Annotated in this window: 49 protein-coding genes and 4 pseudogenes (2 of these 53 cut by a window edge); 23 read left to right on the top strand and 30 right to left on the bottom strand. The window is 70.5% G+C overall.

Features of this window, described 5'->3' with window-relative positions:
* The 4 genes in view from opcA to tkt are tightly spaced (at most 19 nt apart) and all read right to left on the bottom strand, a layout consistent with a single transcriptional unit that may run on beyond the window.
* Positions 1–312, bottom strand: the 5' portion of a protein-coding gene (gene opcA / locus ADL12_RS03935) for a glucose-6-phosphate dehydrogenase assembly protein OpcA (protein ID WP_062698473.1). The gene continues 624 nt to the left of window position 1, outside the view; the window shows 312 of its 936 coding nt (coding positions 1–312); its start codon is at positions 310–312; its stop codon lies off the left edge, out of view.
* A complete protein-coding gene (gene zwf / locus ADL12_RS03930; RefSeq protein WP_062698471.1) occupies positions 309–1856 on the bottom strand; it encodes a glucose-6-phosphate dehydrogenase in 1548 nt (515 codons plus the stop codon). The genes opcA and zwf overlap by 4 nt, the downstream gene beginning before the upstream one ends.
* Positions 1853–3001, bottom strand: a complete 1149-nt coding sequence (tal, locus tag ADL12_RS03925; protein ID WP_062698469.1) for a transaldolase — start codon at positions 2999–3001, stop codon at positions 1853–1855. The genes zwf and tal overlap by 4 nt, the downstream gene beginning before the upstream one ends.
* A gap of 19 nt (positions 3002–3020) precedes the next feature.
* Positions 3021–5114, bottom strand: coding sequence for a transketolase (gene tkt / locus ADL12_RS03920; RefSeq protein WP_062698467.1), 2094 nt, complete (start codon positions 5112–5114; stop codon positions 3021–3023).
* A 177-nt stretch (positions 5115–5291) separates the two neighbouring features.
* Here tkt and ADL12_RS03915 point away from each other — a divergent pair, with 177 nt between their 5' ends.
* Positions 5292–6188 carry a helix-turn-helix domain-containing protein gene (locus ADL12_RS03915; RefSeq protein ID WP_062698465.1) on the top strand — a complete coding sequence of 299 codons (897 nt, stop codon included), beginning with the start codon at positions 5292–5294 and terminating at the stop codon, positions 6186–6188.
* Positions 6189–6355: 167 nt separating this feature from the next.
* Here the strand turns inward: ADL12_RS03915 and ADL12_RS03910 are convergent, their stop codons facing one another.
* The 3 genes and pseudogenes from ADL12_RS03910 to ADL12_RS03900 form a co-directional block, all read right to left on the bottom strand.
* Positions 6356–7708 carry an MBL fold metallo-hydrolase gene (locus ADL12_RS03910; RefSeq protein ID WP_062698463.1) on the bottom strand — a complete coding sequence of 451 codons (1353 nt, stop codon included), beginning with the start codon at positions 7706–7708 and terminating at the stop codon, positions 6356–6358.
* 179 nt (positions 7709–7887) lie between these two features.
* The gene (locus ADL12_RS03905; protein ID WP_062698461.1) at positions 7888–9273 is read right to left on the bottom strand and encodes a glycoside hydrolase family 16 protein; all 1386 of its coding nucleotides are present in this window, start codon (positions 9271–9273) and stop codon (positions 7888–7890) included.
* A 169-nt stretch (positions 9274–9442) separates the two neighbouring features.
* A pseudogene (locus ADL12_RS03900) lies at positions 9443–10496 on the bottom strand (L,D-transpeptidase).
* Between ADL12_RS03900 and ADL12_RS56020 the strand changes: the two are divergent.
* Positions 10399–10677 carry a hypothetical protein gene (locus tag ADL12_RS56020; RefSeq protein WP_244187756.1) on the top strand — a complete coding sequence of 93 codons (279 nt, stop codon included), beginning with the start codon at positions 10399–10401 and terminating at the stop codon, positions 10675–10677. The pseudogene ADL12_RS03900 and the gene ADL12_RS56020 sit on opposite strands and share 98 nt — an antisense overlap.
* Before the next feature lie 71 nt (positions 10678–10748).
* Positions 10749–11036: a DUF1905 domain-containing protein gene (locus ADL12_RS03895; RefSeq protein WP_062698459.1), complete on the top strand. Its 288-nt coding sequence runs from the start codon at positions 10749–10751 to the stop codon at positions 11034–11036.
* A 397-nt stretch (positions 11037–11433) separates the two neighbouring features.
* On the opposite strand, the gene ADL12_RS03890 is transcribed toward ADL12_RS03895, so the two are convergent.
* The 4 genes from ADL12_RS03890 to ADL12_RS03875 all read right to left on the bottom strand — a co-directional run bounded on the left by ADL12_RS03890 (position 11434) and on the right by ADL12_RS03875 (position 15438).
* Positions 11434–12189, bottom strand: a complete 756-nt coding sequence (locus ADL12_RS03890) for an IclR family transcriptional regulator (protein ID WP_062698457.1) — start codon at positions 12187–12189, stop codon at positions 11434–11436.
* Positions 12186–13565, bottom strand: coding sequence for an alpha/beta hydrolase family protein (locus ADL12_RS03885; protein WP_062698455.1), 1380 nt, complete (start codon positions 13563–13565; stop codon positions 12186–12188). The genes ADL12_RS03890 and ADL12_RS03885 overlap by 4 nt, the downstream gene beginning before the upstream one ends.
* A complete protein-coding gene (locus ADL12_RS03880; RefSeq protein ID WP_062698454.1) occupies positions 13562–14932 on the bottom strand; it encodes an MFS transporter in 1371 nt (456 codons plus the stop codon). The genes ADL12_RS03885 and ADL12_RS03880 overlap by 4 nt, the downstream gene beginning before the upstream one ends.
* An 80-nt stretch (positions 14933–15012) precedes the next feature.
* A complete protein-coding gene (locus ADL12_RS03875; protein ID WP_062698452.1) occupies positions 15013–15438 on the bottom strand; it encodes a MarR family winged helix-turn-helix transcriptional regulator in 426 nt (141 codons plus the stop codon).
* A gap of 221 nt (positions 15439–15659) precedes the next feature.
* Here ADL12_RS03875 and ADL12_RS03870 point away from each other — a divergent pair, with 221 nt between their 5' ends.
* From ADL12_RS03870 to ADL12_RS03855, 4 genes are read left to right on the top strand one after another with little or no spacing between them, the layout of a single operon-like run.
* Complete coding sequence (locus tag ADL12_RS03870) at positions 15660–16577, top strand: SDR family NAD(P)-dependent oxidoreductase (RefSeq protein ID WP_062698450.1); 918 nt, start codon at positions 15660–15662, stop codon at positions 16575–16577.
* Between the two features lie 2 nt (positions 16578–16579).
* Entirely contained in the window at positions 16580–17464 is an 885-nt protein-coding gene (locus ADL12_RS03865) for an amidohydrolase family protein (RefSeq protein ID WP_062698448.1), read from the top strand.
* Positions 17465–17475: 11 nt separating this feature from the next.
* Complete coding sequence (locus ADL12_RS03860; protein ID WP_062698446.1) at positions 17476–18975, top strand: acyl-CoA synthetase; 1500 nt, start codon at positions 17476–17478, stop codon at positions 18973–18975.
* Between the two features lie 8 nt (positions 18976–18983).
* The gene (locus tag ADL12_RS03855; protein WP_062698444.1) at positions 18984–19439 is read left to right on the top strand and encodes a MaoC family dehydratase; all 456 of its coding nucleotides are present in this window, start codon (positions 18984–18986) and stop codon (positions 19437–19439) included.
* On the opposite strand, the gene ADL12_RS03850 is transcribed toward ADL12_RS03855, so the two are convergent.
* On the bottom strand, positions 19430–20260 hold the full coding sequence (locus ADL12_RS03850) for a PaaX family transcriptional regulator (RefSeq protein ID WP_208614464.1): 831 nt from the start codon (positions 20258–20260) through the stop codon (positions 19430–19432). The two genes, ADL12_RS03855 and ADL12_RS03850, sit on opposite strands and share 10 nt — an antisense overlap.
* 24 nt (positions 20261–20284) lie before the next feature.
* A pseudogene (locus ADL12_RS03845) lies at positions 20285–20833 on the bottom strand (hypothetical protein); the annotation flags it as partial.
* A 1-nt stretch (position 20834) separates the two neighbouring features.
* Between ADL12_RS03845 and ADL12_RS49580 the strand changes: the two are divergent.
* Positions 20835–20939, top strand: a pseudogene (locus ADL12_RS49580) (MaoC/PaaZ C-terminal domain-containing protein); the annotation flags it as partial.
* Between the two features lie 3 nt (positions 20940–20942).
* Here ADL12_RS49580 and ADL12_RS03840 read toward each other — a convergent pair.
* The 8 genes from ADL12_RS03840 to ADL12_RS03805 form a co-directional block, all read right to left on the bottom strand.
* On the bottom strand, positions 20943–22634 hold the full coding sequence (locus ADL12_RS03840) for a PHP domain-containing protein (protein WP_062698442.1): 1692 nt from the start codon (positions 22632–22634) through the stop codon (positions 20943–20945).
* A 32-nt stretch (positions 22635–22666) separates the two neighbouring features.
* Positions 22667–24496, bottom strand: coding sequence for a LamG-like jellyroll fold domain-containing protein (locus tag ADL12_RS03835; protein WP_062698440.1), 1830 nt, complete (start codon positions 24494–24496; stop codon positions 22667–22669).
* Between the two features lie 58 nt (positions 24497–24554).
* A complete protein-coding gene (locus tag ADL12_RS03830) occupies positions 24555–27485 on the bottom strand; it encodes a glycoside hydrolase family 2 TIM barrel-domain containing protein (RefSeq protein ID WP_062698438.1) in 2931 nt (976 codons plus the stop codon).
* Positions 27482–28414, bottom strand: coding sequence for an alkaline phosphatase family protein (locus ADL12_RS03825; protein WP_279617123.1), 933 nt, complete (start codon positions 28412–28414; stop codon positions 27482–27484). The genes ADL12_RS03830 and ADL12_RS03825 overlap by 4 nt, the downstream gene beginning before the upstream one ends.
* 127 nt (positions 28415–28541) lie before the next feature.
* Complete coding sequence (locus ADL12_RS03820; protein WP_062698436.1) at positions 28542–29411, bottom strand: carbohydrate ABC transporter permease; 870 nt, start codon at positions 29409–29411, stop codon at positions 28542–28544.
* On the bottom strand, positions 29408–30292 hold the full coding sequence (locus tag ADL12_RS03815; RefSeq protein WP_062698529.1) for a carbohydrate ABC transporter permease: 885 nt from the start codon (positions 30290–30292) through the stop codon (positions 29408–29410). The genes ADL12_RS03820 and ADL12_RS03815 overlap by 4 nt, the downstream gene beginning before the upstream one ends.
* Positions 30293–30416: 124 nt before the next feature.
* Complete coding sequence (locus ADL12_RS03810) at positions 30417–31694, bottom strand: ABC transporter substrate-binding protein (RefSeq protein WP_062698434.1); 1278 nt, start codon at positions 31692–31694, stop codon at positions 30417–30419.
* 54 nt (positions 31695–31748) lie between these two features.
* Entirely contained in the window at positions 31749–32801 is a 1053-nt protein-coding gene (locus ADL12_RS03805; RefSeq protein ID WP_062698432.1) for a carbohydrate kinase family protein, read from the bottom strand.
* Between the two features lie 162 nt (positions 32802–32963).
* On the opposite strand from ADL12_RS03805, the gene ADL12_RS03800 reads away from it, so the two are divergent.
* Genes ADL12_RS03800 through ADL12_RS03785 form a run of 4 tightly spaced genes read left to right on the top strand, consistent with a single transcriptional unit; the run spans position 32964 to position 39425 of the window.
* Positions 32964–33728 carry a DeoR/GlpR family DNA-binding transcription regulator gene (locus ADL12_RS03800; RefSeq protein ID WP_062698431.1) on the top strand — a complete coding sequence of 255 codons (765 nt, stop codon included), beginning with the start codon at positions 32964–32966 and terminating at the stop codon, positions 33726–33728.
* Positions 33725–35065 carry a 6-phospho-beta-glucosidase gene (locus ADL12_RS03795; protein WP_062698430.1) on the top strand — a complete coding sequence of 447 codons (1341 nt, stop codon included), beginning with the start codon at positions 33725–33727 and terminating at the stop codon, positions 35063–35065. The genes ADL12_RS03800 and ADL12_RS03795 overlap by 4 nt, the downstream gene beginning before the upstream one ends.
* 49 nt (positions 35066–35114) lie before the next feature.
* A complete protein-coding gene (locus ADL12_RS03790; protein WP_062698429.1) occupies positions 35115–38168 on the top strand; it encodes an alpha-mannosidase in 3054 nt (1017 codons plus the stop codon).
* A 6-nt stretch (positions 38169–38174) separates the two neighbouring features.
* Positions 38175–39425, top strand: coding sequence for an alpha-L-fucosidase (locus tag ADL12_RS03785; RefSeq protein WP_208614463.1), 1251 nt, complete (start codon positions 38175–38177; stop codon positions 39423–39425).
* Between the two features lie 214 nt (positions 39426–39639).
* Here the strand turns inward: ADL12_RS03785 and ADL12_RS03780 are convergent.
* Together ADL12_RS03780 and ADL12_RS03775 are read right to left on the bottom strand one after the other, a co-directional pair.
* A pseudogene (locus tag ADL12_RS03780) lies at positions 39640–41330 on the bottom strand (carbohydrate binding domain-containing protein).
* A gap of 193 nt (positions 41331–41523) precedes the next feature.
* Complete coding sequence (locus ADL12_RS03775; protein ID WP_062698427.1) at positions 41524–42648, bottom strand: ATP-grasp domain-containing protein; 1125 nt, start codon at positions 42646–42648, stop codon at positions 41524–41526.
* Between the two features lie 312 nt (positions 42649–42960).
* On the opposite strand from ADL12_RS03775, the gene ADL12_RS03770 reads away from it, so the two are divergent.
* Both ADL12_RS03770 and ADL12_RS03765 read left to right on the top strand, forming a co-directional pair.
* Positions 42961–43821 (top strand): metallophosphoesterase family protein, encoded by an 861-nt coding sequence (locus tag ADL12_RS03770; RefSeq protein ID WP_079051816.1) that lies wholly within the window; start codon positions 42961–42963, stop codon positions 43819–43821.
* Positions 43818–44498 carry a 4'-phosphopantetheinyl transferase family protein gene (locus ADL12_RS03765; RefSeq protein ID WP_062698426.1) on the top strand — a complete coding sequence of 227 codons (681 nt, stop codon included), beginning with the start codon at positions 43818–43820 and terminating at the stop codon, positions 44496–44498. Before ADL12_RS03770 ends, ADL12_RS03765 begins: the two co-directional genes overlap by 4 nt.
* 60 nt (positions 44499–44558) lie before the next feature.
* On the opposite strand, the gene ADL12_RS03760 is transcribed toward ADL12_RS03765, so the two are convergent.
* The gene (locus tag ADL12_RS03760; protein ID WP_062698425.1) at positions 44559–44789 is read right to left on the bottom strand and encodes a hypothetical protein; all 231 of its coding nucleotides are present in this window, start codon (positions 44787–44789) and stop codon (positions 44559–44561) included.
* Positions 44790–45021: 232 nt separating this feature from the next.
* On the opposite strand from ADL12_RS03760, the gene ADL12_RS03755 reads away from it, so the two are divergent.
* On the top strand, positions 45022–46065 hold the full coding sequence (locus ADL12_RS03755) for an alpha/beta fold hydrolase (protein WP_062698423.1): 1044 nt from the start codon (positions 45022–45024) through the stop codon (positions 46063–46065).
* A gap of 34 nt (positions 46066–46099) precedes the next feature.
* On the opposite strand, the gene ADL12_RS03750 is transcribed toward ADL12_RS03755, so the two are convergent.
* Positions 46100–46624 carry a hypothetical protein gene (locus ADL12_RS03750; protein ID WP_062698421.1) on the bottom strand — a complete coding sequence of 175 codons (525 nt, stop codon included), beginning with the start codon at positions 46622–46624 and terminating at the stop codon, positions 46100–46102.
* A 53-nt stretch (positions 46625–46677) separates the two neighbouring features.
* A complete protein-coding gene (locus ADL12_RS03745) occupies positions 46678–47328 on the bottom strand; it encodes a helix-turn-helix domain-containing protein (protein ID WP_062698419.1) in 651 nt (216 codons plus the stop codon).
* Between the two features lie 223 nt (positions 47329–47551).
* Between ADL12_RS03745 and ADL12_RS03740 the strand changes: the two genes are divergently transcribed.
* The 7 genes from ADL12_RS03740 to ADL12_RS03710 all read left to right on the top strand — a co-directional run bounded on the left by ADL12_RS03740 (position 47552) and on the right by ADL12_RS03710 (position 53918).
* Positions 47552–48214 carry an MmyB family transcriptional regulator gene (locus ADL12_RS03740; protein WP_062698417.1) on the top strand — a complete coding sequence of 221 codons (663 nt, stop codon included), beginning with the start codon at positions 47552–47554 and terminating at the stop codon, positions 48212–48214.
* 118 nt (positions 48215–48332) lie between these two features.
* Positions 48333–49484 carry an NAD(P)/FAD-dependent oxidoreductase gene (locus ADL12_RS03735; RefSeq protein ID WP_062698415.1) on the top strand — a complete coding sequence of 384 codons (1152 nt, stop codon included), beginning with the start codon at positions 48333–48335 and terminating at the stop codon, positions 49482–49484.
* Complete coding sequence (locus ADL12_RS03730) at positions 49481–49783, top strand: (2Fe-2S)-binding protein (RefSeq protein ID WP_062698413.1); 303 nt, start codon at positions 49481–49483, stop codon at positions 49781–49783. The genes ADL12_RS03735 and ADL12_RS03730 overlap by 4 nt, the downstream gene beginning before the upstream one ends.
* Positions 49776–51155 carry an FAD/NAD(P)-dependent oxidoreductase gene (locus tag ADL12_RS03725; protein WP_062698411.1) on the top strand — a complete coding sequence of 460 codons (1380 nt, stop codon included), beginning with the start codon at positions 49776–49778 and terminating at the stop codon, positions 51153–51155. Before ADL12_RS03730 ends, ADL12_RS03725 begins: the two co-directional genes overlap by 8 nt.
* Positions 51152–52042 carry a dihydrodipicolinate synthase family protein gene (locus ADL12_RS03720; RefSeq protein ID WP_062698409.1) on the top strand — a complete coding sequence of 297 codons (891 nt, stop codon included), beginning with the start codon at positions 51152–51154 and terminating at the stop codon, positions 52040–52042. The genes ADL12_RS03725 and ADL12_RS03720 overlap by 4 nt, the downstream gene beginning before the upstream one ends.
* Before the next feature lie 33 nt (positions 52043–52075).
* A complete protein-coding gene (locus tag ADL12_RS03715; protein WP_062698407.1) occupies positions 52076–53077 on the top strand; it encodes a proline racemase family protein in 1002 nt (333 codons plus the stop codon).
* Between the two features lie 70 nt (positions 53078–53147).
* Positions 53148–53918, top strand: a complete 771-nt coding sequence (locus ADL12_RS03710; RefSeq protein WP_244187754.1) for a GntR family transcriptional regulator — start codon at positions 53148–53150, stop codon at positions 53916–53918.
* Here ADL12_RS03710 and ADL12_RS03705 read toward each other — a convergent pair.
* From ADL12_RS03705 to ADL12_RS03690, 4 genes are read right to left on the bottom strand one after another with little or no spacing between them, the layout of a single operon-like run.
* A complete protein-coding gene (locus ADL12_RS03705) occupies positions 53899–54699 on the bottom strand; it encodes an ABC transporter ATP-binding protein (protein WP_062698527.1) in 801 nt (266 codons plus the stop codon). The two genes, ADL12_RS03710 and ADL12_RS03705, sit on opposite strands and share 20 nt — an antisense overlap.
* A 27-nt stretch (positions 54700–54726) precedes the next feature.
* On the bottom strand, positions 54727–55503 hold the full coding sequence (locus ADL12_RS03700) for an ABC transporter permease (RefSeq protein ID WP_062698525.1): 777 nt from the start codon (positions 55501–55503) through the stop codon (positions 54727–54729).
* Positions 55503–56276 (bottom strand): ABC transporter permease, encoded by a 774-nt coding sequence (locus ADL12_RS03695; RefSeq protein WP_062698405.1) that lies wholly within the window; start codon positions 56274–56276, stop codon positions 55503–55505. Before ADL12_RS03695 ends, ADL12_RS03700 begins: the two co-directional genes overlap by 1 nt.
* A 28-nt stretch (positions 56277–56304) precedes the next feature.
* Complete coding sequence (locus ADL12_RS03690; RefSeq protein WP_062698403.1) at positions 56305–57273, bottom strand: ABC transporter substrate-binding protein; 969 nt, start codon at positions 57271–57273, stop codon at positions 56305–56307.
* 168 nt (positions 57274–57441) lie between these two features.
* Here ADL12_RS03690 and ADL12_RS03685 point away from each other — a divergent pair, with 168 nt between their 5' ends.
* A protein-coding gene (locus ADL12_RS03685; RefSeq protein ID WP_062698401.1) for an IclR family transcriptional regulator domain-containing protein crosses the window boundary here: on the top strand, positions 57442–57527 show its beginning. 766 nt of this gene lie beyond the right edge of the window; the window shows 86 of its 852 coding nt (coding positions 1–86); the start codon lies at positions 57442–57444; the stop codon falls past the right edge of the window.

Genomic DNA, 57527 nt, shown 5'->3' with positions numbered 1-57527 from the left:
CTCGCCGTACATGCGCAGGATCACCGTCTCGCCGGTGCCGGCGTCGGCGCCCACCCGGACCTCGGCATCGAGGTGCGAGCGGGTGCGGTCGCGCGGGGTGCGGGCGTGCCGCTTGATGACGACCAGGGTGCGCGCGGGGTGCTCGTGCGAGGCCTCCTCGGCCGCCTTGATCGAGTCGTAGGCGTTCTCCTCGTCCGTGACGATCACCATCGTCAGGACCATGCCCACGGCCGGCGTGCCGATCGCGCGGCGGCCCTGCACCAGCGCCTTGTTGATCTTGCTTGCCGTGGTGTCGGTCAGGTCGATCTTCATGGCCTGCGCCAGCTCCGTCCGTCTCGTGCGAGCATCTCGTCGGCTTCCTCGGGTCCCCAGCTGCCGGACGCGTACTGCGCCGGCTTGCCGTGGGTGTCCCAGTACTCCTCGATCGGGTCGAGGATCTTCCAGGACTCTTCCACTTCCTGGTGACGGGGGAACAAATTGGCGTCCCCGAGGAGGACATCCAGGATGAGCCGCTCGTACGCCTCCGGGCTGGACTCCGTGAACGACTCGCCGTAGGCGAAGTCCATCGTCACGTCCCGGATCTCCATCGAGGTCCCCGGCACCTTGGACCCGAACCGCACCGTCACGCCCTCGTCCGGCTGGACGCGGATGACGATGGCGTTCTGGCCGAGCTCCTCGGTGGCGGTGGAGTCGAAGGGGGAGTGCGGCGCCCGCTGGAAGACGACCGCGATCTCGGTGACCCGCCGCCCGAGCCGCTTGCCGGTGCGCAGGTAGAACGGCACGCCCGCCCAGCGCCGGTTGTCGACGTTCAGCTTGATCGCGGCGTACGTGTCGGTCTTCGACCGCGCGTCGATGCCGTCCTCCTGGAGGTACCCGGCGACCTGCTCGCCGCCCTGCCAGCTTGCCGCGTACTGCCCGCGCACGGTGTGCTTGCCCAGGTCCTCCGGCAGCTTCACGCCCTTCAGCACCTTCAGCTTCTCGGTGAGCAGCGAGGCGGCGTCGAAGGAGGCGGGCTCCTCCATGGCGGTCAGCGCCATCAGCTGGAGCAGGTGGTTCTGGATGACGTCACGGGCCGAGCCGATGCCGTCGTAGTAGCCCGCCCGGCCGCCGATGCCGATGTCCTCGGCCATCGTGATCTGCACATGGTCGACATACGACCGGTTCCAGATCGGCTCGAACATCTGGTTGGCGAAGCGCAGCGCCAGGATGTTCTGGACGGTCTCCTTGCCCAGGTAGTGGTCGATCCGGAAGACCTGCTCCGGGTCGAACACGTCGTGCACGATCGCGTTGAGCTCCTGGGCGCTCGCGAGGTCGCGGCCGAACGGCTTCTCGATGACCGCCCGCCGCCAGGAACCCTCGGGGGCGTCCGCCAGGCCGTGCCGCTTCAGCTGCTGCACGACCTCCGGGAAGAACTTCGGCGGTACGGAGAGGTAGAAGGCGTAGTTGCCGCTCGTACCGCGCGCCGCGTCCAGCTCGTCGACCGTCTGGCGCAGCTGCTTGAACGCCTCGTCGTCGTCGAAGGCCCCCGGAATGAACCGCATGCCCTCGGCGAGCTGCTGCCAGACTTCCTCGCGGAACTCCGTACGGGCGTGCTCGCGCACCGAGTCGTGCACGACCTGCGCGAAGTCCTGGTCCTCCCAGTCCCGGCGGGCGAACCCGACGAGCGAGAAGCCCGGCGGCAGCATGCCGCGGTTGGCGAGGTCGTACACGGCCGGCATCAGCTTCTTGCGGGACAGGTCGCCGGTGACACCGAAGATGACGAGCCCGGACGGGCCCGCGATCCGGGGCAGACGGCGGTCGCGCGCGTCGCGCAGGGGGTTGTCCCAGTCGGGGGTGCCAGAGGTGTCGGAGGTCATTCTGCGTCAGCTCCCTTGCTGCCGAGCGACTTCTTGACGGCGTCCAACAGGTCCTGCCACGCCACCTCGAACTTGGCGACGCCCTCGTCCTCCAAAAGGGTGACGATTTCGTCGTACGAGATCCCGAGCGCCTCTACGGCGGCCAGGTCGGCGCGGGCCTGTGCGTAACCGCCGGTCACGGTGTCGCCGGTGATCTCGCCGCGGTCGGCGGTGGCGTTCAGGGTGGCCTCGGGCATCGTGTTGACGGTCCCGGGCGCGACCAGTTCGTCGACGTACAGGGTGGACTTGTACGCCGGGTCCTTCACGCCGGTCGAGGCCCACAGCGGGCGCTGCTTGTTGGCCTTGGCGCCGGCGAGGGCGGTCCAGCGGTCACCCGCGAAGACGTCCTCGTAGGCCTCGTAGGCGAGGCGGGCGTTGGCGAGCGCGGCCCTGCCCTTGAGCGCGAGGGCGCCGTCCGAGCCGATCGCCGTCAGCCGCTTGTCGATCTCGCTGTCGACGCGGGAGACGAAGAAGGAGGCCACGGAGTGGATGGCGGAGAGGTCGTGGCCGTTCGCGGCGGCCTTCTCCAGGCCGGCCAGGTAGGCGTCCATCACCTCGCGGTAGCGCTCCAGGGAGAAGATCAGCGTGACGTTCACGCTGATGCCCTGGGCGATGACCTCGGTGATGGCGGGGAGACCGGCCTTGGTCGCCGGGATCTTGATCATCACGTTGGGGCGGTCGACCAGCCAGGCGAGCTGCCTGGCCTCGGCGATCGTGGCCGCCGTGTTGTGGGCGAGGCGCGGGTCGACCTCGATGGAGACCCGGCCGTCCCGGCCGTCGGTGGCGTCGTACACGGGCCGCAGGACGTCGGCGGCGGCGCGGACGTCGGCGGTGGTCATCATGCGCACGGCCTCGTCGACCGTGACGCCCCGCACCGCGAGGTCGGCGAGCTGCTCCTCGTAGCCCTCGCCGGAGCCGATGGCGGCCTGGAAGATGGACGGGTTGGTGGTGACGCCGACGACGTTCTTGTGCGCGATCAGCTCGGCGAGGTTGCCCGACTCGATCCGCTTGCGCGACAGGTCGTCCAGCCAGATCGAGACGCCCTCGTCGGAGAGGCGCTCGAGGGTGCCCGCGGTCGCGGTTGCTTCGGTGGTCACAGTGATCATCTTCTTTCTGGCGGCAGGATCAACCACGGGCGGCAGCAAGGCCCGTAGTTGAATTCAATGCAGCCCGGGCTGCGGCGGCGACGTTCTCGGGGGTGAAGCCGTACTCGGCGAACAGGGTCTTGGCGTCGGCGGAGGCACCGAAGTGCTCCAGCGAGACGATGCGTCCGGCGTCGCCCACGAACCGGTACCAGGTGAGCCCGATACCGGCCTCGACCGCCACCCGCGCCTTCACGGCCGGTGGCAGGACACTCTCGCGGTACTCGCGCGGCTGCTCCTCGAACCACTCCACGGACGGCATCGACACCACACGGGTACCGATCCCGTCGGCCTCCAAGCGCTCCCGCGCGGCGACGGCGAGCTGGACCTCGGAGCCGGTGGCGACGAGGATCACCTCGGGCGTCTGCGTGGAGGACTCCTGGAGGACGTAACCGCCCTTCGCCGCATCCGGGTTGACCGGCAGCGTCGGCACACCCTGGCGGGTGAGCGCGAGCCCGTGCGGGGCCGGGTTGGTCGAGTGCCGCTTGAGGATCTCGGCCCAGGCGACCGCGGTCTCGTTGGCGTCGGCGGGGCGGACGATGTTCAGGCCCGGGATGGCGCGCAGCGAGGCCAGGTGCTCGACCGGCTGGTGGGTCGGGCCGTCCTCGCCGAGGCCGACGGAGTCGTGCGTCCAGACGTACGTCACCGGCAGCTGCATCAGCGCGGACATGCGAACCGCGTTGCGCATGTAGTCGGAGAACACCAGGAACGTACCGCCGTAGACACGGGTGTTGCCGTGCAGGGCGATGCCGTTCATCTCCGCGGCCATCGAGAACTCGCGGATGCCGAAGTGGATGGTGCGGCCGTAAGGGTCGGCCTCCGGCAGCGGGTTGCCCTTCGGCAGGAACGAACTCGTCTTGTCGATGGTGGTGTTGTTGGAGCCGGCCAGGTCGGCCGAGCCGCCCCACAGCTCGGGGACGACCGCGCCCAGCGCCTGGAGCACCTTGCCGGAGGCGGCGCGAGTGGCGACCGACTTGCCCTCCTCGAAGACGGGCAGGGCGTCCTGCCAGCCCTCGGGGAGCTGACCGGCGACGATCCGGTCGAACAGCTGGGCGCGCTCGGCGTTGGCGCCGCGCCACTTGTCGATCCGCTTGTCCCAGGCGGCGTGCGCCTCGGCGCCCCGGTCGAGGGCACGGCGGGTGTGGGTGAGGACCTCGCCCGCGACCTCGAAGGACTGCTCGGGGTCGAAGCCGAGGATGCGCTTGGTGGCGGCGACCTCGTCGGCGCCGAGAGCGGAGCCGTGGGAGGCCTCGGTGTTCTGCGCGTTGGGGGCCGGCCAGGCGATGATCGTGCGCATCGCGATGATCGAGGGGCGCTCGGTCTCGGCCTGCGCCGCCTTGAGCGCCGCGTACAGCGCGTGGACGTCGATGTCGCCGCCCAGCGCGGGCTCGATCCGCTGCACATGCCAGCCGTACGCCTCGTACCGCCCCAGCACGTCCTCGGAGAACGCGGTCGCGGTGTCGCCCTCGATGGAGATGTGGTTGTCGTCGTAGAGGAAGACGAGGTTGCCGAGCTTCTGGTGGCCGGCGAGCGAGGAGGCCTCGGCGGAGACACCCTCCTGGAGATCGCCGTCGGAGACGATCGCCCAGACGGTGTGGTCGAACGGGGACTCGCCCTGCGGAGCCTCGGGGTCGAACAGGCCGCGCTCGTAGCGGGCGGCCATCGCCATGCCGACGGCGTTGGCGACACCCTGGCCGAGCGGGCCGGTCGTCGTCTCGACCCCTGCCGTGTGCCCGTACTCGGGGTGGCCCGGCGTCTTCGAACCGTGGGTCCGGAAGGCCTTCAGGTCGTCGAGCTCCAGCTCGTACCCGGCGAGGAACAGCTGGGTGTAGAGGGTCAGCGAGGTGTGGCCGGGGGAGAGAACGAAGCGGTCACGCCCGGTCCACTCGGGGTCGGCCGGGTCGTGCCGCATCACCTTCTGAAAGATCGTGTAGGCGGCCGGGGCGAGGCTCATCGCGGTGCCCGGGTGGCCGTTGCCGACCCGCTGTACGGCATCGGCCGCCAGGAGGCGGGCCGTGTCGACGGCACGCCGGTCGAGTTCGGTCCATTCGAAGCTGTCCGGTGTCTGCGTGCTCATCTTCAAGAAGTCCTCGATCGCAGCGAAGTGGCTGGTCCAACGCGTTCAAAAGTAAAAGTCTGACTTTTACGAGGGAAGGTCGGCGTGTGTCAGGCTGTGGTGAAAGTGGGACACCGCCGCCGGCCTGGCGCACGGCTGAGCATGGGCGGCGCGCAACTGAGGCGGCACGAGACGGACATGGTGGACACAAGGGTCGAAGGCGGCGACGGCGGGATCAGAACGTTCCCCTTCCCCGTCGAGCTGAGCGTCGGCGGCGTCGGCATGCAGATCGGCCCCATGGGCAGCACCGACCACACCTGGCACGTCGACGAGGCGCCCCTGGAGCGCGTGCACCGCATCGACTTCCACGTCGTGATGCTCTTCAGCCGAGGACCCGTGCGCCACATGATCGACTTCACGGAGTACGAGGCGGGCGCCGGCGACCTGCTGTGGATCCGCCCCGGCCAGGTCCACCGCTTCTCACGGGCCGGTGACTACCGGGGCACCGTCCTCACCATGCAGCCCGGCTTCCTGCCCCGCGCCACGGTCGAGGCCACCGGCCTCTACCGCTACGACCTCCCGCCCCTGCTCCACCCCGACGAAGCCCAGCTCACCGCACTCCGCTCGGCCCTCGCCCAACTCCAACGCGAGTACGAGGACACCACCACCCTCCCGCTGAGCCTGCACACCGCGGTCCTGCGCCACTCGCTGACGGCATTCCTGCTGCGCCTGGCCCACCTCGCCGCGAGCTCGGCGGAAGCCGCGCGGCAACAGGCCGACACCACCTTCACCCTCTTCCGGGACGCGGTGGAGAAGGGCTTCGCCACCAACCACAGTGTCAGCGCCTACGCCGACCAGCTCGGCTACTCCCGCCGCACCCTCGTCCGCGCGGTCCGCGCGGCGACCGGTCAGACGCCGAAGGGGTTCATCGACCGACGAGTGATCCTGGAGGCGAAGCGGCTCCTGGCGCACACGGACATGCCGATCGGCCGCGTGGGTGCGGCGGTCGGCTTTCCCGACGCCGCGAACTTCTCCAAGTTCTTCCACCAGCACACGGAGATGACGCCGGCGGCGTTTCGGGCGGAGCTGCGGTGACGCTCCGCTGGGTGGGCCGTGATGCGCTGTGCGGGGGTGCCGCGATGGGCCGTTGGACGGCTGCGGGTTCGTTGTGGCTGGTCGCGCCCACGCGGCGGTAGCCGCACATTGATACAGCCCCGCGCCCCTAAGGGTTGCAGAACCGTGGGCTGTCTCGCCAAGGGTGCTCAGGTGCTGAGTCGGCGGCCGGTGGCCTCGGCCCAGTCCTCCGGGCCGCCCGCGAGGACGGCGACGTCACGGTGGCCGGTGCGCTGCAGGAGGCTGGCGGCGGACATCGCGCGCTCCCCGTGCGCGCAGTGCACCAGCACGCTCGACGGCGCCTCGTCCGTACGGCCGGGCAGTGCGCCGAGCTCGATGCCGACGGCGCCGGGGATGTGCCCGGCGTCCCACTCGGACCGCTGACGCACGTCGAGGACGGGACGGTCGCCGACCCGGTCGGCCGGCACGAGGTCGACGGTCTCCCGCTCGCCTCCCTCGGCCGTCCAGGCGTCCATGGTCAGGTGCCCGCACAGCCGCTCGTATCCGATCTTCAGGGCCTGCCAGGTGAGTTCGCCGAGATCCTGGCCGGGCGCGGTGACGAAGACGAGTGGAGCGTCGTAGGGCAGCAGCCAGCCGAGCCAGGTGGCGAACTGGTCGCGCAGATGGACGGAGAGGGCGCCGGGGATGTGGCCGGCGGCGAAGTCCTCCACCCTTCGTACGTCGACGATCTGCGCGCCCCGGCCGAGCAGCTGACGTACGTCGGCCCCGGACAGCGTGGGCAGTGAGGGCGCCGCGGCGAGCACCGCCGGACCCCGCCGGTTGACCTCGGCCAGCCGGTCGAAGTACGCGGGACAGGAGCCGAGGCCGTCGAGCAGCCGCCGTACGAAGCTGTCCTCGTCCGGCGCGGCGAGCAGGGCGTTGGCCCGCTTCTCGGCGCCGATGGTCGTGGTGCGCTCGGCGCCCGGCGGGGCGGAGCAGAAGGAGCCGGCGCCGTGTGTGGGCCACACCGAGGTCGAGTCCGGCAGCCGGGCCAGGCGCCGCAGGGAGCGGTACTGGGCGCGGGCGAGTTCCTCCGCGCGGTCGGCGCCGAGCAGATCGGTGCGGGCGACCGAGCCGACGATCAGTGAACCGCCGGTGAAGACCCCCAACTCCCGTGCGCCGTCGAGGAGCAGGAAGGACAGATGCTCGTCCGTGTGACCGGGGGTGGCCAGCGCGCGCAGGGTCAGCCCGCCCAGGTCCACCTCGTCGCCGTCGGACAGGGCCCGATGCTCGAAGGCACGCCGTCCGGTGGCGGACGCCAGCACCGTCGCCCCGTCGTCGGCCGCCAGCTGCAGTGCGCCGGTGAGGAAGTCGGCGTGCAGGTGGGTGTCGGCGGCGTAGGCGACGGTGAGCCCGCGCCGCTCGGCCTCTGCGTGCAGGGCGCGCAGATCACGGCTCGCGTCCACGGCCAGGGCGCGGCCGTCGCCGAGGTCGACCAGGTAGGCGCTGTTGCCGAGACCGGCGTCGACCAGGGGAATCAGATGATCGTCGGCGAAGCCCATGGGGTCCTCCATTTGCCACGGTACGCGCCGAGTGGCCCATGCACCCACCCTTCATGCGCGAAGCCGTAGTGGCGGCCGGCGGAGCCGCCCGGACCCGCCCGGAGTCGCCCGGAGCCGCTCGTGTCGACGACGCCCCGCGAGGGCCGGTGAAGCCTCGCGGGGCGTCGTAAACACGCCTGTCAGCGGGCGAAGGTGAACCAGTTCACGTTCACGAAGTCCGACGGCTGACCGCTGGTGAAGGTGAGATACACGTCGTGCGTGCCGGTCACCCCGCTGATGTTCGCCGGGATGGTCCGCCACGACTGCCACCCACCGGTGTTGCCCACCGCGAAGCTGCCGACGGGTGCGTTGCCACGGCTGTCCAGGCGCACCTCGACCAGCCCGCTGACACCGCCCGCCGCACCGCTCGCCACCCGGCCGACGAACTGAGTGGCCGCCGTGGAACCGAAGTTGACGCCCTTGTACAGCGCCCAGTCGCCGTTCGCGAGGGAGCCGATGTTCTGTCCGCCGCCCGAATCCGACGTGGACTCGGTGCTCGCGCCGCTCTGGCCGTCGTACGACTCGGCCTGAATGGCGCTGTAGGCGTCACGGTTGCCCGTAGGCGGGGGTGTGGTACCGCTCCCACCGGCCGACAGCACCTGGACGTAGTCGACGACCATCGGCACGCCGGACCGCGTGTCGCCGTCCAGGCCGCCGCCGAAGGCGTCCGGGAAGGCGCCGCCCATCGCCACGTTCAGGATGATGAAGAACCCGTGGTTGGTGGCGTTGGTCCAGGTCGTCGCGTCCATCTGGCTCGCGTTGACCGAGTGGAACTGGGTGCCGTCGACGTAGAAGCGGATCGTCTCGGGGCTCACCGAGCGGTCCCACTCCATGGTGTAGGTGTGGAAGGCCGACTGGCACGTCGAGCCGGGACATGCCGTGGAGTTGCCGATGCCGGTGGTCTCGTTGCACGGGCCGCCCGGGTTGGTGCCGCAGTGCATCGTGGCCCACACGGTGTTGCGGCCCTGGACGTTCTCCATGATGTCCAGCTCGCCGACGCTCGGCCAGTTCTGGTAGTTGCCGCGGTAGGGCGCGCCCAGCATCCAGAACGCCGGCCAGTAGCCCTCTGCGGCGGTGCCGGTGACGTTGGGCATCTGGATGCGGCCCTCGACGCGCAGTTTGCCGCCCGCCGGGGGCTGGAAGTCGGTGCGGTTGGTCTCGATGCGGCCCGAGGTCCAGCGGCCCGCGGAGTCGCGCAGCGGGGTGATGCGGAGGTTGCCGTTGCCGTCGAGCGCGACGTTGCTGGTGCTGTTCGTCATCGTCTCGACCTCGCCGGTGCCCCAGTTGGCGGGGCCGCCGGGATACGAAGTGCCGGTCGCGTACTGCCAGTTGGAGGTGTTGACGCCGGTGCCGGCGGTGCCGTTGAAGTCGTCGAGGAAGACCTGCGTCCAGCCCGACGGGGGTGTGGGGGCGGAGGCGTTCGCGGGCAGGGTGGCGGCTGTGGCTACCGCGGCCGCCAGACCGAGCGTGCTGAGTACGGCGATGAGCGCGCGTCGCCGTCTGGGTATGCCGGAGGTTGCACTCATGGGGGTGCCTCCCGGGTACGGAGTGATGTGCGCGGGTGTCGGGCGCTCGCTTCTGAGAGCGCTCTCAAAGTGCGCCCAATGTGCTCTCCGTCATCGGCGTCGTCAAGACTTAAAGCAAGGAAAGTCCTTTCGGGGCAGGGACGTTCACGCCATGAACGGCGTATACGTGCTAAAGCGCACTCCCCGCCTTCCAGTCCGCCCACGACAGGTTCCAGCCGTTGAGCCCGTTGGCCGGATCGACGGTGTTCTCGCCCGAGTTCCTGACGACGACCACGTCCCCGAGCATCGAACTTTCATAGAACCTGTAGCCGTCGACCGAGGTGTCGCTCGCGCCCTTCGCATCGTGCAGGCCGATACAGCCGTGGCTGGTGTTCTCGTGGCCGAACACCGACGTGGACGCCCAGTAGTTGCCGTGGACGAACGTGCCGGACGTGGTCAGCCGCTGGGCGTGCGGGACGTCGGAGATGTCGCACTCGTCGCCGAGCCCGACCGTCGAGGACTCCATCCGCGTCTGCCTGAACCGCTCGCTGATCACCATGATCCCGGACCAGGTGGTGTGGTCGGAGCCGCCGCCGCTGACCGGATAGGTGGCGACGGTCTCGCCGTCCCGGACGACCGTCATCCTCTGGGTGGCGAGGTCGACGGTGCTGATCTGCTCGCGGCCGATGCGGAAGGTGACGTCCTTGGACTGGACGTCGTACACCCCGTCCGAGTCCTCGACGTCCTTCAGTCGGAGGCTGAGCGTGACGGTCGTCCCGGCGGCCCAGTACGTCTCCGGCCGGAAGTCCAGCCGGGTGTCGCCGAACCAGTGGCCGACGACGTCCACGGCGGGCTCGGCGGTGACCGTGATCGCCTTCTGGACCGCTGCCTTGTCGGCGACGGCGTGCGTGAAGTTGATCGACACGGGCATGCCGACGCCGGAGGTGGAGCCGGCCTCGGGCGTGAAGTGGCCGACGAAGGTCTCGCCGGGGGATGTGATGGTGAAGGTCGTGATCGTGGCCGCCGATGCGCCCGCCGCCGTGGCCGTGACGGTGTACTCGGTGCCCGAGTACACCGTTCCTGTCCGAAGTCCACTTCGTGCGGGCCTCGTCGAAGGAGCCGTCCAGCGCGGAGCCGTCGTCACCGGTGACCTTCACGGACGCGAGCGTGCCGTCGGTCACGGTGATCTCGACAGGGCTGGTGAAGTCGGCCTTCTCGGTGCCGTCGGCGGGCGTGACCGTGATCGTCGGCTGCTTCGCGGAGGCCTGCGCGGACGCCGCCGACTTCGCGTCCTCCGAAGCAGAGGATGCGTCCGCCGCCCCGCCGCCCTGCTCCGACGGTTTCGATAGGTGCGGGACGCCCACGGCACGCCTTCCTGAGTTCTGCTGCGGTACGCGTGCATCGTGCAGGTACTTCCTTGGTTGAACCTTTGAATCCCGGCACGGCAGTCTGAGATTCCCGTGAGGACCACCTGGGAGAGAAGAGGCCCCGACCGCATGGAACTCGCCTTCACCGGCCACGTGATCGAATGGCGCGGGCCGGCGCCGTACTACTTCGTCCGCGTGCCGGACGAGGAGTCCGCCGACATCCGCGAGGTGGCCGCGATGGCCACCTACGGCTGGGGTGTGATCCCGGTCGAGGCCCGGGTCGGCGAGGTCGCCTTCGAGACGTCGCTCTTTCCCAAGGACGGTGGCTATCTGCTGCCGCTCAAGAACGCGGTACGAGCTCCGCAGGGACTCGGGTCCGGCGACGAGGTGGCCGTGGAGATGACCGTCCGCCTGTAGGACAGGCCCGGTCGCCCTGACTTCGGGCGCGTCGATCTGCCTGATCCGGTCGGCCGCAGCGGCCGCGACGTCGTCTTCGTCGTCGCTGTCGAGGCCGCGGGTGAGGTTGCGGGGTGATCAGGGTTCGTCCGTCCCGGCGGCCTGGTCGCTCCCGTCACCCACCCGGCCCTTTCCGGCCTGCCCGGTGCCGCAGCGCCCAGCACGGGTTCGCCGCTGACGTGGTCTTTGGGCGGGTCGATCTGCCTGATCTTGTCGGCCGCAGCGGCCGCGACGTCGTCTTCGTCGTCGCTGTCGAGGCTGTGGGCGGGGTTGGCGGGGTGATCAGGGTTCGTCCGTCCCGGCGGCCTGGTCGCTCCCGTCACCCACCCGGCCCTTTCCGGGCTGCCCGCGAGCTCGCCTACCCCTCCTTCTCCGGCTGCCATCCCAACCCCCGCGAAATCCCGCGCGCCGCGAGCCGTACCGCCGGTACCAGCACCGGTACCTGCGCGTCGGCCTGGGGTACGACGACGGACACGGCGGCGATGACCGAGCCGCCCGGGCCGCGTACCGGTGCGGCGACCGACAGGGCGTCGTCGGTGACCTGGCGGCTGCTGACCGCCACTCCCGTGCGGCGTACTTCGGCCAGGACGCGGCGCAGTCGGGCGGGCTCGGTGACGGTGTACGGGGTGAAGGAGGCGAGCGGTCCGGCGCAGTACTCCTCCTGGAACGCGGGGTCACTGTGCGCGAGCAGGGCCAGCCCCACCCCGGTGGCGTGCAGCGGCCAGCGCGCTCCGACCCGGATGTGGACGCCGACCGCGGACCGGCCCGACAGCCACTCGATGTAGATGACCTCCGGCCCGTCCCGGACCGCCAGCTGCACGTTCTCGTGCGTCGCCTCGTACAGGTCCTCCAGATACGGCAGGGCGATCTGCCGCAGTGCGAGCCCGCGCGGTGCGAGGGCCGCCAGCTCCCACAGCCGCAGCCCGACGTGGTAGAGCCCGGCCTCGTCCCGCTCCAGGGCGCCCCACTCGGTGAGGGCGGCCACGAGGCGGTGCGCGGTGGTCAGGCTCAGCCCGGCCCGTCGGCTGATGTCCGTCAGGGACAGCGCCGGATGCTCGAGGTCGAAGGCCCCGAGGACGGACAGCAGCCGGTCGGGCGCGGAGCGGGTGGTCATGGCCGGGCGTCTCCCGGGTGGGCCAGGTCGTAGGGGCGGGGGTAGGTGGTGGGGCGGTAGGTCACGTAGCGCGGCTGTGTCGTCGGATCCTCCTGCTGGGCACGGGAGTTGAGGGTTTCGGGCGTGGTGTCCCAACGGCCTTTGTCCAGCCGGTGCTCCAGGGTGTGCAGGGCGCCGAGCGTCTCACCCGGGGTGAAGGTGCAGTGGCCGGGGGCGTCGACGTAGGCCTGGCTGAGCAGGGCGCCGGAGCCCGCCGCGGTGGCGGCCCGCCGGTAGGCGCTCTCGGCCTGGACGGGGATCAGCGCGTCGCCGGTGGTGTGGATGGAGAGGTGGGGGTCGGTGAGACGGCCGGAAAGGGCGCTGGTGTGCCGCATCCAGCGTACGGCCGTGGCGTCGGCGGAGATCCGGGGTGCGCGGTTCAGGGCCGCGAGGTCGGTGCGCAAGGACAGTCCCGCCTCCTTGTAGAGCTCGCTCACCTCTTTGTACAGGGGGGAGCGGCCCAGCATGGCGGTGTAGTCGACGCCGGTGTTCCAGGACATGTTGCCGCCGGCCCGGCTCTCCGCCTCCTGCCGCCAGCTGAACGCGGGCAGCCGCACGAGCCCGGTGACGGCCTGGTACTGGTTGGCCTGCTGGGCCTGCCAGTCGGTCGGGCCCGGCTCGGTCTGACCGGGGTCGTTGTATCCGGGGATGTTGTGCAAAGCGGCCGCGAGGGCGATCCGGGCGCGGCCCCCGGGGGTCTGCTGGGCCGCGGTGAGCTCGGTGGCGAGGGCGTTCGAGGCGCCGGATGCCTCGGCCTGGCCGGTGAAGCCGGTGAGGGGGATGTCGGTGTCCGGAGCCAGCAGGGTCTTGAGCGCGAACACCGGGTCCAGGGTGCTGTTCCAGTTGGCGACGCCGCCCTGCACCAGCCCGCACATCGCCAGCGAGCCGTCGAAGCGGTCCGGGTGCCGCTCGGCGAGCATCGTGGTGACGAAGCCGCCGTACGACGTGCCCCAGGCGAGAGTGCGCCTGGCCTGGCCGAACTTCTCGGTGAACACCTCCAGCGTGGCGAGCTGGTCGGGGACCGCGTCCGTCACGGCCCAGCCGTTCGTGGCGTAGGAGGAGCCGATGAGGGCGTACCCCTCGGCCAGCAGCTTCTCGCGGGTGGCCGAACCGGGGGCGTTCTGGGCCGGGTTGGGGGCTCCGGCCGGGGAGTAGCCGTGGCTGTAGAGGAGGACGGTGCCGTTCCAGACGGCGGGTACGTCCATCAAGTAGGCGGCGCCCGAGGGGAGTTGTCCCTCCAGGTGGGTGTCGGTCGCCGCCTGTGCGGGGAGCGCGGTCGCGGTGGCCGCGCATACGGCAGCCACGGTCAGTAAGGCGATGCGGGTGCGGAATCTCAACGGAGCGTCCCTTCCGGCGTGGGGGTGTGGGTGGGGGAGGCGGGGGCGTCCAGGGTGTCGGCGTGCGTCTCGCGCAGCCGCCACACGGTGAGCGCGGTGATCGCCGCGCCGCCGCACAGCAGCAGGGAGACCGGCGTACTGCTGCCGCCGGACGAGGCGAGGAGGCTGCTGGCGATGAGCGGCGAGAACCCGGCGCCGAGCAGGGTGGCCGCCTGGTAGCCGAGCGAGGCGCCGGTGTAGCGGACCCGGGTGCCGAACATCTCGCTGAGCAGCGCGCCGAGCGGGCCGTACATCGTGGACTGGGCGACGCCGTGCCCGAGGGCTAGGGCGAGGATCAGCAGCCCGGGGGAGCCGGAGTCGACAAGCGCCAGCACGGGGAAGGCGAGCGCGGCCGAGGCGACGGCGCCGGCCAGCACCACCGGGCGCCGGCCGACCCGGTCGGAGAGCGCGGACGCGGCGGGCAGGACCACCAGGGCGACGCAGGAGGCGACGGTCACGGCGGTGAGCACCTGCGGACGGGTGTACCCGTGGCCGACCGCGTACGAGATCATGAATCCGGTCAGCAGCGACTGGGCGGTGAACGCGCCGATGCCGACACAGGCGGCGAGCAGTACGGGCTTCGGCCGCCGCAGTACTTCCACGACCGGCGGCCGGTCGGGCCCCGGCTGCTGCTTGGCCTGAGCGAACAGCGGGCTCTCGGCGACCTTGAGGCGCACGAACAGGCCGACGGCCAGCAGCACGATGCTCAGCAGGAACGGCACCCGCCAGCCCCAGGCGCGGAACTCGTCGTCCGGCAGGGCGGAGACCAGCGTGACCACGCCGGCCGACAGCACCGAGCCGAGCGGGGCGCCGAGTTGGGTGAAGCTGGACCACAGGCCGCGCCGGGCGCCCTGGGTGCGTTCGGCGTGCTCGACGACCATGAGGGTCGCGCCGCCCCACTCGCCGCCGATCGCGAGGCCCTGCACCACGCGCAAGGTGACGAGGAGGACGGGCGCCCACACGCCGATCGCGTCGTAGGTGGGCAGGAGGCCGATGAGGAAGCTGCCGCAGCCCATCAGGACCATGGTCAGCAGCATCATCGACTTGCGGCCGATCCGGTCGCCGAAGTGGCCGAAGACGATGCCGCCGAGCGGGCGGGCCAGATAGCCCGCGGCGAAGGTGCCGAAGGCAGCGATGGTGCCGACCGCGGGGTCGGCCCGGGGGAAGAACAGATCGCCGAAGACGAGCGCGGCGACCGTGCCGTACACGAGGAAGTCGTAGAACTCGACCGCGGTGCCGAGCAGCCCGGACAGGGCGACGCGGCGCAACTGGCGGGTGTCGGGGGACGGTTGAGGGGCGGACGACGGGGACGGAGGGGACGGCTGCACGTTGAGCTCCCTGAGGGCCGGTGCCGATGCCCCGGTGAAGTTAGGCAGTCATCGTGCGGCCGTCAATAAGTTGCACAACATCAGCTGGGTCGATCCTCCACGATCCGCTGGAGCAGGCCGTGCAGGGTCTCCCGTTCAGCCGGGTCCAGCGGGTCCAGGAGGTCGTTCGTCACCCGCAGGCCCGCCTCGTCGGTGTCCCGCAGGAACGTGCGGCCCTCGGCGGTGAGGACGACGATCCGGCTGCGGCGGTCGTCGGGGGAGGGGCGGCGCTCGGCGAAGCCCAGCTTCTCCAGATCGTCGACCAGGCCGACGATCGCGCTCGGGTCGTAGCCGAGCTGCGCGCTCAGCTCGCGCTGGAGCGCCCCGTCGGACGTCGCGAGGAAGCGCAGCACCGCGTAGTGGCGCAGGCGCAGTCCCGACTCCTGCAGGAACGTGTTGAACAGCTGACCCGAGCGCAGGCCCAGGCGGTACAGCAGGTAACCCGTGTCCGCGTGCAGGCCGCGCATCCACGGTTCGTTCGCGTCGATGGGTGCCGGGTTCGTGGCGTGCTGGCGGGTGATGGCGGACTCCCTGGGTCTCGGCCCCTGGTGGCGGGGTTTCTCTGTGCAGATTCCAGCATGACGCACCCGAAGGTCACCAACAACTATTGACGACAACAATTATTGCTCTTAACTTCGATCCCGTAGCCGCACCCGCGTCGAAGCACCTCAGTCGAAGGGACTCTCCCGTGCCCAGCATCGATCTCACCGGCAAGGCCGCCGTCGTCACCGGCAGCGGCCGAGGCCTCGGCCTCGCCTACGCCCACGCCCTGGCCGCCCACGGCGCCTCCGTGGTCGTCAACGACGTCGACGAGGCCGTGGCCGAGGCGGCCGTGAAGTCCATCACCGAGGCCGGCGGCACCGCCGTCGCCGAGGTCGTCCCGGTCGGCACGACCGAGGCCGCGGACCGGCTGGTCAACCGCGCGGTCGAGGAGTTCGGGCGCCTCGACATCCTGGTCACCAACGCGGGCATCCTGCGCGACAAGGTCCTGTGGAAGATGACCGACGACGACTTCGACGCGGTGATCACCACCCACCTCAAGGGCACCTTCACCTGCGCCCGCGCCGCCGCCGTCCGCATGCGCGAGCAGGGCGAGGGCGGCACCCTGATCCTGGTCGGCTCCCCGGCCGGCCAGCGCGGCAACTTCGGGCAGACGAACTACGCCGCCGCCAAGGCCGGCATCGCCGCCATGGCCCGCACCTGGTCGATGGAGCTGGGCCGCGCGAACATCACCGTCAACGCGATCGTGCCGGTCGCAGCGACCGCGATGACCGAGACCATCCCCGCCTTCGCCCCGTACATCGAGGCCATGAAGAACGGCGAGCCGCTCCCGGACTTCCTCCGCAAGGGCGAGGGCTTCGGCACCCCCGAGGACTGCGCGGCCCTCGTCCCCTTCCTCGCGTCCGAGGCGGCCCGGTCGGTGACCGGTCAGTGCATCGGCATCGGCGGCGACAAGGTGGCACTCTGGTCGCATCCGCAGGAGATCGCGGCGGCCTACGCCGACGGCGGCTGGACCCCCGACACCCTGGCCCACGTCTGGCCCACCTCGGTCGGCGCCGAACTCCAGAGCGTCGGCGTCCCCGCCCCGAAGTTCCCGGAGGCCTGACCATGGCGAACCTCAACGTCGAGGAACTCGTCGCCATCGACGTCCACACCCACGCGGAGGTCTCGTCCAAGGGCCACTCCTCCCTGGACGACGACCTGCACGACGCCTCCTCCGCCTACTTCAAGGTGGAGGGCAAGCGGAAGCCCACCCTGGAGGAGACGGCCGCGTACTACCGCGAGCGGAAGATGGCCGCCGTGATCTTCACGGTGGACGCCGAGTCCGCGACCGGTACCGCGCCCGTCCCGAACGAGGAGGTCGCCGAGGCGGCCGCCGCCAACTCCGACGTCCTCATCCCCTTCGCCTCCATCGACCCCTTCCGGGGGAAGGCGGGCGTGAAGCAGGCCCGGCGGCTGGTCGAGGAGTACGGGGTGAAGGGCTTCAAGTTCCACCCCAGCATCCAGGGCTTCTTCCCCAACGACCGCACGGTGGCCTACGACCTCTACGAGGTCATCGAGGAGACGGGCACCATCGCCCTGTTCCACACCGGCCAGACGGGCATCGGCGCGGGCGTCCCGGGCGGTGGCGGGATCAGGCTCAAGTACTCCAACCCCCTCCACGTGGATGATGTGGCCGCCGACTTCCCCCACCTCAAGATCATCCTGGCGCACCCGTCCTTCCCCTGGCAGGACGAAGCCCTCGCCGTCGCCACGCACAAGCCGGGCGTGCACATCGACCTGTCCGGCTGGTCGCCGAAGTACTTCCCGCCGCAGCTCGTGCAGTACGCCAACACACTGCTGAAGGACAAGGTCCTCTTCGGCTCCGACTTCCCCGTCCTCACCCCGGACCGCTGGCTCGCCGACTTCGAGAAGCTGTCGATCAAGGACGAGGTGAAGCCGAAGATCCTCAAGGAGAACGCCGCCCGCCTGCTCGGGCTGACGAAACCGTAAAGGGGCGTGACATGCGCAACGAGGGACTGGGGTCATGGCCCGCACGCCGGGCCCGCAAGACCCCGCACCGCACCGCCCTGATCCACGGCGAGACGGCCATCAGCTACGCCGAGCTGTACACACGCACCACCCGGCTCGCCCACGCCCTGCGCGCCCGGGGCCTCAGACGCGGCGACCGCATCGCCTATCTCGGCCCGAACCACCCCTCCTTCCTGGAGACGCTGTTCGCGGCGGGCACGCTCGGCGCGGTCTTCGTGCCCCTCAACACCCGCCTGGCCGGACCCGAGATCGCCTACCAGCTCTCCGACTCCGGCGCCAAGATCCTCGTCTACGGCCCCTCACACGCGGGGCTCGTCGCCGGCCTGCCGGGCAGCACCGACGTCCGCACGTACCTGGAGGTCGGAGCCGAGTACGAGGCGACACTCGCCGAGGCGCCGGACGAGCCGATCGACGAGCCGGTCGCCGCCGACGACACCTGCCTGATTCTCTACACCTCCGGCACGACCGGCCGCCCCAAGGGCGCGATGCTCTCGCACGCCAACGCCACCTGGAACGCGGTCAACTTCCTCATCGACAAGGACCTGCACGCCGACGAGCGGGCCCTGGTCTCCGCGCCGCTGTTCCACATCGCGGGCCTGACCGTGCTGACCCTGCCCGTGCTGCTCAAGGGCGGCACCTGCGTCCTGGTCGAGGCATTCGACCCGGGCGACACCCTCGACCTCGTGGCACAGCACCGGATCACCTATATGTTCGGGGTGCCGGCGATGTTCGAGCAGATCGCCCGCCATCCGCGCTGGCCGGAGGCGGACCTGTCCAGCCTGCGCATGCTCAGTTGCGGCGGCGCCCCGGTGCCGACGCCGCTCATCGAGGCGTACCAGGCGCGCGGTCTGACCTTCCTCCAGGGCTACGGCATGACCGAGGCGCTCGGCGTGTGCTTCCTCGACGGGGAACACTCCGTCAGCAAGGCGGGCTCGGCCGGCGTGCCGCACTTCTTCGCCGACGTACGGGTCCTGCGGCCCGACCTCACACCGGCCGACGCCGGCGAGAACGGCGAAGTGGTGGTGCGCGGCCCGGCCGTGATGTCCGGCTACTGGGGCCTGCCCGAGGAGACGGCCGCCTCCTTCGTCGACGGCTGGTTCCGCACGGGTGACGCGGCCCGCGTCGACGAGGACGGCTATGTCTTCATCGTCGACCGCATCAAGGACATGATCATCTCGGGCGGGGAGAACATCTACCCCGCCGAGATCGAGGACCTCCTCCTCGCCCACCCGGACATCGCCGAGTGCGCGGTCATCGGGGTGCCCGACGACAAGTGGGGCGAGGTGCCGCGCGCGGTCGTCGTCCCGCGTGAAGGCGCCGCACTGGACCCCGACGAGGTGCTCGCCTCGCTCTCCGGCCGCCTCGCCAAGTACAAGATCCCCAAAACGGTGGTGCTCGCGGAGGAACTCCCGCGCACCGCCTCCGGAAAGCTCCTCAAGTCCCGAGTCCGTACCCGGTACGGCAACCAGTAAGGAATCGCATGAGCATCACCGTGAACGGCCTCGACGAACTGAAGAAGCTGGCCGGCAGCGACCTCGGCACCAGTGAGTGGATCGAGATCACCCAGGAGCGCATCAACACGTTCGCCGACGCCACCGGCGACCACCAGTGGATCCACGTGGACCCGCAGAAGGCGGCCGAGGGGCCGTTCGGCGCCCCCATCGCACACGGCTATCTCACCCTCTCCCTCTTCATCCCGCTGTTCACCGAACTGCTGGACGTCCAGGGCGTGACCACGAAGGTCAACTACGGCCTGAACAAGGTGCGTTTCCCCGCACCGGTGAAGGTCGGTTCCCGTATCCGCCTGGTCGGCAAGCTGGCGGAGGTCGAGGAGGTGCCCGGCGGCGTGCAGATCACCGTCGACGGCACCATAGAGATCGAGGGCGGTGCCAAGCCCGCGGCGGTGCTGCAGAGCCTGTCCCGCTTCTACGCCTGATCGGCCCGTACGGGCACGAGGTCGAGCAGACGTTCCGAGGCCTCCCGGGCGAGGGGGGTGAGCCGCTCGTGCACCTTCCGGAACGTCTTCTCGGCCTGCTCGGCCGGCCAGTCGTCCGGCAGGTGCTTGACCGGAAGGCGGGGGTCGCGGCGGATGATCTGGAGCCACTCCGCCTGCAGCCTCAGCCGTAGCGCGAGGGCGTTGTCGGCCTCCGGCAGTTGCGTCTGCCACGGTTGCCAGTGCCGTACGAACGACTCGTAGCGCGCGGCCAGTTCGGCCAGCTCCCAGGTCTCCTCGATCATCGCGCCGATGTCCATACCGGCGTCGGCGTGCGCGCGGAACACCTTCACGTGGGCGGACAGGCCCAGCTCGGCCACCAGTGACGCCACATCGACCTCGCCCGGCGCGATCCACAGGCCGTTGAACAGCGGGCCGAAGCCGTTCCAGGTCAGCTTGGAGCGCAGGTCGTGCCGCTGGCGCTGCCAGGACTCCGGGAGGGAGAAGCCGAGCAGGGTCCAGCTGCCGTCCCAGTGCCGGTTGACGGCGCCGGTCTGCCAGATGCGCTGCTCGCCGTCGCGCAGGACGGCCGCCGAACGCTCGGTCAGCCCGAAGTACATCCGGCGGCCCTCGCGCTGGCGGCGCAGCAGACCGCGGTTCACCATCCGGGTCAGGGTCGAGCGGGTCGCCTGCTCACCGACGCCGGCGCCGGCGAAGACGTCGATGACACTGCCCGAGTACACGCAGACGTCCCGCCCGAGCACCTGGTCGCCCAGGAACGTCAGCATGAGGGACTGGGGCCGCAGCGCCTCTTCACCGGTCACGCGGCCCACGGTACCTCTCGTCGATCAGTCCGTGACCTGCTGGTACGAGGAGACGGCCGTCGCCACCGCGCACACCCCGGGCGGGATCATCTGCGCTGCTCCAGCGCGAACAGGCTCTTCACCGTGCCGGTGATCGGCCGACCGTCCACCTTGCGCGGCAGATCCACCTGGAGCAGCGGGCGGATCTGGGGGAAGAGCGTCCCCGTGGCGTCGTTCGAGGCGCACACCAGGCGGGTGTCCGTGACGAAGTCGCAGCCCTGGATGTCGCGCACCGGCTTGTCCAGGGTGATCTGCCAGGCCTCCGTCAGCTCGCCACCGGCCTGGGGCGTGGCCGGGTTCAGCAGGGGAGCGGGGAAGACCTGGAGTCTCCTCTGCTCCCCCCCCCCACTCGCCCGACACCAGCCACTGCCCGTCGGGCGAGACGGTGGCGAAGGAGTTGTTCAGCTTCTCGCCCGGGTTGAGCCGGTGGACGTACTCGTAGCGCTTCCCGGCCGGTGTCGTCACCGCGAACATCTTGGACGTGGCCGTGTCCGGGCCCTGGTAGGCGTCGACGGTGTGGCCGCGTGCGATGTCCGAGATCACCCAGGAGCGCATCAACACGTTCGCCGACGCCACCGGTGACCACCAGTGGATCCACGTCGACCCGGAGAAGGCGGCCGAGGGCCCGTTCGGCGCCCCCTCATCAGGCTCCTGCCACGTCGACGAACACGGGGTTCGAATAGAACCACGTATCCGTCCACGGGTCACCGTTCCCGGGCTCGTGCGGGATCGGCCCGTGCGGGTCGACCGACGCGCCGAGGTAGCCCGCACCGTGGCGGTTGCCGTCGCTGCCGCGCAGCCGGACGTAGAAGGACTCGTCCCCGGCGGTCAGCGGGACGCGCAGGGTGTACGTCCCCTTCCGGCCCGTCACGTCCTTTGTGTGGACGACCTTGGTGTCCGGTGCCTTCCAGGTGTCCCGGTCGCTCACCGGGCCGCGCACCGCGCCCCGGATGACGTCCACGTGCGCCAACTCGGGCAGGATTCCTTGCGGGTTGGGGCGGGAGGGGGTCGTCACGGTGATGGTGAGCGTGAGCTTCTCGCCCTTGCGCACGCGCAGCCGGCCGCCCATGGTGACGCCCCGGCCGAGGTCGCAGTCCCGCTTCAGGCGGACGTCGAGGCCGTCGAGCAGATGCCCGTGGTCGAGCCAGACCCGGCCCGCGCGCAGGCCCGCCATCACCGCGCGGTAGCCGTAGCGGGTGACGCCGACGTGGGTGCGGCTGAACTGGCCCGGCCAGAAGTCGCTGCCCGGCTGCGGGGTGTCGGTGTTCACCGGGTCGGGGAGCTTGCCGGTGCTGTCGAAGTTCTGGCCCGCCGGCCAGTCGCCGTTCTTCCAGGTGTCGAAGACGATGCGGTGGGCGTCGGAGTTCGTGGTGATCGAGAACAGGCTGCCTTCTGCCAGCATCGAGTCCCACAGACCGCCGACGGTCGCGGTCGCCCAGTCGAAGCCGCCGTACGTCAGGTACCCGTCCGCGGGGTAGCCGGTCCAGGACTGGGCCGACGGCTTGTTCTCGTACTCGCCGCGGATCGAGGTCGTCCCGCGCCAGCCGGGGATGGCCGCGCCCTGGGCGCCGGGTGCGCCCTCCATGCCGATCATGATCTCGGGGGCCGCGTCCCGCCAGGCGCGCATCTCGTGCGGGGAGTCGATGCCGAGGCGCATCGGGTGGTTGGCGAGGACCAGGACGTCGTCGATGTAGCCGGTGCGGCGCTGCTCGGCCAGCCACTTGATGGCCTTGACGGCGTGGACCTCGTTACGGGCGGTGTCCGTGCCGCCGGCCGAGCCGTCGGTGTAGCCGAGCAGCTTGCCGTCGTAGGCGCTCTCGAACTGCGTGAGCAGGTCGACCTCGTGCGCGCCGGGTGCCGTGAAGACCGTGCAGTGCTCGGCGGCCGGGATGTACCACTCCAGGCCCTGGAAGATCAGCTGGCGCGGGTTCTCGGCGCGCGCCTTGACGATCTCCTGGTGCTCCAGCGGGGCGCCGTACTTGGCGTGCCCGAAGTTGGAGTGCTCGGTGAACACCATCCAGTCCAGGCCGTACTTGGCGCCCGCGGCGGCCAGTTGGGAGAACGTGTACTTGGCGTCGTGGCTGTAGACGGTGTGGATGTGGTGGTCGCCGACGAGATAGGCGAGGCGCGGGTCGTCGCCGCCGAGACGCCGGTCGGCTGTGGTCGCCGCCGAGGCCGCGCTCGCTGTCGCGGGTACGGCCGCGGAGCCGAGGGCGAACGCGGCGCCGAAGAGGCCCGCGCGGCGCAGGAGTCCGCGGCGGGAGACGCCCTGGGCGTCCAGGAAGGCGGGGGCGACGGACGGGTCGGCCCAGGTGGGGAGCTGCTGCTCGGTCATGGTGGTCCTTGAGGGGCGTCGGTGACGGGGCGTCAGTGGGTCATGAAGGACTTGACGGGCAGCGCCCGCGCGACGATCCGGACGTCGCCGAGGCGGCCGTACAGGATCTGGTCGATCTTGCCGCCGTACTCGTAGCCGCCGAGCAGCCACGGCAGGCCGACGGAAGTGATGCCGACCGCGGACGCCTTCGGATTGCGGACCACCGGGCAGCCCTCGACGTACATCGTGGTGTGCTCGCCGTCGTTGACGACCGCGAGGTGCCACCAGGTCTCCAGCGGGGTCTCCTGAGCCCAGTTGGTGGCGATGCCCTGCTGGTTGAGCGGGCGCATCGCCCACTGCGGCTCCCGGTCGTTCGACAGGGAGAGGGTGGCGAGAGGCTCGTCCGGGTCGTCGGCGGTCTTGCCGGCGGCGCCGCCCGTGCCGGTCCGGCTCAGCAGGCCCGACCAGGCGTTGTGGGAGGGGTCCCAGTCGGCGGGGAGGCGGTAGAAGGCCTCGATGGTGTAACCGTTCGCGAAGGTCGCAGAATTGAGCGGAGCACCGTCGACCGTACGCAGGTACGCGCCCTTCAGTGGCGACTTGAAGCCCTGGAACTCCAGGCTGCCGTGGCCGGGCTGGTCGGGGTGGTGGTCCGCGGACCAGCCCAGCTTGCCGCCGCCCACCGTGACGAGCGCGAGGTCGTTGCCGCGCCCGGAAAGGTCACGGACCGTGCTGCCCTCCACCGGCTGCTCGAAGCGCCAGTACGCCACCGTGCCCGGGATCAGCATCCGCGACGCGGGCCGCGCGGGGCGTGCGGGCACCGGGTCGAAGCCGGCGAAGCGGTCCGCGAAGTCGATCTCTACGCTGAACCGGTCGGCGTCACCGCTGAGTTCGATCTCCTGCCGCTCCAGCTCATTGAGCCCCTTGGCGGCCCGGCCGAGGATCCACGGCGAGACCGTCTCCACGTCGATGACGTTCCGGTCGAGGTCGAAGCGGTAGAGGCGGATCATCGCCGCGCCGCCGAAGTAGCGGTTCTGGTAGTTCGTCAGATGCAGGTGTACGTCGTTCCCCGCCGCGTTCTTGCGGGTCGCCCGGCCGGCGGGCCAGTAGTGCCCGTTGAGGGTGAGGAAGATCTGGTCGTGGTCCTCGATGAGCTGGTCCCACAGCTGCTGCCCGTACGCCGACAGCGCGTCGTCCTCGACCACCAGCTCGTGGGTGGTGAGGACGACCGGCGTCTTCGGGTGCCGGGCGAGGACATCCTTGGCCCACGCATAGCCCTTCGCCGACAGCCGCCAGTCCAGCGCGAGCACCATCCACTCGCGGCCTGCCGCCTTGAACAGGTGGAAGGTGTTGTAGCCGTCTGGGGAGGCGCCCCCGAACGTCTTCTTCCCCTGGAACCGCTGCGGCCCGAAGGCGTCCAGATACGGCGTCGCACCGCGCTGGTCGTCCGTCGACGACTTCACGTCGTGGTTGCCGGCGAGCACGCTGTAGCCCACGCCCCGCCGGTCCAGGAGCCGGAACGCCTCGCTGATCGCGGCCACTTCGGGCTGGGTGCCGTTCTGGGTGAGGTCGCCGAGGTGGGACAGGAAGACGATGTTCTCCTCCCGCCCCTGCTCCAGCAGATAGCGCAGGGACGCCTCGACCGGCGCCTTGTCGATGCTCGGCCCGTCGAAGAGGTACTGGGTGTCGGGCATCACCGCGAGCGTGAATCGACGGCTGTCCGGGTCGGGCCGCCGGAGCTCCGTGGATGCCGCTTGCGCTTCGGTCGGCAGCGCGACCGAAGCGGTGGCAGCGGCGCCGATCAGCGCGGTGGCCCGGAGGAAACTGCGTCTTGCGGCGCCGGCCTGCGCGGCCTCGCCCTGGTCGTGCGCATGCGAAGTACACATGGGTGCTCCATGAAGAGACGGAGAGGAAGAGAGTTCAAGAGAGGGAGAGGAAGGGAGTTCAGAGGACGCGCAGGGTCCAGCTCCAGCGGTGGAGGCCCGGTGCGACGCGATAGGAGGGGAAGGTGTCGGGGCCGCACGACGCCGTGCCGAGGCCTCGGTGCGCCGCGTCGATGTGCACCACGCAGCCGGTGCGCGGTACCAGTTCGTCGTGGTGCGTGGCGGCGGTGAGGTCCTCGGCGCGGTAGCGGGTGACGGAGACCTGGCGCGGCTCGTCCAGCACCACCGCGAGGCCGGTGGCGTCCGTTGCGGACAGCGTGAACCGTCGAACGCCGTGTCGGCCACCGCTCTCCTGCGGGCGCAGGTAAGGGGTGAACAGGTCGTCGACGGGGAGGGAGTGGTGGCCCACCGGGGCCCCCGCGCTGCGGTCGGGATACGACTCCCAGGGCCCCTGCCCGAACCAGTCCAGCAGGTCGAGCCCCGCCATCGTCTCGAAGACCGTGCCGACCCGCGCCACGTCGTCGAACGCCTCCGGCAGCTCGGCCTCCTCCTCGACCCGGACGCCGCCCTCGACGGGCGTGAGCACCTGCCGGTGCCGTACGACACCGGTCGCGCCCGCGTACTCGGCCTCCACCGTCACGTGTCCGGCGTCCTGGCGCACCGACACGACCTTGCGCACCAGTGCGTCGAGTCCCCAGTTCCGCCAGCGCTGCGCCATGCCGCCCAGCTCGTCGTTGTCGGTGGGTGCACGCCACAGGGAGAGCGTGGGTGCCACCGTCAGCAGCGGGTGGACGAGGAGCCCCTCGCCGTCCACCTCGACCTGCCGGGCCACGGCAGCGACATCGACCGCAGCGGGCCCGCGCAGCCGCACCTGCGGCACGCACACCTCCGTGCCGCGCGGCGCCCACGGCAGATCCGTCGCAGTCGTCACCCGCAGCGTCAGCCACGCCTCGCCGCCGTCCTCCGGCAGCACGAACGGCAGCGGCACCGCCGCCGTCTCACCCGGGCACAGCTCGGGCAGCTCGGCCGGCGCGGTCAGGGTGCGACCGTCCGCCAGCGACAGCTCCCATACGGCGGCCAGCCAGTCGAAGCCGCGGAAGTGCTGGTGGTTGGTCAGGACGACGCCCTCGTGCCGGAAGCACTCGATCCGCACAGGCGCCGCGATCTCCCGGTGCTCGTACATCGCCGGCTTGGGCGTGCGGTCGGGAAACACCACGCCGTCCGCGATGAACGCGCCGTCGTGGATCGTCTCGCCGAAGTCACCGCCGTACGCCCACCGGTACCCGGGCGCGGCGACACCGTTGTCATAGAGCCCGGCGCCCCCACGCCCGACCGGTCTTCCGTCGCTCACACGTTGCAGAATCCCGTGGTCCCAGAACTCCCAGATGAACCCGCCCTGAAGACCTGGGGTGGCCTCGATGGCAGCCCAGTGGTCGGCCAGCGTGCCGCTGCTGTTGCCCATGGCGTGCGAGTACTCGCACGGGATGAGCGGCTTGGTCTGCTCGCCGGAGAGCGCGTGCGCCACGCAGTCCTCCAGCGGCGCGTACATCGGGCAGGCGATGTCGGAGGCGAGCCCCGGGTCCGCCCAGCCGAGCTTGGCCGCCCCCTCGTACTGGAGCGGCCGCGTCGGATCGTGCCGACGCACCCAGCCGGCCGCCGCGTCATGGCCCGCGCCGTAGTCGGACTCGTTGCCCAGCGACCAGATGACGACCGACGGATGGTTCTTGTCGCGCAGCACCATCCGCGAGACCCGGTCCACGAAGGCGTTCAGATAGCGCGGGTCGTCGGCGATCTCGTGGGCGTGGTCGTGGGACTCGATGTCCGCCTCGTCGACGACGTAGAACCCGAGTTCGTCGGCGAGGTCGTAGAGCGTGGGGTCGTTCGGGTAGTGGGCGGTGCGGATCGCGTTGAAGCCGAACCGCTTGAGCAGGACCAGATCGGCGCGCATGTCGTCGTACGACACCGTCCGGCCTGTCAGTGGATGGAAGTCGTGCCGGTTGACGCCCCGGATGAAGACCCGCTCGCCGTTGACCAGCAGGTCCCGGCCGACGATCTCGACGTCCCGGAAGCCGATCCGGTGGCGGGAGGTGTCGGCGACCGTGCCGTCGGCGCGGTGCAGGCGGACGGTCAGGTCGTACAGCTCGGGCGTCTCCGCGTTCCAGGTGCGTACCTCGGGGACGGTGGTCAGCAGCCGGGCCTCGCCGAGGAAGTCGGAGACGCGCTCGTCCTCGGCGTTCGCGCGGTCGAACTCCGCGTCTTGCGCGAGCGGTCGGCCGTCCAGCTCCCCGGTGAGGTACCACCCCGCGGGCAGCGCACCGCCCGCGTCCCGCACCCGGCAGTCGACCTGCAGGTCACCGCTGTACCGCGCCCGCACGGTCACGTCCGCGAGGTGCAGCGGATCCGTCGCGTACAGCAGCACCGAGCGCGTGATCCCGCCGTGCCACCACTGGTCCTGGTCCTCGATGTGCGAGGCGTCGGACCATTTGACGACGGTGAGCCGTACGGTCGCGGGCGAGCCGGGGCGGGTCACCCCCGTCAGATCGAACTCGGCGGCCAGATGGGAGTCCTTGGAGATGCCGACCGGCCGCCCGTCCACGTGCACCAGCAGCACGCTCTCCGCGGCCCCGACCTGGAGCACGATCCGGCGTCCGGCCCAGTCGGCGGGGACGTCCACCTCACGCTCGTACACGCCCGTCGGGTTGGCGGCGGGGGAGTGGGGCGGGTACTCGGGGAAGGGCATCCGGACGTTGGTGTACTGCGGCAGGTCGTCCGTGCCCTGCATGGTCCAGACGCCGGGGACGTGCGCCGAGGACCAGGGACCGCCGACCGGCGCGTCCGGAGCGGACAGCAACTCAAAGCGCCAGTCGCCGTCCAGGGGGAGTGCTCCGGGGCGCCGGTCGACGGCGTTCATGGGCAGCCGCCCCCAGGAGGTCACCTCGGGTGCCTCCCAGGGGCGCAGGGCGATCAACGGGTCGAGAGGTGCGTCGGTCATGACCATTCCGAAGTCGGTGCGGTGGGCCGGGGCAGAGCGTGGCCTTGCAGGCCCCAGGCAGGGTCGACGGGGATGCCGAGACGGTCCAGGACGGTGGGGGCGATGTCGATGAGGCGGGGCGTGTCGAGCCGGGTGCCGTCGGGCACACCGGGCTCGGCGACGATGACGAAGACTTCCCGCTCGGCACGCGTGTCGCCGCCGTGGCCGCCGGTGTCGAGGTGACCGTGGTCCGTGGTGACCAGCACGGTCCAGTGCTCGGCGGCACGCCGGGGGTCACGGCGCCGTTCTTCGATCGCCTCCAGCAGCCGCCCGAGGTGGGTGTCCTGGGCACGGAGAGCGTCGTCGTAGGCGGGGGAGAGGGGTCCCGTGGCGTGGCCCGCCTCGTCGGTCGCGCCGAAGTACACGAACACGACGTCCGGGTCGCCCCTGGTGAGCCAGCGTGTGACCGTGCGGGCGACGCGGCGGTCCGCGGTCTCGTAGCCGCGGGACTCGCCGTTGTAGCGCACACGCCGGCCGATGGCGCGGCCGAGGGTGCCGCGGCGGACCAGTGCCGGCCAGGACACCGCGGCCGCGGTGCGCAGGCCGGGCCGGGCGGTGGCGGCGCGCGTCAGGAAGTCGGGGTAGCGGGCATAGTCGGCGCCGGTGAAGTCGTTGCCGGTCACCCCGTGCCGGTCGGGCCACACTCCGGTCAGCACGCTCGACCAGCCGGGCCCGGAGTCGGTGTAGGCCATGCTGGTGGACGGCCCGTCGTCGGCCTGGCCGTCCACCTCGCCGTAGGGCAGCACGCTGGTGCCGTGCGCGCCCGTGGCCATCAGGCCGTGCAGTACGGGTGCGTTGGCCGGCCGGCGGGTCAGCCGATCGAAGCGGAGGCCGTCCATGCCCACGACGAGCACTTTGCCGTGCCGGACCTCTGCGTCGACGTCAGTCACTGCCTACCTCCACTACTAAGAGCTCGGGATCGACTGCCGGTTCTTGGCTGCGCGTCCAATGTGGCTGGTCGCGGCGGCCCCCCGGGGCGTCTGAAATGGCGCCCGGATCTCGCACAGACAGAACCGCCTAGCTGCCCTGCACCGCCCCTTCCGTAGCACCCGCGATGAACCCACGCGCGAAGATGCTGAACACCACGACCAGCGGCAGGGACGCCATGAGCACACCGGCCATGACCATGCTGTAGTCGGTGTTGTGGCCGACGTTGAGCTGGGCCAGCTCCACCTGGAGCGTGACGTGGTCGGGGTTGGTGAGCACGATGAGGGGCCAGACGTAGTCGTTCCAGGCGTTGACGAAGGCGTAGATGGCGAGGAAGGACAACGCGGGCTTGATCATCGGCAGCGCGACGTTCCAGTACTGACGGAAGAAGCCGGCGCCGTCGATGCGCGCCGCGTCGAGGAGTTCGTCGGGCACGCCGTTCTGGATGTACTGGCGCAGCCAGAAGATGCCGAAGGCGTTGGAGAGGGCGGGCCAGACCAGGGCCTTGAGCATGCCGACCCAGCCGACCTCGGACATCAGGATGAACTGCGGCAGGACGGCCAGCTGGAGCGGCAGCATCATGAACACCAGCAGTGTGCCGAAGAGCACCTTGCGCCCGGGGAAGTCGAACTTGGCGAAGGCGAAGGCCGCCAGGGAGTCGATGAACAGCACCAGGACCGTGGTCACGCACGCGACGACGACCGTGTTGAGCATCGACCCGAAGAAGTCGATCGTGTCGAGCACATGCCGGATGTTCTCCAGCAGATGGGAGCCGAAGGTCAGCTTCGGTGGGCTCTTGTAGATGTCCTTGGTGGTGTTGGTCGCCATCACGATCGTCCACGCGAACGGGAAGACCGAGATCAGGACGGCCACCATGAGCAGGATGTGCGCGGTCAGGCCCTTGGGGCGGCGCAGCCGCTTCGCGCCGGTGGCCGGCCGCGGCGTGGCGGCTGTCGTCATGACTTCCTCCCTCGTTGCACGATGCGCCAGTTGACGACGACGAGCACGATGATCAGCACGAAGAAGGCCCACACGATGGCCGCGCCGTAGCCGTAGTCGTTGTCGAGGAAGGCCGACTGGTAGAAGTACAACAGCGTGGTCAGGCCCGCCTGGCCCGGGCCGCCGAGGTTCTGGTTGGCGGCGTTGCTGGCGAAGAGCACCTGGGGTTCGCTGAAGCTCTGCAGGCCGTTGATGGTCGAGATGACGACGGTGAACAGGATGATGGGCCGCATGATCGGCATGGTGATCTGGAAGAAGGTACGGACGGGGCCGGCTCCGTCCAGCTTGGCCGCCTCGTAGATCTGCGTCGGGATGGCCTGGAGGCCGGCCAGATAAATGATCATGTTGTAGCCGGTCCACATCCACGTCATCAGCAGCGCGATCACCACTTTGATCAGCCACGGATTGCTCAGCCACGGGACGGGTGAGATGCCGACCGTGCCCAGGATCGCGTTGACGAGACCGAAGTTGTTGCTGAACACCGCACCGAAGAAGATCGCCACGGCGACGATCGACGTGACGTTCGGTACGTAGAGGGCGATGCGGTAGAAGCCCTTGAAGCGGCGCACCGAGTGCAGCAGCGTCGCCAGCACCAGGGCGCCGAACAGCGTGGGAACGGTGGACAGGACCCAGATCACCAGGGTGTTGCGGATCGACAGCCAGAAGACCGGGTCGTTCCAGAGGAACTCGAACTGCTGCAGGCCGACGAACTGCTTGGTGCCCAGGCCGTCGTAGCGCTGGAAGGCCAGATACAGCGAATAGAAGACGGGGACGAAGGAGAAGGCGGCGAAGATCAGGTAGAAGGGCGAGATCGCCAGGTACTGCCGCCAGTACGACAGCACCCCGCGACGCCCGGGCCGAGCGGTGCCCGCGGGCGGGGTGCGCCGCGGGCGGAAGCGGGCCGGGCCCGGCCCGCCACGGTGCTCGTGCACCGTGGCGGGGCCGGTGACCGGAGGGGACGACACCTCAGCTCACCCCCTGTCGCCGGGCGATCTGCTTGGCCTGGCTGACCGCGTCGTTCCAGGCGTCGTCGGGCTTCTTGCCCTTCGCCTCGATGCTGCTCAGCTCGGCCATGAAGGGCGCCATGACCGCGGAGTCGGCGGGTGCCTCGTAGCTCACCGGGATGGCCTCGGCGGCCGGGCCGAAGACCTCGATGATCTTCTGCCCGCCGAAGAAGGCGTCGGGGCCCGTCATGGCTTCCATCGAGTACGTCGCCGGAGAGGCGGGGAAAATGGTGGCGTCGGTGTAGCTCTTGGCGTTGTTGTCGGGGCTGAGGATCCAGCTGATGATCTTGAACGCCTCTTCGGGGTTCCGGCACTGCGAGGGCAGGGCCAGGTAGGATCCGCCCTGGTTGGCGGGCCCGCCGGGCGTCGCGCAGACCCGCCACTTGCCCTTGGTGCCCGGCGCCGCCGACTCGATGTCCAGCGCGTGCCAGGCGGCGCCGAGTTCGGTGGCCAGGTTCTTGCCGATGGCGGCGTTCCAGGTGTTGTCGTTGATCTTGGCGTCGATGCCCAGCGTGTACGGACGTATCGCCGTGGTCCACGCGGCGCGGATGTGGTCCTGGTCGCCGATGAAGTGGTTGTCCTCGTCGATGAACCGCTTGGTGCCCTGGCCGACCGCGATGTTGAACACCGAGCTGATGTTGTTGACCAGGAAGACGCCGGGCTGCGCCTTCTTCAGCTCCGAGCCGAGGGCGAAGTAGTCGTCCCAGGTCTTGGCCATGGCTGCGACCTTGGCCGGATCGGTGGGCAGCCCGGCCTTGTCGAACAGGTCCGCGCGGTAGAAGAGCGCGGTGGGACCGATGTCGATCGGGAACCCGATCTGCTTGCCGTCCTTGGTCTGGGCGAGCTTGGTCTTCCACTCCAGGTACTGGGACGAGATCTTCTTGAAGCCCAGGTCGTTCAGGTCGAGGAAGCGGTCGGCGTTCGGCAGGAAGGAGGCGATGTCCTCGCCCTTGATGCCGGTGATGTCGGGTACCGAGGAGCCGCCCGCCGCGAGGGTGGTGGTGAGCTTCTGCTTGAAGTCGCCGCCGATGGAGGCGGCGGTCAGCTTGATCTGGCTGCTGAAGTGCGTCTTGGCCTCGGCGACCACCTTGTCGCTGAGGGCGCCACCCCAGTACCACAGGGTGAGGTCCTTGCCGTTCTTGGTGCCGGTCGATTCCGAGCCGCCGCAGGCGACGGTCAGGCCGGAGGCTGCCGCGGTGAGCACGGCGGCCTGGAGGAAGCCTCTACGAGAAAGGTCCACGGGTCACTCCTGTTGTTCCTGTACGACGTGGAGAGTGGAGAGGGGGTGTGAGGGTCAGTGCCGCCGTTCGCAGGCGCGTGGGCCCACGGGCGTGGGACCGGCCGGCGGGGTGACGGGGGCGTGGCGCACGGGCGGGCCGACGTCGGCCGGGATGCGGTGCGCGAGGAAGCCGTACGCGCGTCGCAGTTCGGGGTCTTTCACCGACCGCCACCAGCGGTCGACGCCGTACCAGCCGGGGGCCGCCAGCGCCCCGCCGTGGTGCCGTACGGACAGCCCGGCGGCGAGCACGGCGAACCTGAGCCGTTCTTCCAGCGGCCAGCCGCCGAGCGAGGCCGCGACGAAGCTCGCGCCGAAGACGTCGCCGGCGCCCGTGGCGTCGAGGACGTCGACGTCCAGGGCCGGGACCTCCGCGTACTCGCCGGTCATCTGATCGACGGCCACGGCTCCGTCCCCGCCGCGCGTCACCACGGCCACCGGCACCAGCTCGCTGAGCGTGCCGAGCGCCGCGACCGCGCTGTCGGTGCGGGTGTAGGCCATCGCCTCGGTCTCGTTGGGGAGGAAGGCATGGCACAGGGCGAGCTGGTCGAGCAGGTCGGTCGACCACTGCTGGGTGGGGTCCCAGCCGACGTCGGCGTAGATCTGCGTGCCGTTCGCGGCGGCCTTGGCCAGCCACTCGCGCGGTTCGGCCTCGAGGTGCACGAGGGCCGTGCGCGCCTCGGGCGGGTCGCCCATCAGCGCGTCCTGCGAGTACGGGGGTTCCTGGCCGTGGGTGACGAGGGCCCGGTCGTGGCCGTAGGCGAGGGAGACGGTGACCGGGGTGGGCCAGCCGTCCGCGGTGCGGGAGAGCGAGAGGTCGATGTCCTCCTGGTCGCACAGGATGTCCCGGCACCACTCGCCGTAGAGGTCGTCGCCGAACACCGTGGCCAGCGAGGTCCGCAGGCCGAAGCGGGCGGCGGCCACCGCCAGGTTGGCGATGCCACCCGGGCCGCAGCCCATGCCGCCCGTCCAGATCTCCTCACCCGGCGTCGGCGGCTTTCCGAGCCCCGTGAGGACGAGGTCGTAGAAGAGCAGCCCGGTCAGCAGGACCTCGGGCCGGTCGTCGTCCACGGATCGCGTCCTCTCGCTCGTCACTCCGCCTCGCCAGAGCTCGGAGATCGTCAAAACTCTTCATTTCGGTGAGCGGAATCGTGCGCCGCTCCGCGGGATTGGTCAATACCCGAGCAGAAATGAGCATGGCGATGATTGAAGATGACGAGTAGTGTTCACGTCGTGCTGGCAGAACGACGACACCAACTCATCTTGCGGGCCCTGCGCTCCGGCGGCCCCGCGGCCGTGACCGATCTCTCCGAGCAGCTGGGTGTGAGCCCCGCCACGATCAGGCGTGACCTGGTCAAACTCGAGGAGGACGGCCTGCTCACGCGGGTGCACGGCGGGGCGGTCGCGGACGAGGGCGACCAGCCCTTCGCCGAGGTCGCCGAGGTGCGCGTGGCCGAGAAGGACGCCATAGCCGCGCACGCCGCCGCGATGATCGAAGACGGTCAGTCGGTGCTGCTCGACATCGGCACCACCGCCTTCCGGCTGGCCCGCCAGCTGCACGGCCGCCGGCTCACCGTGATCACCAGCAACCTGGTGGTCTACGAGGAACTCGCCGACGACGAGGGCATCGAGCTGGTGCTGCTCGGCGGCATGGTCCGCCGCGAGTACCGCTCCCTGGTCGGCTTCCTCACCGAGGACAACCTGCGCCAGCTGCATGCCGACTGGCTCTTCCTGGGCACCAGTGGAGTGCGGCCCGGCGGGCAGGTGATGGACACGACGGTCGTCGAGGTGCCGGTCAAGCGAGCCATGATCAAGGCCGGCGAGAAGGTCGTGCTGCTCGCCGACGCGGCGAAGTTCCCCGGTACGGGTATGGCGAAGGTGTGCGGTCCGGACGACCTGGACGTGGTGGTGACGAACGCGCCGGTCGACGCGGCGACCCGGTCCTCCCTGGAGGAGGCGGGCGTCGAGGTGGTCGTGGCAGGAAAGGTGCAAGCGTGAAACTGACGATTCTGGGCGGCGGCGGATTCCGCGTACCGCTCGTGTACGGGGCGCTCCTGACGGACCGCGCCGAGGGCCGGGTCACCCACGTCGTGCTGCACGACCTGGACGCGCAAAGGCTCTCCGCGGTGACCCGTGTGCTCGCCGAGCAGGCGGCGGGCGTACCGGACGCGCCCGAGGTGACCGCCACGACCGACCTGGACGAGGCCCTGCGCGGCGCCGACTTCGTCTTCTCGGCGATCCGCGTCGGCGGCCTGGAAGGCAGGGCGAACGACGAGCGGGTCGCGCTCGCCGAGGGCGTCCTCGGCCAGGAGACGGTCGGCGCGGGCGGCATCGCCTACGGCCTGCGCACGGTCCCGGTCGCCGTCGACATCGCCCAGCGGGTGGCCCGCCTCGCGCCGGACGCCTGGGTCATCAACTTCACCAACCCGGCGGGCCTGGTCACCGAAGCCATGTCCCGCCACCTCGGCGACCGCGTCATCGGCATCTGCGACTCGCCGGTCGGCCTCGGCCGCCGTATCGCCCGCGTGCTCGGCGTGAAGAACCCCGGCGAGGCATGGATCGACTATGTCGGCCTCAACCACCTCGGCTGGGTCCGCGGCCTGCGCGTCGCCGGCCGCGACGAGCTCCCTCGCCTGCTCGCCGACCCCGACCTGCTCGGCTCCTTCGAGGAGGGCAAGCTCTTCGGCGTCGACTGGCTCCGCTCGCTCGGCGCGATCCCGAACGAGTACCTGCACTACTACTACTTCAACCGGGAAGCCGTCCGCGCCTACCAACAGGCAGACAAGACCCGCGGCGCCTTCCTGCGGGACCAGCAGGCCGGCTTCTACGAGCAGATGCGCAACCCGGACGCCTCCGCCCTTGAGGTCTGGGACCGCACCCGCGCCGAGCGCGAGGCCACCTACATGTCCGAGAACCGCGAGACTGCGGGCGCCGGCGAACGCGACGCCGACGACCTCTCCGGCGGCTACGAGAAGGTGGCGCTCGCGCTGATGCGGGCCATCGCCCGCGACGAGCGCACGACCCTGATCCTCAATGTGCGCAACCAGGACACCCTGTCCGTCCTCGACACCGACGCCGTCATCGAGGTCCCCTGCCTGGTCGACGCCAACGGCGCCCACCCGGTCGCCGTCGCCCCGCTGCCCGACCACGCCACCGGGCTCGTCTGCGCGGTCAAGGCGGTCGAGCGCGAGGTGCTCGCCGCCGCCGAGTCCGGCTCCCGTACGACGGCGGTGAAGGCCTTCGCGCTGCACCCGCTCGTCGACTCCGTGAACGTGGCCCGGCGGCTCGTCGACGGCTACACCGGCGTCCACCCCGGTCTCGCGTACCTTAAGTAGGCACCCCGACGGAAAGCGCTTTCCCGCTCGCTCTCTCTGGAGAACCCTCATGCACGACGAACGCCGCCGGATCGAAGAACGCGTGGAGCGCCTCCACGACCAGCGCATCAAGCCCGCGATCTACGCGGCCACCGTCCCCTTCGAGGTCGAGGCCTGGCAGGCGCCGGGAGAGCCGGTGCCGTTCGCGGAGGCCGCCGCAGCGCCCTACGAGCCCTTCGCCATGGACACCCCGTGGGGCCCGCCCTGGGGCACCACCTGGTTCCGGATGCGCGGCCAGGTGCCCGCCGAGTTCGCCGGCCGGCGCGTCGAGGCCGTGATCGACCTCGGCTTCGTGGGCGACTGGCCCGGCAACCAGGCCGAGGCGCTGGTGCATCTGCTGGACGGGACGCCGCTGAAGGCGGTCAACCCCCTCAACCAGTACGTGCCGATCGCCAACCCGGCGACGGGCGGGGAGACGATCGAGTACCTGGTCGAGGCGGCGTCCAACCCGGACATCCTGGCCAACAACTTCGTGGCCCCCACCCCGCTCGGCGACATCCTCACGGCGGGGGACAAGCCCCTCTACACCTTCAAGCGCGCCGACATCGCGGTCCTCGACGAGGAGGTCTGGCACCTCGACCTCGACCTCCAGGTGCTGCGCGGGCTCATGGTCCACCTCGGCGAGCACGAGCCGCGCCGCCACGAGATCATGCACACCCTGGACCGGGCCATGGACGCCCTGGACCTCGACGACATCTCCGGCAGCGCCGCCGCCGTCCGCGAGGTGCTCGCCCCGGCGCTGGCCAGGCCCGCCCACGCCAGCGCGCACACCGTCTCCGGTGTCGGCCACGCCCACATCGACTCGGCCTGGCTGTGGCCGATCCGGGAGACGAAGCGCAAGACGTCCCGGACCTTCTCGAACGTCACGTCGCTCGCCGACGAGTACGACGACTTCATCTTCGCCTGCTCGCAGGCCCAGCAGTACGAGTGGGTGCGCGACAACTACCCGCACGTGTGGGCCCGTATCCAGGAGTCGGTGAAGAAGGGGCAGTGGGCGCCGGTCGGCGGCATGTGGGTCGAGGCCGACGGCAACCTGCCGGGCGGCGAGGCCATCGCCCGCCAGCTCGTCCACGGCAAGCGGTTCTTCATCGAGCACTTCGGCGTCGAGACCAAGGGGGTCTGGCTGCCGGACTCCTTCGGCTACACCGCCGCCTACCCGCAGCTGGCCAAGCTCGCCGGTAACGAGTGGTTCCTGACCCAGAAGATCTCCTGGAACCAGACCAACAAGTTCCCCCACCACACCTTCTGGTGGGAGGGCATCGACGGCACCCGCATCTTCACCCACTTCCCGCCCATCGACACCTACAACGCCCGCTTCAGCGGCGAGGAGATGGACCGCGCGGTCCGCAACTACTCCGAGAAGGGCGGCGGCACCCGCTCCCTCGCCCCCTTCGGCTGGGGCGACGGCGGAGGCGGTCCCACCCGCGAGATCATGGAACGGGCACGCCGGCTCGCCGACCTGGAGGGCTCGCCCAAGGTCGTCGTCGAACACCCCGACGACTTCTTCGCCAAGGCCCGCGAGGAGTACCCGGACGCCCCCGTGTGGGTCGGCGAGCTCTACCTGGAGCTGCACCGCGCCACCTACACCTCACAGGCCCGCACCAAGCAGGGCAACCGGCGCTCCGAACACCGGCTGCGCGAGGCCGAGTTGTGGGCGACGACGGCGGCACTGCACGCGCCGGGCTACGCGTACCCGTACGAGAAGCTGGACCGGCTGTGGAAGACCGTCCTGCTGCACCAGTTCCACGACATCCTGCCGGGGTCGTCGATCGCCTGGGTGCACCGTGAGGCGGAGGCCGAATACGCCCGCGTGGCCGAGGAGCTGGAGGCGCTGACCGCCGAGGCCGTGGCCGCGCTGGGCGCCGGCGGCACCCGGGTGTTCAACACCAGCCCCTTCGACCGGGCCGAGGTCGTCCGCACCCCCGAGGGCGCACCGGCGTACGTCCAGGTGCCCGCGAGCGGCAGCGCGCCGCTCACCGGCGCCGAGCCCGCGCAGTCGGTGAAGGTGCAGGGCCGGGTCCTCGACAACGGCCTGGTGCGCGTCGAGGTGGCCGAGGACGGCACCCTGTCCTCCGTGTTCGATCTGCGAGCGAACCGCGAGGTGCTCGCCGACCAGGGCAACCTCCTGCGCCTGCACACCGACCTCCCGAACTACTGGGACGCCTGGGACATCGACAAGCACTACAAGAACCGCTACACGGATCTGCTGGACGCCGACGCGGTGGCCGTCGTCGAAGAGGACCCCCTGCGCGGCGCGATCCGCGTCACGCGTTCCTTCGGCAAGGGCTCCAAGGTCACCCAGACCATCACCGTCCGCGCCGACAGCCCCCGCATCGACTTCGAGACCGAGATCGACTGGCACGAGGCCGAGAAGATCCTCAAGGCGGGCTTCCCGGTGGACATCCGCGCCCCGCACTCCTCCGCCGAGATCCAGTTCGGCCACATCCAGCGGCCCACCCACACCAACACCAGCTGGGAGGCGGCCCGCTTCGAGGTCTCCGGCCACCGCTGGGTGCACATCGCCGAGCCCGGCTACGGCGTCGCGGTCATCAACGACTCGACGTACGGCCACGACGTCTCCCGCACGGTCCGCGACGACGGAGGTACGACGACCCGGGTCAGCCTCAGCCTGGTCCGCGCCCCGCGCATCCCGGACCCCGAGGCCGACCAGGGCAAGCACCGCTTCACCTACTCCCTGCTCCCCGGCGCGAGCATCGAGGACGCCGTCGCCGAGGGCTACGCCCTCAACCTCCCCCTGCGGGTGGCGGATGCGGCGGGCACGCCCGAGCCGGTCGTCTCCGTGGACGGCAACGGCGTCACCGTCGAGGCGGTCAAGCTGGCCGACGACCGGTCCGGCGACGTCGTCGTACGCCTCTACGAGTCCGGCGGCGGCCGCGCGACCGGCGTCCTGCGCACGGGCTTCGAGCTCGCGGGCGCCCAGGTGACCGACCTGCTGGAGCGCCCGCTGCAGGACGCGGACGTCACCGGCGACGGCGGGATCGCGGTCGCCCTGCGCCCCTTCCAGGTCCTCACGCTCCGCCTGCGGCGCGCGGAAGGGAGCTGAGCGCGGGTGCCCATGCAACCCTGGTTCACCGACGCCAAGTTGGGGATCTTCATCCACTGGGGCATCTACGCCGTCGACGGCGTCCAGGAGTCCTGGTCGTTCTACGACGACATCGTCCCGTACGACCATTACATGTCCCAGTTCGACCGCTTCACGGCGTCCCGCTACGACCCGCGCGACTGGGCGAAGCTCTTCGCGCGGGCCGGCGCCAGGTACGCCGTCCTGACCAGCCGCCACCACGACGGCGTCGCCCTCTGGGACACCGCCCACGGCGACCTGAACGTGGGCCGCGACCTGATCGGCGGCTACGCCGACGCCCTGCGCGAGCAGGGCCTCAAGGTCGGCCTCTACTACTCGCACTCGGACTGGAGCCACCCCGACTACGCCTCCACGCGCAAGCCCGGCCGCCCGCCGGAGCTGGAGGACAACCGGTACTCCGAAGTCGCGGCCGAGGACGAGGACCTGGACGCCTGGGAACGCTTCCTCGCCTACCGGGACGGCCAGATCCGCGAACTCACCACCCGCTACAAGCCGGACCTGCTGTGGTTCGACGGCGAGTGGGACCGCAGCGAGGAGCAGTGGCGCATCCCCGAACTCGCGGCGCTGATCCGCTCCGAGGTGCCGGACGTCGTCTTCAACGCCCGCATGCTCGGCGAGGGTGACTACGCGACGCCCGAACAGGGCGCCCCGGTCGTCCCGCCCGAGGGCCCCTGGGAGCTGTGCCTGACGGTCAACGACTCCTGGGGCCACCAGCACCACGACCACCACCACAAGTCGGTCGACCAGCTGATCCGCTACTTCACGGAGACGATCGGCGGCGGTGGCAACCTGCTGCTCAGCGTGGGGCCACGCGAGGACGGCACGATCCCGCAGGAGCACGTCGAGCGCCTGGAGGGGCTCGGCGACTGGATCGCCAAGCACGCGGAGGCGGTGTACGGAACCGAGCGCGGACTCCCGCCCGGTCACCACTACGGCCCGAGCACCCTCTCCAAGGACCACCGCACCCTGTACCTGATCATCTTCGACGCCCCGCGGGCCGAGATCAACGTGCGCGGGCTGCTGGGTTCGGTACGCCGGGTCACCGTCCTCGGCAGCGGCACCGAACTGGCCCACCGCATCACCGGTGGCCTGCACGAAACGCCGGGCGTGCTCTGGATCGAACCGCCCGCCGAGGCAGACCTCGACCCGTACGCCACGGTGCTGGCCGTCGAACTGGACGGGGAGCTGGAGCTGTACCGAGGTTCGGGCCGGTTCTGACCTTTGCCCCTGAAACGCACTTTCGGGCCGGCCGGCCGCCGCCCCCGTGACAGCGCCGGCCGACCCGAAGCCCCCGTGCTTCCCCCGTTGTGGTGCGTTCCCCCGTGGTTCCCCGTAGTCCCCCGTGGTTCCCCCGTTGCCTTTCACTCTTATGAGCGCGCTGTCCGCGCCCTGATACACCCTCCTGAGAAAAAGTTGCCGAGAAAGAGTCGCCTCAGCCGGTGAACCCGGCCGTGATGGACGTGAACTGCCAGTTGCTCTGGCTGATCCCGGAGCAGTTGCTCGTCACGCCGCCGCCCGGGCACGGCCGGTCGCGGTTGACCGACCAGAAGGCGAGGCGGGCGATGTGGCGGGAGTTCGCCCAGTCGCGGATCTGGGTCCAGATCGCGGGCGAGGTGAGCTCCTGCTGGTCGGACAGGCCGTTCATGCCGGAGATCCCGATGTGGGCGTAGGCGGTCGCGTCGTCCCACCCGAAGGTGGACTTCAGCTTGTTCTTCAGCCCCTCCGTCGCGTTCACGGTGGTGCCGTACATGTCGGCTCCGCCGCCGAAGTCGAACGGCATGATCGTGAACACGTCGATGCCGGCGTTCAGCGCCTTGGCCTGCTCGATGAGCCGGTTGCCCCAGTACGTCGGCCCGGTCGTCGAGGTGCCGAAGGTCAGGACGGTCCGCAGGCCCGGGTTGTTCGCCTTGACGATCTTCAGGGCGTTCAGGATCCGGTCCTGCACGGTCGCGTTCTCGAATTCGTCGGTGTTCTCGATGTCGACGTCGATCGCCTTCAGCCCGTACGCGTCGATCACCTTCTGGTAGGCACCCGCCAGCGCCTCGGCCGACGAGCAGTTCGGCCCGAGCTTGTTGCCGCTCCAGCCGCCGATCGAGGGCACGATGTCACCGCCCGCCGAGCGGATGGAGTTGATGACGCTCTGGTCGTTCCCGCCGGTCAGCGGGCGCTGTCCGTCCCAGGCCGGGTTGCAGCCGCCGGAGGACAGGATGAACGCCATCGTGTACCACTTGATGCCGGTCGCGTTCATCACCGAGGTCGCGCTCGGCGGGTCGCCCCAACCGAGGTAGAGGTAGGGCGCGGCCTGCTTGAAGCCGGTACCGCCACCGCCGCCCGCGTCCGTCGTGACGGTCACGGCGTTGGAGGCCGCCGACACGTTCCCGGCCGCGTCCCGCGCCTTCACCGTGAAGGTGTAACCCGTACTCGGCGACAGACCGCCGACTGTGGCACTCGTACCGGAGACACTGAGCACCTGGCTCGAACCGCGGTAGATGTCGTACGCCGTCACCCCGACGTTGTCCGTCGAGGCGTTCCATGCCAGCGACACGCTCGACGACGTCTTGCCGGTGGACCGCAGGTTGCCCGGCACCGTCGGCGCCTGGCTGTCCGAACCGCCGCCACCGGGCCCGTCGAGGCTGATGTCGTCGGCGTAGTAGGTGCCCTGCGCGTACCAGCCGTGGACGTAGACGGTGGCGCTGGTCTGCGAGGCGCCGGTCGTGAACGACAGGACAGGGACAGCTGACCGTACGCCGACGGCGACGACGTCCACGTGGACGCACCGCCGTCCACACCGAGGTAGACGTAGGACCCGCGCACCCAGCCGCCGAGTGTGTACGTAGTGTTCGGCTGGACGGAGACGGTCTGACTGCACTTGGCGTTGTCACTCGAACTCACCGCCCCCGCAAGGGCTTTGGAGCCGCCGTGCACGGGGGAGGAGACAACCGAGCCGAGGTTGCCGGTGCAGGACCAGGGGGAGAGGGCGCCGGATTCGAAGCCGGCGTTGGAGAGGATGTTGGCCGCATGGGCCGTACCGGGTAGGACGACGGCTCCGGTGACCGCGAGGGCGGCGGAGCCGAGCAGGGCGAGAAGTCGACGTCTGAGACGTCTGAGGGGTTGGTTGCGCACGCGATCTCCCTGAGGAATGTGAGGTGTTCGGGAGTGCACGAGGTGCAGAGGGGTGCGCAGACCAAGTTGGTATGGACCAATCCCGCTGTCAAGCGTTGATGCCGGGATTGGTCCATACCGGGTGAGGTGACGTCCCTAGGGGGCGCGGGGAACTGCGCGAGCAACCACACACCACCCGCGCCCGGCAGACAACCTAAAGCGGCAGTACCTGAGCCGAAACCTCAACGGACTCGACCGGCGCAGGAAGGGCGGGTAGCAACGCATCCGACTCTTCGACACGCTGCTGCGGAATGGACACCGGCCGCAGCGGCCGCGGCCCCGAAACCACCGTGTAGTCCTGTCCGAGGAATGGCGGCGTAACCTCCCCCGGATCCTCCCCGAGCGCCAACTGAACAGCCAGCCAAGGCACATTGACCCCGCACAGCGACAGCTGATGCAGCCCCCCAGCAGGCCGCGTGTTCACATCCATCAGCACCGGCGTCTCCCCGAACATCCGGAACTGGATGTTGGACAGGTAGTGCAGCCCGAACCCCTCCGCGATCAGCCGCGCCGGCTCCAGCCACTGCTCCTGCAGGGTGAACCCACGCCGGCGACCGTTCTTGACCCGGCCGATCGCCAGCCGTACCCGGTTGTCGGGACCGGTGAGGCAGTCCACCGACACCTCGGGCTGCTCCAGCCGCGGCATGACCAGCCAGTCCACCGGCTCGTCGGCCCGCCGCAGCGCGTCCACCACAAGATCCAGCTGCACATACGGAGTCGGGAACCCGTTGAGGTGCATGAGTGAGAAGGGGGCGCGCGTGATGACGCGGAAGCCCACCCCGCCCGCACCGGACGCCGGCTTGAAGCAGGCCTTGTAGCCCCCCGCCTCCAACTCCTCGACGGCGGCGACGAGTTCATCGGCGGTGCGCACCCGCCACCACGGTGGTACCGGCACCCCGATCGCCTGCACGGCCTCGTACGCGATCACCTTGTCGTGGAAGACCGCCACGGCCTCGGGCGGCGGCGCCAGCAGCGCCGTACCGGCCGCCTCGAAATCCGCGCGGTGCGCCACGACCGCCGACTGGTTCAGTCGGGGCACGAACACGTCGATGCCGCGGCGCCGGCACTGGTCGAGCGCGTACTCGACATACGCGGCCGGGGACAGGCCCTCCGGCTCCAGGTCGGCGGTGTCGGCGGCGGCCAGCACGGGTGAGTCGGCGTCCCCGTGCGTGGCATGGATCTCGACTGCCCGATCGCTGGGATTTCTCCGCAGCTGATCCATGAAGAACACGTTCTCCGCGTACGTGCGGTTGAGCCAGACGCGTACGCGAGAGACCATGCAGGGCCGTCCTTTCGGGTTCGCGGGCAGGGCAAAGCAGGCCCGTGCCCGGGCAGGGTGGTTGGAGGGACACCAAACCGCCCCGTGCGAAGGGACGTTCATGGCGGTGGTGTTGGGGCGATCATACGGCTTTCAAAGGGCGCCGCGTGCAACGTACGTGTTACGGAATTGCGGATCATTCCTGACCACCCTGGCCACCCCGGCCAGCCGCCCCGGCACCGCCCTGTCGGGCCGCCGACGAGATCCCGTCTTGTACCGGCGCGGCACTCTGTGTTCTCGTGGTGTCATTCGCGTGATCGAAAGGGGCGAGGGGTGACGTCGACGGCCGGCGGTGCCGGACAGCTGCTGGCCATCAGTGACCTGCATATCGGCTACGAGGAGAACCGCGCCCTCGTAGAGAAGATGCGCCCCGACTCGGACGACGACTGGCTGCTCGTCGCCGGTGACGTGGCGGAGACCGTGGCCGACATCCGCTGGGCCCTCGAGACGCTCGCCGGCCGCTTCCGCAAGGTCGTCTGGGCACCCGGCAACCACGAACTGTGGACCCACCCGAAGGACTCCGTCACCCTGCGCGGCGTCGCCCGCTACCAGCACCTCGTCGAGATGTGCCGGGAACTCGGCGTGACCACCCCCGAGGACCCCTGTCCCGTCTGGGACGGCCCCGGCGGCCCGGTGACCGTGGCCCCGCTGTTCCTGCTGTACGACTACTCGTTCCTGCCCTCCGGCTGCACGACCAAGGAGGAGGGGCTGAAGTACGCCCACGGGACCGGCATCGTCTGCAACGACGAGTACCTGCTGCACCCCGACCCGTACCCGTCCCGCGAGGCCTGGTGCGAGGCCCGGGTCGCCGAGACCGAGCGCCGGCTCGCCGCACTGCCCGAGGACCTGCCCACGGTCCTCGTCAACCACTACCCGCTGGACCGGCACCCCACGGACGTCCTGTGGTACCCCGAGTTCGCCATGTGGTGCGGCACCCGGCTGACCGCGGACTGGCACCGCAGGTTCCGCGTCGAGACCATGGTCTACGGCCACCTGCACATCCCGCGGACCACCTGGCACGAGGGCGTCCGCTTCGAGGAGGTGTCGGTCGGATACCCCCGAGAGTGGCGCAAGCGACCGGATCCGCCGGGGCGGCTGCGCCGGATTCTGCCCAGGGAGGACGGGGTCCGTTGATCGAGGAACTGCTGCCGGACGCGGTCGTGACCGTTGAGGCGTACGGCGACGAGGAGCCCCCGAACACGGCCCTGTACCCCGAGGAGGAGGCCGTCGTCGCCAAGGCGGTCGGCAAGCGCCGCCGGGAGTTCGCCGTCGTACGCTCCTGCGCGCGTCGCGCCATGGAGAAGCTCGGTGTGCCGCCGCAGCCGATCCTGCCCGGTGAACGCGGCGCCCCGGCCTGGCCGGCCGGCCTGGTCGGCAGCATGACCCACTGCGACGGCTACCACGCCGCCGCGCTGGTCCGCGCCGCCGACCTGGCCTCCCTCGGCATCGACGCCGAACCCCACGGGACGCTCCCGGAGGGCGTCCTGCCCGCCGTCGCCCTGCCCGCCGAGGCGGACCGGCTGCGCCGCCTGACCGGCGAGCACCCCGGCATCCACTGGGACCGGCTGCTGTTCAGCGCCAAGGAGTCCGTCTACAAGGCGTGGTTCCCCCTCACCGGAAAGTGGCTGGACTTCACCGAGGCCGACATCGACGTCTTCGCCGCCCCCGGCGACCGGTGCAGCGGCGGCTTCCGGGCCCGGCTCCTCGTGCCGGGCCCGGTGGTGGGTGACCGTCGGATCGACCTCTTCGAGGGCCGGTGGACGGTCCAACGGGGGCTGGTCGCGACCGCGGTGAGCGTGCCGCACACCTGAGCCCGCGCCGGGCATCCCGTGGGAGGCGCTACGGTCCGCCACCGGTTCGCCAGAGCTCCGCTAGGGCTCCGCGGGGCACCAGCTCTGCAGCAACCGGAAGAACTCCTCCTCGTTGCCGCTCAGTCCCGCGTCCGCCAGCGCCTGTTCCGCCTCGGCGAGGACGGAGGGCGGGACGACGGGTGGTCGGCGGGAGCCGGGGGGACCGTCGAACGCGGCTCGTACGGTGTGCAACAGCCGCAGATAGGCCTGGACGGCGGTGCGCTCGCGGTCGGTCAGTACGGCGGTGGGCATCGGTCGGCTCTCCCCAAGTCGGCGTCGTCGCGTCACGCCCCGCATATGAGGGCGCATCACCAGCTTGCCGTCCGCCACTGACAATCGGGTTCGTCCACGCGTCGGTTCGCCCGCTTAGCGGAGGCGAAACCTCCCCGAAATCCCTTGTGGGAAAGCCGTCCTAGGCTGGAAGGAAGGGCTTTCGGTCGCGCTGTGACGGCCGGGGAACGCGTACAGGAACGGAGGCGAGTGCGTGGACGACGTACCCTCACGGCGCCCGGCGCGCGCCGTACGGCTGCGTCCGGTGGGCGACGGAGAACTCGAGTTGCAGTACCGCGTCGTGCACGGCTACCGGCGCGCCTTCCGGATGGCCGGCGAAGGTCCGGCGCTGGTGCTGATCCACGGCATAGGGGACTCCTCCGACACCTGGGCCGAGCTGATCCCCGACCTTGCCCGCACGCACACCGTGATCGCCCCCGACCTGCTCGGCCACGGCGCCTCGGACAAGCCGCGCGCCGACTACTCGGTGGCCGCGTACGCGAACGGCGTGCGCGATCTGCTCACCACGCTCGGCATCGAGTCGGCGACGCTGGTCGGGCATTCGCTGGGCGGGGGAGTGGCGATGCAGTTCGCCTACCAGTTCCCCGAGCGCACCGAGCGGCTGATCCTGGTCAGCGCGGGCGGGGTGGGCCGCGAGGTCAATCCGGTGCTGCGGCTGGTCTCGCTGCCGGGCGCCCATCTGATGCTGTCGACGCTGCGACTGCCGGGCATGCGGCTCCAAGTCGGGCTGGCGGTACGCCTGATGAGGCTCCTGGACACCGACCTCGGCCAGGACGCGCCGGAACTGCTCACCCTCGTCGACGCGCTGCCCGACGAGACCTCGCGCAACGCGTTCATCCGCACCCTGCGGGCGGTCGTCGACTGGCGCGGACAGGTGGTCACCATGCTGGACCGCTGCTATCTCACCGAGGGCATGCCGACCATGCTGCTGTGGGGCGACCGGGACAGCGTCGTGCCGGTGCGGCACGCCTACGGCGCGCACGAGGCGATGCCGGGCAGCCGGCTGGAGATCTTCGAAGGGGCGGGCCACTTCCCGTTCCACTCCGACCCGGCCCGCTTCGTCGCCCTGGTCGAGGAGTTCACCTGCGGCACGGACCCCGCCGACTGGAGCCGCGAGCACTGGCGCGAGCTGCTGCGCGCGGGACGGCCCGGCACGGCGGCGGGGCAGCCGGACACGGCCCGTACACGCGCGGCGGAACGGGACCTGCGGGAGGCGAGCGAACGCAGCGCGACGTGACCCGAGGGGCCGTATCCGGCCCGACGTGCCTCGATCAGCCCTGTGGCCCGAGGTAACCCAGTGACGCCTCGATCCGCCCCGCGAGGTGGTCCCGCTGGCCCCGTACCGACGAACCCGCCAGCCATGTACGGCACTTGCTGGCCAGTAGCAGGCCGAAGGTCTCGGCCTCCATCTCCTCGGCCTGGTCGAAGTGGCTGCGGGCGGCGACCTTGAGAACCGTCGATTGCAGGTCGGCGTCGTCGTCGAGGAGCCTGGCTGCCACGGTGGCACCCTCGATGCTGTGGCTGCAGTGGCCGGCCTTCATGTGCCACAGCTCGTGGCCGAGGATCACCAACTGATGGTCGGGTGCGGTGCGTTCCTCGATCACGACGAGATCCTGGTCGGCCATGTCGAGCCACAGCCCGCTGGCCGTGCCGGGCGGGAAGGCGGCCGTACGGAAGTGGACGGGTCGGCCGCGGCGTCTGCTCATCGCGTCGCACAGGGCGCCGTACAGCTTCTCGGGCGCCGCGGGTGCGGGAAGCGTCAGCTCCGCGACCAACTCGCCGGACAGGCGGCGCATTTCCCTACCAGTGCCCACAGTTCTCCCGTTCTTCCCCGGTTTTCCCCTCCGGATCACGACTCGGGCCGCTTGACGCTTTCCAAGAGCATGTCCAGCCACTCCGCGACCTTGTCGCGGTGCTGGTCGGTGGGCAGTTGGGCGGCCCGCCAGGCGATACCGCGCACGCCGTGGTCCTGCAGCAGCTTCTCCAGCGGATCCTCGGCGGCCTGGGCGGCCTCGCGCTCCGCGAGTCTTTGCAGCAGGTCCTGCTCGGTGCGCTGGAGGGCGCCCGCGAGCGCCTCGGGGTCCTCGGCCGTGAGGAATCCGGCGTGCACGCGGAAGAAGCGCTGGATGGCGTCGCAGTGTTCCATGGTGGGGCGCCGGTCGCCGTTGATGAGGGCGCCCGCCTGCTGTCGCGACATGCCCGCGCCGTCGGCGATCTCCTGCTGGGTGTACTTGCGGCCGTTCGGCTTGACGCGGGTGCGGCGCAGGAGGTCGAGCCGCTGCAGGAACCGGGCCTGTACGTCCGGCTCGCCCGCCGGGCGGCCGCTCAGCAGGGCCTTGACCACGGGCTCCGGGACGCCGGAGGCGACGGACAGGCGGCCGGTGTCGAAGACCTGCGCGTGTGGCACGCCGAGCCGGTCGGCGAGCGCGGTGACACGAGCGACGACGGCCGGCAGTGCGGCCGTCGGCGTGGCGCCCGAACCCTCGAAGGCATCCGTCACCGACAGAACTCCTACGTCTCTCACAGGCTTCTCACAAACGGTTGCCGTGAACTCGACGGACATTACCGGTTGGTTCGAACTCACATCCAGGTCTCGCCACAACTGTGGCCAATTTCAGCCGTCAACAGGCATGAAATGCCACGATAGTTGACACGCCTCGGACCGGGGCAGCAGGATCAAGACGCCGCGTGAAGGCCGCATAGGCAAGAGGGGTGACCTCCCGATGGCATATCAGGCAGGTGGGCAGCGGTCCGTACCGCGGCCCGCCCCCGAGAGTCCCGAGGCCCAGGCGTATCTAAGGGATTACGCCACCCTCCTGGAGGCCGTGCCCTTCCCGTCCGTCGTCGTCGACCACCGCTGGGACGTCGTTCTGGCGAACACCGCTTTCGCGTCACTTTTCCATGGCGTGGGCCCGCACCCCACGGCCATGCCCGTGGACAACTTCCTCAGGTTCGTGCTCTTCCACCCGGACGCGAGCACGGTCCTGGGTGAGCACGAGTCCAGTTGGTGCCTGCCGATGCTGGCCCACTTCGCGGCCGCCGTGGAGCGGCACGGCCACGACCACGGTCTGCAGGCCATCCGCCGGGAGATCGCCCAGGACCCGATCATGGAGGCCGCCTACCGGCAAGGCCTGCCGCACTGGATCCGCGCGGTCGGCGAGCGGGCCGTCGCCCATGACGGCGCCGTCCGTCCGTTGCTGCACCCCGACCCGCGCTGGGGCGCGACCGAATGCCGGGTCGTCGAGGAGACGCCCAGGACCCTTCAGGAGATGGGCTGCACCCGGCTGACGCTCGTGCTGCGCGAGGTGCGCCGCGACCGGTCCAGGACGCGCGGGGCCCGCCGTACCGCGGCCCACCTGCGCGTGGTGCCCACCCCCGAGGACTGAACGGGGCACCGTCGGCGTTCAGGTCGCCGACGGCGCCCCGTCAGCGGGGCGTCCGGTTCCCGTGAGGAGGCGGCGTGGGACTGTTCCCTCCAGGTGTGGTGTGTGACATAGTACTGGCGTGATCGAGCGACTGACCTGCGATGTCGTGGTCGTCGGAGCCGGGATGGTGGGCGCGGCCTGCGCTCTGTACGCGGCCCGGGCGGGCCTCGACGTCATCCTCGTCGACCGCGGCCCGGTGGCCGGCGGCACGACCGGCGCCGGCGAGGGCAACATCCTCGTCTCCGACAAGGAACCGGGCCCGGAACTCGACCTCGCGCTGCTGTCCGGCCGCCTGTGGGGCGAACTGGCGCAGGAGTTCGGGGCGGCCGTCGAGTACGAGGCGAAGGGCGGCGTCGTCGTGGCCTCGTCCCCGGGCGGCCTCGCGGCGCTCGAGCGGTTCGCCGACGGGCAGCGCGCCGCGGGAGTCGTCGCGGAACCGGTCGCGGGTGACGCGCTGTACGACCTCGAACCCCACCTCGCCCCGGGCCTGCCCGGCGCCGTCCACTACCCCCAGGACTGCCAGGTCATGCCCGCCCTGGCCGCCGCCCACCTCGCCCGCGCCTCGGGCGCCCGCCTGTTCACCGGCCGGACGGTCACGGACGTCCTGCGCACACAGGACGGTGCGGTGCGCGGGGTCCGCACCGACAAGGGCGACATCCACACCCCGGCGCTCGTCAACGCGGCCGGCACCTGGGGCGGAGAGCTCGCCGCACTCGCCGGCGTCCGCCTCCCCGTCCTCCCGCGACGCGGCTTCGTCCTCGTCACCGAGCCGCTGCCGCGCCTGGTCCGCCACAAGGTGTACGCCGCCGACTATGTGGCCGACGTCGCCAGCGACTCGGCGGCGCTGCAGACCTCGCCGGTCGTCGAGGGCACTGCGGCGGGCCCGATCCTGATCGGGTCGAGCCGCGAGCGGGTCGGCTTCGACCGGACCTTCTCGCTGCCCGTCGTACGGGCGCTCGCGGCGAGTGCGACGCGGCTGTTCCCGTTCCTGTCGGACGTCCACGCGATGCGCGCCTACCTGGGCTTCCGCCCGTACATGCCCGACCACCTCCCCGCAATCGGCCCCGACCCCCGCGTCCCCGGGCTGTACCACGCCTGCGGCCACGAGGGCGCCGGCATCGGACTCGCCACCGGCACCGGCCACTTGATCGCACAGGCGCTCACCGCCAAGACCCCCGACCTGGACCTGACGCCGCTGCGCCCCGACCGCTTCGCCGAGGAGGCCGCATGAGAACCCCTCTGGAGCTTGCCGACGCCCACCCGGGACCGGCCTTCACGGTCACCCTGGACGGCCGCGAGATCGAGGCGCTGCCCGGGCAGACGGTCGCCGCCGCGCTCTGGGCGGTCGGTGTCACGTCGTGGCGCAGCACTCGCGGCGAGGGCCGCCCACGCGGTGTCTTCTGCGGCATCGGCGTCTGCTTCGACTGTCTCGTGACCGTCAATGACCGCCCGAACCAGCGGGCCTGCCTCGTGCCCTTGCACCCGGGCGACGCCATCCGCACGCAGGAGGGGACGGGGCACGATGGCTGATCTCGCGGTGATCGGCGCGGGTCCGGCGGGACTCGCCGCGGCACTGGCGGCCGCCGCACAGGGCGTGACGGTCGCCGTCGTCGACTCGGCGACGGAAGCGGGCGGGCAGTTCTACCGTCAGCCCGCGTCCGGCCTGCGCGCACGGCGGCCACAGGCCCTGCACCACCAGTGGCGCACCTGGGAACGGCTGAGGGACGCTCTGCCCGGGAGCGGTGTCCGAATCCTGACGGATCATCATGTCTGGTCCGTGGAACGGGACTCCGACGGTTTCACCGTGCACGCCCTGCTCGGCCCCGAGCAGCACGAGCCGGTCGCCGTGCACGCCGACGCCGTACTCCTCGCCACCGGCGGCTACGAGCGGGTGCTTCCCTTCCCCGGCTGGACCCTTCCCGGTGTCGTCACCGCCGGTGGTGCGCAGGCCATGCTGAAGGCCGGGCTCGTGGTGCCGGGGCGCAAGGCGGTCGTCGCCGGCACCGGGCCGTTGCTGCTGCCCGTGGCGACCGGGCTCGCGGCGGCGGGCGTCGAGATCGCGGCGCTCGTCGAGGCGGCAGACCCCAAGGACCTGGTACGGCACGGTCGGGCCCTGGCCGGCAAGCTTCCCGAGGGCGCCGGATACGCGGCCCGCCTCCTGCGTCACCGCGTCCGCCTCCTCTCCCGCCATACGGTCGTCCGCGCCCACGGCGACGAGCGGCTCACCGGCGTCACCGTTGCCGCGCTCGACACCGACGGGCGTGTCCGCCCCGGCACCGAGCGGTACGTCCCGTGCGACACCCTCGCCGTCGGGCACGGGATGCTCCCGCACACCGACCTCGCCGAGACCCTCGGCTGCCGCCTGGACGGCATGACGGTGGCCGTCGACGACGAGCAGCGCACGGATGTGCCCGGCGTATGGGCGGCCGGGGAGTCCACCGGCATCGGCGGCGCGGGCCTCGCCCTGGCCGAGGGGCACATCGCGGGACGCTCGATCGCCGCACGCCTCAACGGCACCGAACCCGATCCGGTGCAGTGGGCCGCGGCTGCCAAGTCCCGTACGAAACTCCGGAAGTCGGCCGCCGCCCTCGATGCCGCCTACCCGCCGCCCGCGCACTGGAGCGAGCAGGTCACCGACGACACCGTCGTCTGCCGCTGCGAGGAGGTCACCGCCGGGGCCGTCCGCGACGCCGTGGACGAGCTCGGGGCGGGCGACGTCCGCACCGTGAAACTGCTGACCCGGGCCGGAATGGGCTGGTGCCAGGGACGCATGTGCGGGCCTGCGGTCGCCGGGCTCGCCGGATGTGAACTCACCCCGTCCCGGCGGCCGTTCGCACGACCCGTACCGCTCGGCGTGCTCGCTCGCCAACACCACATCGCCACGGAGGAAGGAACCTCATGACCGACCACCGCCCCTGGCGCGGCGTCCTCGTCGCCACCGCACTCCCGCTGAACGACGACCTCTCCGTCGACCACGGCACATACGCCGAGCACTGCGCCTGGCTCGTCGAGAACGGCTGCGACGGCGTCGTACCGAACGGCTCGCTCGGGGAGTACCAGGTCCTCACCTCCGAGGAGCGCGCGAAGGTCGTGGAGACCGCCGTGGCCGCGATCGGCGGCTCACGGGTGATGCCCGGCGTCGCCGCCTACGGTTCCGCGGAGTCCCGCCGCTGGGCCGAGCAGGCGCGCGACGCGGGCTGCGAGTCCGTGATGCTGCTGCCGCCCAACGCCTACCGTGCCGACGAGCGCTCGGTGCTGTTGCACTACGCGGAGGTCGCCGAGGCGGGCATCCCGATCGTGGCGTACAACAACCCCATCGACACCAAGGTCGACCTCGTCCCCGAACTTCTCGCCAAGCTGCACGGCGAGGGGTACATCCACGCGGTGAAGGAGTTCTCCGGCGATGTCCGCCGCGCCTACCAGCTCGCCGAACTCGCCCCCGAACTCGACCTGTTGATCGGCGCCGACGACGTCCTGCTGGAGCTCGCGATCGCCGGCGCCAAGGGCTGGGTCGCCGGTTACCCGAACGCGCTGCCGAAGGCCTGTGTCGAGCTGTACCGCGCGGCCGTCGGCGGCGACCTGGACACCGCCAAGAAGCTCTACGAGCAGCTGCACCCGCTGCTGCGCTGGGACTCCAAGGTCGAGTTCGTGCAGGCGATCAAGCTCTCCATGGACATCGTCGGCCGCCGCGGCGGACGCTGTCGTCCCCCACGGGTGCCGCTGCTGCCCGAGCAGGAGGCCACGATCCGCGCCGCCACCGAGAAGGCCGTCGCCGCAGGGCTCGCGTAACCGCATCCCACTCATCGCAAAGGAGGCCGGCCCGTGCGCAGCAAACTCGTCCTGCACGCCGTCGACTCGCACACCGAGGGCATGCCCACCCGCGTCGTCACCGGCGGCATCGGCACGATCCCGGGCGCGACCATGAACGAGCGGCGCCTGTACTTCCGTGAGCACCGCGACCACATCAAGCAGCTCCTGATGAACGAGCCGCGCGGCCACTCGGCGATGAGCGGCGCCGTCCTCCAGCCGCCCACCCGCCCCGACTGCGACTGGGGCGTGATCTACATCGAGGTCTCCGGCTATCTGCCGATGTGCGGGCACGGCACGATCGGCGTGGCGACCGTGCTCGTCGAGACCGGCATGGTGGAGGTCGTCGAGCCGGTCACCACGATCCGGCTCGACACCCCGGCGGGCCTCGTCGTCGCCGAGGTGGCGGTGGAGGACGGGGTCGCGAAGGCGGTCACTCTCCAGAACGTGCCCTCCTTCTCCGTCGCCCTCGACCGTAAGATCACACTGGCCGACGGGCGTACGGTGACATACGACATGGCATACGGCGGCAACTTCTACGCCATCCTGCCGCTGGAGGAGTTCGGGCTGCCCTTCGACCGCGCCCGCAAGGACGACATCCTCAAGGCGGGACTCTCCCTCATGGCGGCGATCAACGCCGAGGAGGAGCCCGTCCACCCCGAGGACCCCTCCATCCACGGCTGCCACCACGTCCACCTGATCGCCCCCGGCGCCACCGCCCGCCACTCCCGGCATGCCATGGCGATCCATCCCGGCTGGTTCGACCGCTCGCCCTGCGGCACGGGCACCAGCGCGCGCATGGCGCAGCTGCACGCGCGCGGTGAACTCCCGCTGCACACCGAGTTCGTCAACGAGTCCTTCATCGGGACACGGTTCACCGGACGCCTCCTCGGCACAACCGAGGTCGCGGGCCGACCGGCCGTCCTGCCCAGCTTCACCGGTCGCGCGTGGATCACCGGCACCGCGCAGTACCTGCTCGACCCGTCGGACCCGTTCCCGGCCGGGTTCGTGCTCTGAACGTCGAGGATAATGAGGCACGTAACGCGTGACATTGCACAGCGCGTGACATTTGACAGCTAGGAGTCCCATGGCCGCCCAGCGCACCAGCGCCCCGCCCGCCGCAGCCGGCCCGGCGCTGCCCACCCTGGGCGGCAAGAAGAGCAGCTACCGGGAGCGGGTCGCCGACGCCCTGCGGGCTGCGCTGATCGCCGGGGAGCTTCTCCCCGGGGAGGTGTACTCCGCGCCGACGCTCGCCGCCCGCTTCGGTGTTTCGGCGACGCCGGTGCGCGAGGCCATGCTGGACCTGGCCAAGGAGGGCCTGGTCGACACCGTCCCCAACAAGGGTTTCCGGGTCACCGCGGTCTCCGAGAAACAGCTCGACGAGTACAAGCACATCCGCGCCCTCATCGAGATCCCCACGGTGGTGGAGCTGGCCAGGACCGCCGACAAGGTCTCCCTGGAGGCGCTGCGCCCCGCCGCCCGGGAGATCGTCCAGGCGGCCGTCTCCGGTGACCTCATCGCCTACGTCGAGGCCGACACCCGCTTCCATCTCGGCCTGCTCGCCCTCGCCGGCAACGCCCACCTCGTCGAGGTCGTCGGCGACCTCCGTAAACGCTCCCGCCTCTACGGCCTCACTGCACTCGTCGAGGCGGGCCGCCTGCTGGCCTCCGCCGAGGAGCACCTCGAACTCCTCGACGCGCTGATCGCCCGCGACGAGAGGGCTGTACGGGAGGTCATGACCCGCCACCTGGGACACGTAAGGGGCCTATGGGCAACGCCCTCTCAGGGGCGCGGGGAACTGCGCGACAAGCCCCCACGACCCGCAGCCTCCAGACGGCCTACTGGACCGAGCTCTTAGGACCCCGCGGCTCCGGACCCCGCTTCGCCGCCTGGATCTGCTCATACACATGGGTCCGCAGCTCGGCGAAGCGCGGATCCACCCGCGTGTGCAACTGGTCGCGCTCGGCGGGCAGATCGACCTTCAGCTGTTCCCGTACGACGGTGGGCGAGGCGGACAGCACGATCACCCGCTCGCCGAGGTAGACGGCCTCGTCGATGTCATGGGTGACGAACAGGATCGTGATGCCGCGCTTCCGCCACAGCCCGCGGACCAGGTCCTCCAGATCGGCCCGCGTCTGCGCGTCCACCGCCGCGAACGGCTCGTCCATCAGCAGCACACGAGGCTCGTAGGCCAGCGCCCGCGCGATGGCGACCCGCTGCTGCATACCGCCGGACAGCTGCCACGGATACGCTCCCACGGCATCCGCCAGCCCCACCGACTCCAGCGCGTCACGCACCAGCTCCCGGCGCCGTGCCTTACTCAAGTCCTTCTGCTTCAACGGGAGTTCGACGTTCTCACCGACCCGCATCCAGGGAAACAGACTGCGCCCGTACTCCTGGAAGACGAACGCCATCCCGGGCGGCGGCCCGCTCACCTTCCGCCCCTCCAGCAGGACTTCACCACTGGTCGGCGCGAGCAGACCGCCCATGCACTTGAGCAGGGTCGTCTTGCCGCAGCCCGACGGGCCGACGAGACAGACCAGTTCGCCCGCGTCGACGGTGAAGGTGAGGTCGCGCACCGCCTCCACGCGCCGCCCGGAACCCTCGTAGACCTTCTGCAGGCCGCGTACGTCGAGCATGGACCGCCCCTTCACGATGATGCTCACTCAGGACCGCCGGGTGGTCGCGCGCAGACCGTGGTACCAGCCGAGCACCCGGCGCTCGACCAGCTGGAAGACGACGGAGAGCAGGAAGCCGAGCAGACCGAGGACGAGGATGCCGGTCCACATGTCGGGGATCGCGAAGCTGCGCTGGAACTGGACGACGGTGAAGCCGATGCCGTTGTCGGCGGTGAACATCTCGCTGATGACCATGAGGATGATGCCGATCGAGAGCGCCTGGCGCAGGCCGGCGAAGATCTGCGGGCTCGCGGAGCGCAGCACCAGGTGGCGCAGGCGGGCGATGCCCGTGACGCCGTAGGAGCGGGCCGTCTCCAGCATCACCGAGTCGACCGCGCGCACACCCTCCACGGTGTTGAGCAGGATCGGCCAGACGCAGCCGCTCGCGATCACGACGATCTTCATGGTGTCGCCGATGCCCGCGAACAGCGTGATGACCGGGACCAGCACGGGCGGCGGTACGGCCCGCAGGAACTCCAGGACCGGCTCGCACACCGCGCGCACCCTGCGGTAGGAGCCGATGACCGTGCCGAGCGCGACACCGGCCACGGCCGCCGTCGCATAGCCGCCCAGGAGGCGCAGAAGGCTCGGCACGACGTCCGTGCGCAGCTGGTCCGCCGTCCAGACGTCCGGGAACGTGTCGAGGATCGTCCGCAGCGGCGGCCAGAAGGGGTCCGTGCTCCCGTCGGACGCCGCCCACCACACGGCGACCAGCACCACGGGAAGCGCGACGACGAAGAACAGCCTCAGCAGCAGGCGCCCGATCACACCGCCACCTCCCCGCGCACCGACTGGTGCCAGGCCAGCGCCCGCCGCTCAACGGTCCGCGCGCCGACGTTGATGAGCAGCCCCAGCAGACCGGCGACCACGATGAGCGCGTACATCTCCGGCACCGCCTGCGAGGTCTGCGCCACCGCGATCTGCCTGCCCAACCCCGGTGCGCCGATGACGAGTTCGGCGGTGATCGCGAGGATCAGCGCCACCGCGGCCGCCAGCCGCACACCGGTCATGACGTACGGCAGCGCCGTCGGCCACAGCACATGGCGCACGCGCGCCCAGGTGCCGAGGCCGTAACTGCGTGCCGTCTCCTCGGCGACCGGGTCGACGTCCTGGACGCCGTACAGGGTCTGGATCAGCACCTGCCAGAAGGAGGCGTACACCACCAGCAGGAGCACCGACTTCAGTTCGGTGCCGTAGAGCAGCACCGCGAGCGGGATCAGCGCCACCGAGGGGATCGGGCGCAGGAACTCGATCGTCGAGGCCGTCGCCTCGCGCAGGTACGGCACGACGGAGACGACCACGCCCGCGACGACACCGGCGCAGACCGCGATGGCCAGGCCCAGCGCCCAGCCGGTGAGGGTGTCGCCGAGCGCGCTCCAGAAGGCTGAGTCGCTCACCTCGTTCGCGAGCGCCACGGCGATACGGCTCGTCGGCGGGAAGTACGCCTCCTTGACCAGGCCGAGCCGCGGCACCGCCTCGCCCAGGGCGAGGAAGGCCGCCAGCCCGGTCGCACCGAGGGCGACGTTCCCGCCCCTCATGCGTCCGTGTCCCTCAAGCGTCCGTCCCTCACGGCAGCAGCGCGTCCAGGTCGGGCGTCTTCTTGAAGAGGCCGTCCTCCTCGCCGAGCTTCATGAGCGCCTCGATGGAGGAGCGGTTCGGCTCGGCCGGCCACTTCGGCAGGATCACCTGCTCCAGCACCGACGCCGGGATCTTGGTGTACGTCGTGACGATCTGCCGTGCCTCGTCCGGGTGGGCCCCGGCGTACGCGAGGGACTCGGCGGTGGCCGCCTGGAACTTCTTGACCACGTCCGGGTGTTGCTGCGCGTACTGCGCCGAGGTGAAGTACATCGCGACGGTGACCTCCGGCGCGACGTCGACCAAGGGCGAGGCGATCTCCCGGCCGCCCTGGCTGCGGATGGTGGCAGTCGCCGGCTCCACCACGCACGCGGCGTCGATCTGGCCGTTGTCGAGGGCGGCGGGCATCTGGTCGAAGGGCATCTCGACGAGGTTCACCTTGTCCGGGTCGCCACCGGCCTTGCGCACGGCCTGGCGGACCGCGGTCTCGTTGATGTTCTTCAGGGTGTTGATGGCGACCTTCTTGCCCTCCAGCTGCTCCGGCGACTTGAGGGGGCTGTCCTTCTTGACCATGAGGCCGTTGAAGTCCTTGCCCCGCACACCGGTCGAGGCGATGCCGTTGGCGACGGCCTTCACCGGGACGCCGTTGGTCTGGGCGACCATCAGGGACGTCACATTGCTGAAGCCGAACTGGAACTGCCCGCTGACCACGCCGGGCACGATCGCCGCACCGCCCTGAGCGGCGGTGAACTCCAGTTTCAGGCCCTGCTTCTCGAAGAAGCCCTTCTTCTGGCCGAGATACAGCGGCGCGACATCCACGATCGGGATGAGTCCGAGCTTGACCGTGGTGACACCGCCGGACGACGCGCCCGCCTCCGGCGAACCGCCGTCGGACGAGCCACAGGCCGTCGCGACCAGCAGCAGGACGCCGGCGGTGAGAACGGCCGACAGACGACGCATGGCTCCTCCTGTACAGACAACTACAGACAACGGGTGCAGCGGTGTTCCGACAGGTTGTGCGCAAGGCGCACAGTAGTGCGTGGGAATGCCCGGCGGGAAGGTAGAAGTCTCAACTGAGCCAGGGCAGTTGGTATGCCGACAACATGGTTGACGCCATTGGAGGTGGCGATGCTTCCGGGAGACCGCGCACCACACTTGGTGAGGTCCTTCGAGCGCGGCCTCGCCGTGATCCGCTCCTTCGACGCCGAGCACCC

The organism is Streptomyces regalis (genome assembly GCF_001509475.1).
Taxonomy (GTDB): Bacteria; Actinomycetota; Actinomycetes; order Streptomycetales; family Streptomycetaceae; genus Streptomyces; species Streptomyces regalis.
Note: the sequence above shows the minus strand (reverse complement) of the source record. Positions and strands in the feature narration are given on the sequence as shown.

What these genes read in the sequence shown, in the direction of transcription:
- zwf (WP_062698471.1), bottom strand. Translation starts at nt 1,856, where the DNA reads ATGACCTCCGACACCTCTGGCACCCCCGACTGGGACAACCCCCTGCGC.
- tal (WP_062698469.1), bottom strand. Translation starts at nt 3,001, where the DNA reads ATGATCACTGTGACCACCGAAGCAACCGCGACCGCGGGCACCCTCGAG.
- tkt (WP_062698467.1), bottom strand. Translation starts at nt 5,114, where the DNA reads ATGAGCACGCAGACACCGGACAGCTTCGAATGGACCGAACTCGACCGG.
- ADL12_RS03915 (WP_062698465.1), top strand. Translation starts at nt 5,292, where the DNA reads ATGGTGGACACAAGGGTCGAAGGCGGCGACGGCGGGATCAGAACGTTC.
- ADL12_RS03910 (WP_062698463.1), bottom strand. Translation starts at nt 7,708, where the DNA reads ATGGGCTTCGCCGACGATCATCTGATTCCCCTGGTCGACGCCGGTCTC.
- ADL12_RS03905 (WP_062698461.1), bottom strand. Translation starts at nt 9,273, where the DNA reads ATGAGTGCAACCTCCGGCATACCCAGACGGCGACGCGCGCTCATCGCC.
- ADL12_RS03895 (WP_062698459.1), top strand. Translation starts at nt 10,749, where the DNA reads ATGGAACTCGCCTTCACCGGCCACGTGATCGAATGGCGCGGGCCGGCG.
- ADL12_RS03890 (WP_062698457.1), bottom strand. Translation starts at nt 12,189, where the DNA reads ATGACCACCCGCTCCGCGCCCGACCGGCTGCTGTCCGTCCTCGGGGCC.
- ADL12_RS03875 (WP_062698452.1), bottom strand. Translation starts at nt 15,438, where the DNA reads ATGCGCGGCCTGCACGCGGACACGGGTTACCTGCTGTACCGCCTGGGC.
- ADL12_RS03865 (WP_062698448.1), top strand. Translation starts at nt 16,580, where the DNA reads ATGGCGAACCTCAACGTCGAGGAACTCGTCGCCATCGACGTCCACACC.
- ADL12_RS03860 (WP_062698446.1), top strand. Translation starts at nt 17,476, where the DNA reads ATGCGCAACGAGGGACTGGGGTCATGGCCCGCACGCCGGGCCCGCAAG.
- ADL12_RS03855 (WP_062698444.1), top strand. Translation starts at nt 18,984, where the DNA reads ATGAGCATCACCGTGAACGGCCTCGACGAACTGAAGAAGCTGGCCGGC.
- ADL12_RS03840 (WP_062698442.1), bottom strand. Translation starts at nt 22,634, where the DNA reads ATGACCGAGCAGCAGCTCCCCACCTGGGCCGACCCGTCCGTCGCCCCC.
- ADL12_RS03835 (WP_062698440.1), bottom strand. Translation starts at nt 24,496, where the DNA reads ATGTGTACTTCGCATGCGCACGACCAGGGCGAGGCCGCGCAGGCCGGC.
- ADL12_RS03830 (WP_062698438.1), bottom strand. Translation starts at nt 27,485, where the DNA reads ATGACCGACGCACCTCTCGACCCGTTGATCGCCCTGCGCCCCTGGGAG.
- ADL12_RS03820 (WP_062698436.1), bottom strand. Translation starts at nt 29,411, where the DNA reads ATGACGACAGCCGCCACGCCGCGGCCGGCCACCGGCGCGAAGCGGCTG.
- ADL12_RS03790 (WP_062698429.1), top strand. Translation starts at nt 35,115, where the DNA reads ATGCACGACGAACGCCGCCGGATCGAAGAACGCGTGGAGCGCCTCCAC.
- ADL12_RS03775 (WP_062698427.1), bottom strand. Translation starts at nt 42,648, where the DNA reads ATGGTCTCTCGCGTACGCGTCTGGCTCAACCGCACGTACGCGGAGAAC.
- ADL12_RS03760 (WP_062698425.1), bottom strand. Translation starts at nt 44,789, where the DNA reads ATGCCCACCGCCGTACTGACCGACCGCGAGCGCACCGCCGTCCAGGCC.
- ADL12_RS03750 (WP_062698421.1), bottom strand. Translation starts at nt 46,624, where the DNA reads ATGCGCCGCCTGTCCGGCGAGTTGGTCGCGGAGCTGACGCTTCCCGCA.
- ADL12_RS03740 (WP_062698417.1), top strand. Translation starts at nt 47,552, where the DNA reads ATGGCATATCAGGCAGGTGGGCAGCGGTCCGTACCGCGGCCCGCCCCC.
- ADL12_RS03730 (WP_062698413.1), top strand. Translation starts at nt 49,481, where the DNA reads ATGAGAACCCCTCTGGAGCTTGCCGACGCCCACCCGGGACCGGCCTTC.
- ADL12_RS03725 (WP_062698411.1), top strand. Translation starts at nt 49,776, where the DNA reads ATGGCTGATCTCGCGGTGATCGGCGCGGGTCCGGCGGGACTCGCCGCG.
- ADL12_RS03720 (WP_062698409.1), top strand. Translation starts at nt 51,152, where the DNA reads ATGACCGACCACCGCCCCTGGCGCGGCGTCCTCGTCGCCACCGCACTC.
- ADL12_RS03710 (WP_244187754.1), top strand. Translation starts at nt 53,148, where the DNA reads ATGGCCGCCCAGCGCACCAGCGCCCCGCCCGCCGCAGCCGGCCCGGCG.
- ADL12_RS03705 (WP_062698527.1), bottom strand. Translation starts at nt 54,699, where the DNA reads ATGCTCGACGTACGCGGCCTGCAGAAGGTCTACGAGGGTTCCGGGCGG.
- ADL12_RS03695 (WP_062698405.1), bottom strand. Translation starts at nt 56,276, where the DNA reads ATGAGGGGCGGGAACGTCGCCCTCGGTGCGACCGGGCTGGCGGCCTTC.
- ADL12_RS03690 (WP_062698403.1), bottom strand. Translation starts at nt 57,273, where the DNA reads ATGCGTCGTCTGTCGGCCGTTCTCACCGCCGGCGTCCTGCTGCTGGTC.